Annotated in this window: 56 protein-coding genes and 3 tRNA genes (2 of these 59 only partly in view); 16 read left to right on the top strand and 43 right to left on the bottom strand. The window is 63.6% G+C overall.

Annotated features, from left to right (window positions below):
* Positions 1-360, bottom strand: partial view of a response regulator gene (locus MRBLSP13_RS08420; protein WP_133651773.1) — the 5' end (the start) only. It extends 435 nt beyond the left edge of the window; the window shows 360 of its 795 coding nt (coding positions 1-360); the start codon lies at positions 358-360; the stop codon falls past the left edge of the window.
* Positions 361-515: 155 nt separating this feature from the next.
* On the opposite strand from MRBLSP13_RS08420, the gene MRBLSP13_RS08415 reads away from it, so the two are divergent.
* Positions 516-965 (top strand): NepR family anti-sigma factor, encoded by a 450-nt coding sequence (locus tag MRBLSP13_RS08415; protein WP_363753927.1) that lies wholly within the window; start codon positions 516-518, stop codon positions 963-965.
* Positions 966-1,136: 171 nt separating this feature from the next.
* Positions 1,137-2,705, top strand: a complete 1,569-nt coding sequence (locus MRBLSP13_RS08410; RefSeq protein WP_363753924.1) for a sensor histidine kinase — start codon at positions 1,137-1,139, stop codon at positions 2,703-2,705.
* Positions 2,706-2,761: 56 nt separating this feature from the next.
* Here the strand turns inward: MRBLSP13_RS08410 and tgt are convergent, their stop codons facing one another.
* Positions 2,762-3,892: a tRNA guanosine(34) transglycosylase Tgt gene (tgt, locus tag MRBLSP13_RS08405; protein ID WP_363754343.1), complete on the bottom strand. Its 1,131-nt coding sequence runs from the start codon at positions 3,890-3,892 to the stop codon at positions 2,762-2,764.
* A 53-nt stretch (positions 3,893-3,945) separates the two neighbouring features.
* Positions 3,946-4,125, bottom strand: coding sequence for a hypothetical protein (locus tag MRBLSP13_RS08400; protein WP_133651770.1), 180 nt, complete (start codon positions 4,123-4,125; stop codon positions 3,946-3,948).
* Positions 4,126-4,362: 237 nt separating this feature from the next.
* Between MRBLSP13_RS08400 and MRBLSP13_RS08395 the strand changes: the two genes are divergently transcribed.
* Positions 4,363-5,322, top strand: coding sequence for a crotonase/enoyl-CoA hydratase family protein (locus tag MRBLSP13_RS08395; RefSeq protein ID WP_363735408.1), 960 nt, complete (start codon positions 4,363-4,365; stop codon positions 5,320-5,322).
* 2 nt (positions 5,323-5,324) lie between these two features.
* On the opposite strand, the gene MRBLSP13_RS08390 is transcribed toward MRBLSP13_RS08395, so the two are convergent.
* Entirely contained in the window at positions 5,325-7,268 is a 1,944-nt protein-coding gene (locus tag MRBLSP13_RS08390; protein ID WP_363753922.1) for a putative bifunctional diguanylate cyclase/phosphodiesterase, read from the bottom strand.
* 215 nt (positions 7,269-7,483) lie between these two features.
* Between MRBLSP13_RS08390 and MRBLSP13_RS08385 the strand changes: the two genes are divergently transcribed.
* The gene (locus tag MRBLSP13_RS08385; protein ID WP_363753920.1) at positions 7,484-8,164 is read left to right on the top strand and encodes a GNAT family N-acetyltransferase; all 681 of its coding nucleotides are present in this window, start codon (positions 7,484-7,486) and stop codon (positions 8,162-8,164) included.
* A gap of 54 nt (positions 8,165-8,218) precedes the next feature.
* Here the strand turns inward: MRBLSP13_RS08385 and MRBLSP13_RS08380 are convergent, their stop codons facing one another.
* From MRBLSP13_RS08380 to tkt, 27 genes are all read right to left on the bottom strand, one after another.
* On the bottom strand, positions 8,219-8,479 hold the full coding sequence (locus tag MRBLSP13_RS08380) for a DUF1467 family protein (RefSeq protein ID WP_363735192.1): 261 nt from the start codon (positions 8,477-8,479) through the stop codon (positions 8,219-8,221).
* A 10-nt stretch (positions 8,480-8,489) separates the two neighbouring features.
* On the bottom strand, positions 8,490-10,127 hold the full coding sequence (locus tag MRBLSP13_RS08375; protein ID WP_363735193.1) for a ribonuclease J: 1,638 nt from the start codon (positions 10,125-10,127) through the stop codon (positions 8,490-8,492).
* Complete coding sequence (locus MRBLSP13_RS08370) at positions 10,124-10,906, bottom strand: type III pantothenate kinase (RefSeq protein WP_133651765.1); 783 nt, start codon at positions 10,904-10,906, stop codon at positions 10,124-10,126. The genes MRBLSP13_RS08375 and MRBLSP13_RS08370 overlap by 4 nt, the downstream gene beginning before the upstream one ends.
* A gap of 15 nt (positions 10,907-10,921) precedes the next feature.
* Complete coding sequence (locus MRBLSP13_RS08365) at positions 10,922-11,629, bottom strand: biotin--[acetyl-CoA-carboxylase] ligase (RefSeq protein ID WP_363735410.1); 708 nt, start codon at positions 11,627-11,629, stop codon at positions 10,922-10,924.
* Positions 11,626-13,062: an NADH-quinone oxidoreductase subunit NuoN gene (nuoN, locus tag MRBLSP13_RS08360; protein WP_133651764.1), complete on the bottom strand. Its 1,437-nt coding sequence runs from the start codon at positions 13,060-13,062 to the stop codon at positions 11,626-11,628. The genes MRBLSP13_RS08365 and nuoN overlap by 4 nt, the downstream gene beginning before the upstream one ends.
* Positions 13,062-14,618 carry an NADH-quinone oxidoreductase subunit M gene (locus MRBLSP13_RS08355; RefSeq protein WP_363753917.1) on the bottom strand — a complete coding sequence of 519 codons (1,557 nt, stop codon included), beginning with the start codon at positions 14,616-14,618 and terminating at the stop codon, positions 13,062-13,064. The genes nuoN and MRBLSP13_RS08355 overlap by 1 nt, the downstream gene beginning before the upstream one ends.
* On the bottom strand, positions 14,618-16,681 hold the full coding sequence (gene nuoL, locus MRBLSP13_RS08350; protein ID WP_363735196.1) for an NADH-quinone oxidoreductase subunit L: 2,064 nt from the start codon (positions 16,679-16,681) through the stop codon (positions 14,618-14,620). The genes MRBLSP13_RS08355 and nuoL overlap by 1 nt, the downstream gene beginning before the upstream one ends.
* Positions 16,682-16,687: 6 nt before the next feature.
* On the bottom strand, positions 16,688-16,993 hold the full coding sequence (gene nuoK, locus MRBLSP13_RS08345) for an NADH-quinone oxidoreductase subunit NuoK (RefSeq protein ID WP_004211745.1): 306 nt from the start codon (positions 16,991-16,993) through the stop codon (positions 16,688-16,690).
* Entirely contained in the window at positions 16,990-17,601 is a 612-nt protein-coding gene (locus tag MRBLSP13_RS08340; RefSeq protein WP_363735197.1) for an NADH-quinone oxidoreductase subunit J, read from the bottom strand. The genes nuoK and MRBLSP13_RS08340 overlap by 4 nt, the downstream gene beginning before the upstream one ends.
* Before the next feature lie 30 nt (positions 17,602-17,631).
* The gene (gene nuoI / locus MRBLSP13_RS08335) at positions 17,632-18,117 is read right to left on the bottom strand and encodes an NADH-quinone oxidoreductase subunit NuoI (protein ID WP_022682896.1); all 486 of its coding nucleotides are present in this window, start codon (positions 18,115-18,117) and stop codon (positions 17,632-17,634) included.
* A complete protein-coding gene (nuoH, locus tag MRBLSP13_RS08330) occupies positions 18,114-19,163 on the bottom strand; it encodes an NADH-quinone oxidoreductase subunit NuoH (RefSeq protein ID WP_363735198.1) in 1,050 nt (349 codons plus the stop codon). Before nuoH ends, nuoI begins: the two co-directional genes overlap by 4 nt.
* Entirely contained in the window at positions 19,160-21,166 is a 2,007-nt protein-coding gene (nuoG, locus tag MRBLSP13_RS08325) for an NADH-quinone oxidoreductase subunit NuoG (RefSeq protein ID WP_363735199.1), read from the bottom strand. The genes nuoH and nuoG overlap by 4 nt, the downstream gene beginning before the upstream one ends.
* A 2-nt stretch (positions 21,167-21,168) precedes the next feature.
* Positions 21,169-22,485: an NADH-quinone oxidoreductase subunit NuoF gene (gene nuoF, locus MRBLSP13_RS08320; RefSeq protein WP_363753915.1), complete on the bottom strand. Its 1,317-nt coding sequence runs from the start codon at positions 22,483-22,485 to the stop codon at positions 21,169-21,171.
* A complete protein-coding gene (nuoE, locus tag MRBLSP13_RS08315) occupies positions 22,482-23,165 on the bottom strand; it encodes an NADH-quinone oxidoreductase subunit NuoE (protein ID WP_363735201.1) in 684 nt (227 codons plus the stop codon). The genes nuoF and nuoE overlap by 4 nt, the downstream gene beginning before the upstream one ends.
* Complete coding sequence (locus MRBLSP13_RS08310) at positions 23,165-24,400, bottom strand: NADH-quinone oxidoreductase subunit D (protein ID WP_363735202.1); 1,236 nt, start codon at positions 24,398-24,400, stop codon at positions 23,165-23,167. Before MRBLSP13_RS08310 ends, nuoE begins: the two co-directional genes overlap by 1 nt.
* The gene (locus MRBLSP13_RS08305; RefSeq protein WP_363753913.1) at positions 24,400-25,161 is read right to left on the bottom strand and encodes an NADH-quinone oxidoreductase subunit C; all 762 of its coding nucleotides are present in this window, start codon (positions 25,159-25,161) and stop codon (positions 24,400-24,402) included. Before MRBLSP13_RS08305 ends, MRBLSP13_RS08310 begins: the two co-directional genes overlap by 1 nt.
* 1 nt (position 25,162) lies before the next feature.
* Positions 25,163-25,717, bottom strand: coding sequence for a NuoB/complex I 20 kDa subunit family protein (locus MRBLSP13_RS08300; RefSeq protein ID WP_022682903.1), 555 nt, complete (start codon positions 25,715-25,717; stop codon positions 25,163-25,165).
* Entirely contained in the window at positions 25,708-26,082 is a 375-nt protein-coding gene (locus tag MRBLSP13_RS08295; RefSeq protein ID WP_133651754.1) for an NADH-quinone oxidoreductase subunit A, read from the bottom strand. The genes MRBLSP13_RS08300 and MRBLSP13_RS08295 overlap by 10 nt, the downstream gene beginning before the upstream one ends.
* A 130-nt stretch (positions 26,083-26,212) precedes the next feature.
* Positions 26,213-27,025, bottom strand: a complete 813-nt coding sequence (locus MRBLSP13_RS08290) for an inositol monophosphatase family protein (RefSeq protein WP_363735205.1) — start codon at positions 27,023-27,025, stop codon at positions 26,213-26,215.
* Positions 27,026-27,173: 148 nt separating this feature from the next.
* Entirely contained in the window at positions 27,174-27,737 is a 564-nt protein-coding gene (efp, locus tag MRBLSP13_RS08285; RefSeq protein WP_025549544.1) for an elongation factor P, read from the bottom strand.
* Between the two features lie 99 nt (positions 27,738-27,836).
* On the bottom strand, positions 27,837-28,397 hold the full coding sequence (locus tag MRBLSP13_RS08280) for a M23 family metallopeptidase (protein WP_363753911.1): 561 nt from the start codon (positions 28,395-28,397) through the stop codon (positions 27,837-27,839).
* Positions 28,394-29,482 (bottom strand): L,D-transpeptidase family protein, encoded by a 1,089-nt coding sequence (locus MRBLSP13_RS08275; RefSeq protein ID WP_363753909.1) that lies wholly within the window; start codon positions 29,480-29,482, stop codon positions 28,394-28,396. Before MRBLSP13_RS08275 ends, MRBLSP13_RS08280 begins: the two co-directional genes overlap by 4 nt.
* 135 nt (positions 29,483-29,617) lie before the next feature.
* Positions 29,618-30,313: a thiamine phosphate synthase gene (thiE, locus tag MRBLSP13_RS08270; protein ID WP_363753907.1), complete on the bottom strand. Its 696-nt coding sequence runs from the start codon at positions 30,311-30,313 to the stop codon at positions 29,618-29,620.
* A gap of 408 nt (positions 30,314-30,721) precedes the next feature.
* Positions 30,722-31,618 carry a fructose bisphosphate aldolase gene (locus MRBLSP13_RS08265; protein ID WP_363735412.1) on the bottom strand — a complete coding sequence of 299 codons (897 nt, stop codon included), beginning with the start codon at positions 31,616-31,618 and terminating at the stop codon, positions 30,722-30,724.
* 127 nt (positions 31,619-31,745) lie between these two features.
* Entirely contained in the window at positions 31,746-32,948 is a 1,203-nt protein-coding gene (locus tag MRBLSP13_RS08260; RefSeq protein WP_363735211.1) for a phosphoglycerate kinase, read from the bottom strand.
* A gap of 74 nt (positions 32,949-33,022) precedes the next feature.
* Complete coding sequence (gene gap, locus MRBLSP13_RS08255) at positions 33,023-34,033, bottom strand: type I glyceraldehyde-3-phosphate dehydrogenase (RefSeq protein ID WP_363753905.1); 1,011 nt, start codon at positions 34,031-34,033, stop codon at positions 33,023-33,025.
* A 28-nt stretch (positions 34,034-34,061) separates the two neighbouring features.
* Positions 34,062-36,029, bottom strand: a complete 1,968-nt coding sequence (tkt, locus tag MRBLSP13_RS08250) for a transketolase (RefSeq protein WP_363753903.1) — start codon at positions 36,027-36,029, stop codon at positions 34,062-34,064.
* Positions 36,030-36,202: 173 nt separating this feature from the next.
* On the opposite strand from tkt, the gene MRBLSP13_RS08245 reads away from it, so the two are divergent.
* The 4 genes from MRBLSP13_RS08245 to MRBLSP13_RS08230 all read left to right on the top strand — a co-directional run bounded on the left by MRBLSP13_RS08245 (position 36,203) and on the right by MRBLSP13_RS08230 (position 37,754).
* Complete coding sequence (locus MRBLSP13_RS08245; protein ID WP_363735216.1) at positions 36,203-36,409, top strand: hypothetical protein; 207 nt, start codon at positions 36,203-36,205, stop codon at positions 36,407-36,409.
* Positions 36,402-36,737: a cell division protein ZapA gene (locus MRBLSP13_RS08240; RefSeq protein ID WP_363735218.1), complete on the top strand. Its 336-nt coding sequence runs from the start codon at positions 36,402-36,404 to the stop codon at positions 36,735-36,737. The genes MRBLSP13_RS08245 and MRBLSP13_RS08240 overlap by 8 nt, the downstream gene beginning before the upstream one ends.
* 199 nt (positions 36,738-36,936) lie before the next feature.
* The gene (locus MRBLSP13_RS08235) at positions 36,937-37,515 is read left to right on the top strand and encodes a 5-formyltetrahydrofolate cyclo-ligase (RefSeq protein ID WP_363753901.1); all 579 of its coding nucleotides are present in this window, start codon (positions 36,937-36,939) and stop codon (positions 37,513-37,515) included.
* Complete coding sequence (locus tag MRBLSP13_RS08230; RefSeq protein WP_363753899.1) at positions 37,512-37,754, top strand: DUF2842 domain-containing protein; 243 nt, start codon at positions 37,512-37,514, stop codon at positions 37,752-37,754. The genes MRBLSP13_RS08235 and MRBLSP13_RS08230 overlap by 4 nt, the downstream gene beginning before the upstream one ends.
* 65 nt (positions 37,755-37,819) lie before the next feature.
* On the opposite strand, the gene MRBLSP13_RS08225 is transcribed toward MRBLSP13_RS08230, so the two are convergent.
* The 4 genes from MRBLSP13_RS08225 to MRBLSP13_RS08210 all read right to left on the bottom strand — a co-directional run bounded on the left by MRBLSP13_RS08225 (position 37,820) and on the right by MRBLSP13_RS08210 (position 39,958).
* Positions 37,820-38,125: a DUF5076 domain-containing protein gene (locus MRBLSP13_RS08225; protein ID WP_363735222.1), complete on the bottom strand. Its 306-nt coding sequence runs from the start codon at positions 38,123-38,125 to the stop codon at positions 37,820-37,822.
* 402 nt (positions 38,126-38,527) lie between these two features.
* Positions 38,528-38,604: transfer RNA gene (locus tag MRBLSP13_RS08220), tRNA-Asp, on the bottom strand.
* Between the two features lie 81 nt (positions 38,605-38,685).
* Positions 38,686-38,762 (bottom strand) — tRNA-Asp (locus tag MRBLSP13_RS08215).
* A gap of 41 nt (positions 38,763-38,803) precedes the next feature.
* Positions 38,804-39,958 carry an AI-2E family transporter gene (locus MRBLSP13_RS08210; protein ID WP_363735223.1) on the bottom strand — a complete coding sequence of 385 codons (1,155 nt, stop codon included), beginning with the start codon at positions 39,956-39,958 and terminating at the stop codon, positions 38,804-38,806.
* 276 nt (positions 39,959-40,234) lie between these two features.
* On the opposite strand from MRBLSP13_RS08210, the gene MRBLSP13_RS08205 reads away from it, so the two are divergent.
* The gene (locus MRBLSP13_RS08205) at positions 40,235-40,702 is read left to right on the top strand and encodes a hypothetical protein (RefSeq protein ID WP_363735224.1); all 468 of its coding nucleotides are present in this window, start codon (positions 40,235-40,237) and stop codon (positions 40,700-40,702) included.
* 95 nt (positions 40,703-40,797) lie between these two features.
* Here MRBLSP13_RS08205 and MRBLSP13_RS08200 read toward each other — a convergent pair whose 3' ends face one another.
* The 4 genes from MRBLSP13_RS08200 to thyA all read right to left on the bottom strand — a co-directional run bounded on the left by MRBLSP13_RS08200 (position 40,798) and on the right by thyA (position 45,499).
* Positions 40,798-42,096 (bottom strand): dihydrolipoamide acetyltransferase family protein, encoded by a 1,299-nt coding sequence (locus MRBLSP13_RS08200; protein ID WP_363735225.1) that lies wholly within the window; start codon positions 42,094-42,096, stop codon positions 40,798-40,800.
* Between the two features lie 9 nt (positions 42,097-42,105).
* Entirely contained in the window at positions 42,106-43,110 is a 1,005-nt protein-coding gene (locus MRBLSP13_RS08195; protein WP_363735414.1) for an alpha-ketoacid dehydrogenase subunit beta, read from the bottom strand.
* Between the two features lie 50 nt (positions 43,111-43,160).
* Positions 43,161-44,456 (bottom strand): 3-methyl-2-oxobutanoate dehydrogenase (2-methylpropanoyl-transferring) subunit alpha, encoded by a 1,296-nt coding sequence (locus tag MRBLSP13_RS08190; protein WP_363735226.1) that lies wholly within the window; start codon positions 44,454-44,456, stop codon positions 43,161-43,163.
* 107 nt (positions 44,457-44,563) lie between these two features.
* A complete protein-coding gene (gene thyA / locus MRBLSP13_RS08185) occupies positions 44,564-45,499 on the bottom strand; it encodes a thymidylate synthase (RefSeq protein ID WP_363735227.1) in 936 nt (311 codons plus the stop codon).
* 157 nt (positions 45,500-45,656) lie between these two features.
* On the opposite strand from thyA, the gene MRBLSP13_RS08180 reads away from it, so the two are divergent.
* The 3 genes from MRBLSP13_RS08180 (at position 45,657) to MRBLSP13_RS08170 (ending at position 47,391) form a co-directional block, all read left to right on the top strand.
* On the top strand, positions 45,657-45,950 hold the full coding sequence (locus MRBLSP13_RS08180) for a JAB domain-containing protein (RefSeq protein ID WP_363735228.1): 294 nt from the start codon (positions 45,657-45,659) through the stop codon (positions 45,948-45,950).
* Between the two features lie 104 nt (positions 45,951-46,054).
* Positions 46,055-46,131: transfer RNA gene (locus tag MRBLSP13_RS08175), tRNA-Pro, on the top strand.
* Positions 46,132-46,344: 213 nt separating this feature from the next.
* On the top strand, positions 46,345-47,391 hold the full coding sequence (locus MRBLSP13_RS08170) for a LacI family DNA-binding transcriptional regulator (RefSeq protein ID WP_363735229.1): 1,047 nt from the start codon (positions 46,345-46,347) through the stop codon (positions 47,389-47,391).
* A 49-nt stretch (positions 47,392-47,440) separates the two neighbouring features.
* On the opposite strand, the gene purB is transcribed toward MRBLSP13_RS08170, so the two are convergent.
* Positions 47,441-48,754 carry an adenylosuccinate lyase gene (gene purB / locus MRBLSP13_RS08165; RefSeq protein WP_363735231.1) on the bottom strand — a complete coding sequence of 438 codons (1,314 nt, stop codon included), beginning with the start codon at positions 48,752-48,754 and terminating at the stop codon, positions 47,441-47,443.
* A gap of 252 nt (positions 48,755-49,006) precedes the next feature.
* Between purB and MRBLSP13_RS08160 the strand changes: the two genes are divergently transcribed.
* Positions 49,007-49,390: an EF-hand domain-containing protein gene (locus MRBLSP13_RS08160; protein WP_363753897.1), complete on the top strand. Its 384-nt coding sequence runs from the start codon at positions 49,007-49,009 to the stop codon at positions 49,388-49,390.
* A gap of 204 nt (positions 49,391-49,594) precedes the next feature.
* Here MRBLSP13_RS08160 and MRBLSP13_RS08155 read toward each other — a convergent pair whose 3' ends face one another.
* The 3 genes from MRBLSP13_RS08155 to MRBLSP13_RS08145 form a co-directional block, all read right to left on the bottom strand.
* The gene (locus MRBLSP13_RS08155) at positions 49,595-49,783 is read right to left on the bottom strand and encodes a hypothetical protein (protein WP_133651734.1); all 189 of its coding nucleotides are present in this window, start codon (positions 49,781-49,783) and stop codon (positions 49,595-49,597) included.
* Between the two features lie 109 nt (positions 49,784-49,892).
* Positions 49,893-52,412 carry a DNA ligase D gene (ligD, locus tag MRBLSP13_RS08150; protein ID WP_363753895.1) on the bottom strand — a complete coding sequence of 840 codons (2,520 nt, stop codon included), beginning with the start codon at positions 52,410-52,412 and terminating at the stop codon, positions 49,893-49,895.
* Positions 52,413-52,415: 3 nt separating this feature from the next.
* Complete coding sequence (locus MRBLSP13_RS08145; protein ID WP_363735235.1) at positions 52,416-53,318, bottom strand: Ku protein; 903 nt, start codon at positions 53,316-53,318, stop codon at positions 52,416-52,418.
* 136 nt (positions 53,319-53,454) lie between these two features.
* Here MRBLSP13_RS08145 and MRBLSP13_RS08140 point away from each other — a divergent pair, with 136 nt between their 5' ends.
* The 3 genes in view from MRBLSP13_RS08140 to MRBLSP13_RS08130 are tightly spaced (at most 4 nt apart) and all read left to right on the top strand, a layout consistent with a single transcriptional unit that may run on beyond the window.
* On the top strand, positions 53,455-54,594 hold the full coding sequence (locus MRBLSP13_RS08140) for a fumarylacetoacetate hydrolase family protein (RefSeq protein WP_363735237.1): 1,140 nt from the start codon (positions 53,455-53,457) through the stop codon (positions 54,592-54,594).
* Positions 54,591-55,349, top strand: coding sequence for an SDR family NAD(P)-dependent oxidoreductase (locus MRBLSP13_RS08135; RefSeq protein ID WP_363753893.1), 759 nt, complete (start codon positions 54,591-54,593; stop codon positions 55,347-55,349). The genes MRBLSP13_RS08140 and MRBLSP13_RS08135 overlap by 4 nt, the downstream gene beginning before the upstream one ends.
* A gap of 4 nt (positions 55,350-55,353) precedes the next feature.
* On the top strand, positions 55,354-55,481 hold the 5' end (the start) of the coding sequence (locus tag MRBLSP13_RS08130; RefSeq protein ID WP_363753891.1) for an SMP-30/gluconolactonase/LRE family protein. It continues 745 nt past the right edge of the window; the window shows 128 of its 873 coding nt (coding positions 1-128); it begins with the start codon at positions 55,354-55,356; the stop codon falls past the right edge of the window.

The raw sequence follows: 55,481 nt of genomic DNA, 5'->3' as shown, positions 1-55,481 counted from the left end.
GTCCAGGCTGATCAGATAACCGACGTCGTCGACGGTAAAGCCCTCCAGCGCGGTGAGCAGCAGCGCCTGGCGCGGCAGCGGCGTGAGGCGGGCAAGCCGCGCCTGCGCGATCGCCTCCTGCCCGTCCGCGCCGTTCAGCACCGGAACGTCTTCCAGATGGGATGACGACCAGATCGCGTGAAAAGTCTTGTAGAGCCCGAGACGTGGGTCGACATTCGACGGAAATTCGTCGGGCGCCGCCACGATCGCTTCCAGCGTGGCGCGGACATAGGCGTCGCCATGCGCCTGGCTGCCCGTCAACGCGCGCGCATAACGCCGCAGGAAAGGAAGGTGGGGGTGCAGTTGCTGACCAAGCGACATCTGTAAAACTTCTCCCAGCCCATCGGGCGCCTTGTCCCATGTTAAAGCGATGCCTTAACCCAATTCCGAAACATTCGCCGGATCGGGAGGATGGATGGACGATGCCGACGTGGCAAGCCCCCTGCCCCCCTTTTCAGAATGGAAAAGCTTCGGGCATGTGCGCCCAAATCCCCTCCATTCTCGCCGCCGACTGCGCGCGGCGGGCAAAAAATGCTTCGCGAAGGGAACCAACAACCCACCGATTTGTTTCACTGCCGTTCGGTTTTTTCGAAAAACTTTGGAATTTTGTGTTTTTATTTCCCGGACGTCGAATTGACGTCAGTCGGGGAAAGCCGCAAACAGAGCAGGCTGGCATGACATTGGCTGCAGAGGGACGTGTTTTGGTTGCTTCAACGACGGAACGGAATGTGACGGGAGGGGACAGGAAAGATGTCGGCACCAACACTCCGGATTCTGGTGTGAAAGGCAATGTCGCCCGAAAGAAGCGCGCCTTGGCCGCGAAGGACGAGGGGCAGGTCGCCAACGCCCTGCGATCTGTCTATCAGCGCGCAGTCGATGAGGATATTCCTTCGGAAATGCTTGACCTTCTGAGCAAGCTCGACTGACTCTCCCTGACGGCCGGACCCGGGGAGCCGGCAAAAAGCGGAGGGGACATGGGGCATCTGGTAAAATCCGGCAGGCGGGCAACGCTTCCTCGAACAGATCGGCGTTTGATGTTCAGCGTCAGATAAATGGACAAAAGCCCCCCTCCGCCGCCAGAAGCAGGCCCGCCGTCAATGGCCGCCGCTTCCTTGCTCAAAAGACTGAACACCCTGTCCCAATCGACCGGCGTCAAGATGTTCCTGATCCTGACGCTGGCGCTGTTGCCGCTGGGCCTGATCGCGCTGGTGGCCTCGCTCCAGGCGATCCGCACCACTGATCTGGAAAAGGAAGCGCTGCTGCGCATCGCGGTGACGCAGAGCGCGCGGAAATTGTCCGCCGACCTTGCGTCGGATCGAACGGCGCTGATGCTGACCGCCAATGCTTTCGAGACGTCGGGGCTTGATCCGGCGATGTGCGCGCGCCTTTCCGACTTCCTATCGTCTCACGATCGTGGCGGGGGCCGCTATTATATCTACGACCGGCTGGGCCGGAAGTTCTGCGGCTCGAGCGCGCCCGAGCCGGCGGGGCTTTCGCTGTCGGACCGCTTCGACGATGACGCGGCGCAACTGCTGCCGGGCTCGCCCTATCTGGTCAGCCGGGCCAGGAGCGCCAATGGCGCGGTGGTCGCCATCGCTTATTATTCTCGCGCCCGTCTGGAGACCATGACCAACCCGGCGGGCACCATGCAGAACCGGCAGATCAGCTTGCACGACGGCGAACGCAGCCTGCTCATCACCCACCCGGCCAGCCTTGAGGGCGGACGGAGCACGACGCTGTCCGCCCGGCTCGACCCGCCCAACATCGTCCTGACGATGACCGTGCGCGATCCGCCGGTCACGATCGCGCGCATGTTGTCGCTGTTCCTGCCGCTGGTGATGTGGTTCGCCGCGGCGGCCATTGGCTGGTTCGTCGTCAATCGCCTGCTGATCCGGCCCCTTGTGCTGCTTCGGCGCACGGTGGCGGCCTATGAGCCGGGCGAAGTTCTGGAGCCGATGCGGCGCATCCGCACGCCGGCGCAGGAGATCGTCGCGCTGGGCAACACATTCCGCGCCATCAGCGAGGATGTCGCCACCCATGAGGCGGAGATGGCAGAGGGCCTGGAAACGCAGCGCAAGCTGACACGGGAAGTCCATCACCGGGTCAAGAACAACCTGCAGATCATTGCCAGCCTGATCAACCTGCATGCGCGATCAGCCCATGACGCCGAAGCGGTCGAGGCCTATGCGACCATCCAGCGCCGCGTCGACGCACTGTCGGTCGTGCACCGCAACCATTATGCGGAGCTGGAGGAGCATCGCGGTGTCGGCGTCCGGTCGCTGATCAGCGAACTGTCGGCGAGCCTGCGCAGCACGGCCCCGGCCGAAGCGCGCCGATTCGGCATTCAGATCGACAGCGACAATCTGCACATCAGCCAGGATGTGGCCGTGCCGGTCGCCTTCCTGCTGACCGAACTGGTGGAACTCGCCATGCTGTCCGATCCACGCACGGCCATGCGCATATCCGTGCAACTGGAACAGGGCCGGACGGACCGGGCGGTTCTCCATATCCTGTCCCCTGCGCTGCGCGGATCGCCGGACATGACCGCGCGGCTGGAGGAACGCTATGGCCGCGTGCTTACCGGCTTGTCGCGCCAGTTGCGCGCGCCGCTGGATCATGACCCCGACACCGGCGACTATGCGATCGCCATCACCGTGCTGCAATAGCCGCCGGGAAGGCCATCCATCCGGCACATTGCGCGAATTCCGGAGGCGTCAGGCCGTCAGGCCCGCTGATAATCCCGCCGGAAATCAGCCGCGAAGCGCGCAAAGCGTCCAGCGGCGATGCTGTCGCGGATTTCCTGCATCAGCGCCTGGTAGAAGTGGATATTATGCTGCGTCATCAGCATCGCGCCCAGCATCTCTCCGGCCTTGACCAGATGATGCAGATAGGCGCGGCTCCAGGTCGCGCAGACGGGGCAGGCGCAGCGAGGATCGAGCGGCCCCCTGTCCTCTGCGAAGCGGGCGTTGCGGATATTGAGCGGTCCCGCCCATGTGAACGCCTGTCCGTTGCGCCCGCTGCGCGTCGGCAGGACGCAATCGAACATGTCGATCCCGCGCTCCACGGCACCGACAATGTCATCGGGCTTGCCCACGCCCATCAGATAGCGCGGCTTGTCGACGGGCAGCATGCCGGGGGCGAAATCGAGCGTGGCGAACATCGCCTCCTGCCCCTCACCCACCGCAAGGCCGCCCACGGCATAGCCGTCGAACCCGATGTCGATCAGCTTCTCCGCTGAAATCCGCCGCAGCCCCTCATCCAGCGACCCCTGCTGAATGCCGAACAAGGCAGCACGCTCGGCATGCTCGCCCCCCGCGTCGAAGCCGTCGCGCGACCGCTTCGCCCAGCGCATCGAACGCTCCATGGACTTGGCCGCCTCGTCATGGGTGCAGCCGTTCCGCGTACATTCGTCGAAGGCCATGACGATGTCGCTGTCCAGCAACCGCTGGATCTCCATCGATCGCTCAGGGGTCAGCATATGCCTTGACCCGTCGATATGGCTGGAGAAGGCTACGCCATCCTCGCTCATCTTCGTCAGCGCGCTGAGGCTCATCACCTGGTAACCGCCGCTATCGGTCAGGATCGGGCGGTCCCAGCCCATGAAACCGTGCAGCCCACCCAGGCGGGCCACGCGTTCCGCGCCAGGGCGAAGCATCAGGTGATAGGTGTTGCCCAGGATGATGTCGGCACCGGTCGCACGCACCTCGGCCGGGCGCATTGCCTTGACCGTGGCAGCGGTGCCCACGGGCATGAAAGCGGGTGTGCGAATCTCGCCCCGGCGCATCTGGATGGCGCCGGTGCGGGCCTTGCCGTCAGTCGCGGCGATCGAAAAGGAAAAGCGGGAATGGGTCACGACCCGCGCTGTACGGTCCAAAGACGCGCCAGACAAGGCCGCAAAGCGGGGGTTCACCCCTTCTTGCGCAAGCCGTCCAGCGCCACGATGGCGTCTATGTTGAAGCCTTCGACGCGGCGATAATTGCCGATGAAGCCCAGGCAGTCGGCAGCCAGGCTGAGCTGCCATGACTCCCCTTGCGCGTCGTGCAGCAGCAGCGTCACAAGCTGCCTGTCGGTTCGGTGCGTGTTCATGACTCGGAGGGGTAATTAATAAAGGTTAACAAAAGGCTGAAGCGATTTTCGGTCGCTTGCCCCCATGACGTGAATGTTGCATAAATACAACTTTTAGCGATTAAATGCTGATATAACGTGATGTTTTCGCAACTTGCGCCGATTAATTGGTTAATTCCGGAACAATCTGCACCGCCGCGATTGCATAAGCGCCGCAACCCTGTTTTGTTTGCTGGCAGTCGTAATTTGGGGGCTCATATGGTTGATTCCGGGCGATTTAATTCCGCGCGCGAACATATGGATGACCTGACGCCCGCCCATCTTCCGGCAGAGGAGGATGCGGCCTTGGTTGCCGTAACGGAAAGCCTGGTGACCGCGCCGGATATCGGCACGTCTTCGATGTTCGACCTGGGCCAGATCGATGTCAGATGGGAGCCCGATGCGGCCACGCTCTGGGCGTTCATGACACCTACGAATCGACCGAATTTCAGCCCCGCCATGTTACGGGACGTGCGCTATTGGTACGTGGAGACAAAGCGACTCTTCGACGCAGGCAAGCTGCCGGTAAAGTATATGGTCGCGGGTTCCCGCTTTCCCGGCGTTTTCAACCTGGGCGGAGACCTGGAACTGTTCGCCGGCTGCATTGAGCGCGGGGATCTGCCCGGCCTCGTCGACTATGGCCATGCCTGCATTGATGTGGTGCATCGCACCTGGCGCAATGGTGACCTGCCCGTCGTCTCGATTGCACTGGCGCAGGGAGATGCCCTGGGCGGCGGCTTCGAAGCCTTGCTTTGCTTCGATGTCGCCATTGCCGAACGCAGCGCGCGCTTCGGCCTGCCCGAAATGCTGTTTGGCCTCTTCCCCGGCATGGGGGCATATTCCATCCTGTCACGCAAGCTGGGTCGAATTGCGGCCGAACGGATGATCCTGTCAGGCAAGGTCTTCACCGCGCAGGAGATGTACGACATGGGCATCGTCCACACGTTGGTGGAGGATGGCGAGGGCGAACAGGCCGTGCGCGACTATATAGCCGCCACCCTGCCTCACCACGCCGGTCATGTTGGCGTGTTCCAGGCGGGCCGGCGCGTTCATCCCCTGGAATATGAGGAACTAAAGGACATTGTCGAGAACTGGGCCGCCACGGCGCTCAAGCTCGACCTGAAGAGCGTGCGGATGATGCGCCGCCTGGCTTCGGCCCAGACCCGCTTGCACAGATAGGATCAGGCGCGGCGCCTGTCCTGCAGCATGGCAATGCTGCCGCTCTCGCTATCCATGCTCTGCATCATCCTCAGCACCTGCGCTGCGGGAATCGGCCGGCTCAGCACGAAGCCCTGGACATTGGTGAAGCCCATCTCACGGGCGCAGCGCAGTTGATCATCGGTCTCGATCCCCTCGGCCACCGTTTCCACGTCCAGAGAATGGGCCAGATAGGCAACCGACTGGACGATCGCCCTGTGGCGTGAATTGCCATCCACGCCGCGCATGAAGCTCTGGTCGACCTTGATCGTGTCGAAGGCATAGTCCCGCAGATAGCCGAGGGAGGAATAGCCCGTCCCGAAATCGTCCAGCGCCAGCCGCAGGCCAATGCGCTGGAGGTCGGACAGGATGAGGTTGGTCCGGCCGCTATCCTCCAGGAAGATCGACTCGGTCACTTCCAGCTCGAGCCGGCGAGCCTTCAGCCCCGATAGCATCAACGCCGCGATCACCGCACGGGGCAGGCCGTCACTCTTGATCAGCGCCGGGGATATATTGACCGCGACGCGGACGTTCTCATCCCATTCCATCGCGTCCTGGCAGGCTCGTTCCAACGCCCAGGCAGTGATCGGCTCGATCATCGAGCAGCTTTCCGCGATAGGAATGAACTCCGCCGGAGAAATGCGGCCAAGCGTCGGATGGTCCCAGCGCATCAACGCTTCGCAGATCGCGATCTTGCCCGTCTTCGTATCGAAGATCGGCTGATAGTGCAGCATAAGTTCATTGTTCGCCATGGCGCTGCGCAGACCCATTTCCAGCTCATAGGTCCGGTTCTGCCGCTCCTTCATCGACCAGGTGAAATGCGCGTGACGATTTCGCCCGGCATGCTTCGCCTGGTAGAGCGCCATGTCCGCATGCTGAAGCAATTCATCGCCATCGCTGCCGTCGCCCGGCGCTACGGCTATCCCCATGGAGGCAGTCACGCCCAGCGTATAGCCGCCCACGTCGAAGTCATGGGTGAATTCCCCCATGACATCGCGGGCGATCAGTTCTGCATCCTGCCGGTCCGCGTCCGGACAGATCAGCACAAATTCGTCTCCGCCAAAGCGCGCGACATGACCGCGCCCGTCCAGCGCTTGAGACAGTCTTTCGGCGACCCTGCACAAGAGCTGGTCGCCGATCATATGTCCAAGGGAGTCGTTGATTTCCTTGAAGCGATCGAGATCCATCCAGAACACCGCCATCGGATCGTGACTGGATCGTCGTCCGTCGAACAGTTCGCGCAGCCGCATCTGCATCGCCATGCGATTTTCGACGCCGGTCAGGCTGTCGAACCGGGCCAACCGCTCGAACTTGGTGGCGAGCTGGGATTTCTCATATTTGCCCTGCAACGCCTCCAGCACGATGCGGTGCGTCGTCTTGGTGATGTCCGCCATGGCGAAGATCATCAAAAAGCAAAGGATTCCAAGAACTTTATAGCCGATCCCTCCTGCAAGAACGAGGCCCAGCGATGTTGGCAGCAAAGAGAGACATGTCTGGCCCACGGCAACATGAATGCGACCCGCATTACGACCGGAGATACCACCGGAATAGGATGCCACCAGACAAACGGCCAGAACATGGAGCGTGGCATCCGGCGACATGAGCAAGGTCGCGAACGTCAATATGCCCAGAAGCGCGGCGTAGCACCATGCTCCCAATTCATAAGCCAGACCCCAGATCGGCTGTGTCACGCCTGTTTGGTGGGCAAGCTGTCGTTGGAAATACACCGCCGAAATCGACCGGCTGAGGCCGACGAGGCAGATCAGGATCGCGATCACGGTGATGGCGGTGAGGTGCGCGTGCCAGGCAATCACCAGCCCAAGCGCACCGCCGGCGACCGCGCCGATCATCAGGGAAGCCGGGGAAGCGTAGAGAGATTTGACGAGATTCGCTTGCACTTCAGCACTTTGCTGAGTGTCGGGCGTCATGCGCCCGCGCAAGAATGCGATCAAGTTTCGTCCAGGGCGTGACACGTTGGCACCACCATTGCCCAAACATGATTTCCATTTGGTAAATCGGCGCGCCCGGAAGTGCCGGAAAAAAGGGGATCGTTACGGAATCGATCGGGCATTGAGGATGATCCGGCAGGGTGATGCAGCAAGGGCTTGCTTTCCCCGACTCCAACCAGGAAAATGGCGCCATCATGTCATTCCATCCTCTTCACCGCCCCATCTGGCACGCCCTCAACAGCGGCTGGGCGTCATTGGCCGAAGGGGATGGGTTCGCGCTGCGGATCGACCCGCGTTATGGCCCATTCGCCGCCGCGGCCGACGGCAGCCCCGCAGCGCAGGCGGCGCTGGCTGCCCTGGTGCCCGAAGGGGGCGAGTTGTGGATCGTGGAACCCGAGCCGCAAAGCCCCCCACCGGGTACGCGCCTGATCCGGGAGGCGATGCTGGCGCAGATGGTAGCGGAAGATATTGCCGGCGAGGCCCCTGCCCTGGAATCGGCCGTTCTGACTGACCAGGATGCCGCGGAGATGCGTGCCCTTGCCCTGATGACGAAGCCGGGGCCGTTCCTGCCCCTCACCCATCGTCTTGGCCGTTTCGTCGGTATCAGGGAAGAAGGCAGGCTGATCGCCATGGCCGGCGAGCGGATGCGCGTGCCGGGCTTTGCCGAGGTCAGCGGCGTCTGCACCCATCCCGAGCATCGCGGACGGGGTCATGCGAAAGGGCTGATGCAGGTCGTCGCTCGCGCCATGCTGCAACGCGGCGAAACGCCGTTCCTCCACGCCTATGCCGCGCATGAGGCGACAGTGGCGCTCTACGAAACGCTTGGCTTCCGCATAAGGGCGCGGATGCACATGATGGTGATCGCCGCCGGCTGAATTTCCTGGCGGCACTCGCTCAGGGCGCTTGATCAGGCGGCGTCAGCCTGACTTTCAGCTGATATGCGTGAAGCGCTCCAGCGTGACCCAGCCTTCGACATAATTGGCGTAATAGAGGCCGAACAGGGCAGCCGAGAGGATCGTCGCGCGAATCGCCACGCTGCCGGGGCGGAAATTGCTCGGCGCGCTGTCCGCCTGTCCCGGGTGCAGGACCTCACCCGTTTCATCGGGCGTGCGGATGCCGAAGGGCAGCACGATGAAGGCGCTGATCACCCAGAACAATATATATATCGCAAAGCTGGCATACCAGTTCATGGGCGCAGGCTTAGGCCCTAATGAGCAGCACGTCCACCACCGGCTTCTTGCCGGTCCAGCGCGTCGCGGTGCGCCGTACCGCCAGCCTTACGCGCTCGCGAAGCGCCTCTTCTTCCTGCGATCCCTTGGCAATGGCGCCCGCCGCCTCTTCGGCAGCTTCCTCAAGAAAGGCGGCCTTGTCTTCCTCCACAGGCACGCCCTGGGTGCGCAAGGCCGGAGAACCGATGACCCTGCCCTTGCCGTCCAGCGCCACCGCGACGCTGATCTGGCCATGCAGCGCGACCTTGCGCCGCTCGTTCATCGTCGCGCCGTCAGCCGGCAGGATGACGTCGCCATCCAGCACCAGTCGCCCTGTCCCCTGATTGCCGATAATCTCCGGCCCGTTGGGCGCGAGCCGCAGCACATCGCCATTGGATTGGACCACCGCACGGGGCACGCCGCTCGCCAGGCCCAGGCGGGCCTGTTCCGCCATATGCCGCCGCTCGCCATGGACCGGCAGCAATATCTGCGGCCGCACCCAGCGATACATGGCCTCCAGCTCCGGCCGCCCCGGATGGCCCGATACGTGGACCTCCGCCTGGCGGTCGGTGACCATCAGCACGCCCTTGGCCGCCAGCGCGTTCTGGATGCGGCCGATGGCGATTTCATTGCCCGGAATCTGCTTGGAGGAGAAGACGACCAGATCGCCCTCGCCCAGCTTGATCGGATGGCTGTCGAAGGCGATGCGCGACAAGGCCGCCCGCGCCTCCCCCTGCCCGCCCGTGGCGATGATCATCACCTCATCATGCGGCAGGGCCATGGCATCGTCCCAATCGACGGTGGGCGGAAAATCCCGGAGATAGCCAGCCGTCCGCGCCGTCGAGATGATCCGGTCGAGCGAGCGCCCGGCCACGCAGAGCTTGCGCCCGACGGTGTTGGCGACCTCACCCAGGGTCTGCAGGCGGGCGGCATTGGAGGCGAAGGTGGTGACAAGCACGCGCCCCTTCGCGCCCCTGATCGTCTCCATCAGTCCTTCGCGGACATCGCCCTCCGACCCGCTCGCCTCCGGATTGAAGACATTGGTGCTGTCGCACACCAGCGCCAGCACGCCCTCGTCGCCGATCGCCGTCAATTCCTCCGGTGTCGAGGGCTGGCCCAGCAGCGGCGTCTCATCCAGCTTCCAGTCGCCGGTGTGGAAGACCTTTCCAAAAGGCGTGTCGATCAGCACCGCATTGCCCTCGGGAATCGAGTGGGCAAGCGGCACATAGCGGAAACCGAACGGCCCCAGCGCGAAGCTCCCCTCATTGTCGATGACGTTGAGTTCGACCTCCGCCGTCAGCCCTTCCTCTTCCAGCTTCAGCCGGATCAGCCCCGCGGTGAACGGCGTCGCGTAGAGCGGCACGCCGAGATCCGCCGCGAGATAGGGTATGGCGCCGATATGGTCCTCATGCCCATGGGTCAGGACGATGCCCAGCAGGTCATCCTTCCGATCCTCGATGAAGCTCAGGTCCGGCAGCACCAGTTCCACGCCGGGATAAGCGGGATCGGCAAAGGTCAGGCCCAGGTCGACCATCACCCATTTGCCCTGGCAACCATATAGATTGACGTTCATGCCAATCTCCCCCGAACCGCCAAGGGCCAGGAAGATCAGCTCATTTCCAGGTGTCATTCTGATTTCAAACTCCGTTCATACAGCAATGCGAGGCCCTGGATCGTGAGATCGGGCGCGATCGCATCGAAAATATCGCTATTGTCGTCGAAGAGGACCGCGAGGCCCCCGGTTGCAATCACCTTCGAAGGACGGCCGATTTCGGCGCGAATACGAGCGACCAGCCCTTCCATCATCGCCACATATCCCCAGAATACGCCGATATGCATCTGCGCTTCCGTGGTGCGGCCGATGACCGATCGGTTTTCCGGCGGGGCGATCGCGATCTTCGGCAACTTCGCGGCCGCAGCAACCAGCGCGTCCAGCGACAGGTTGATGCCCGGCGCGATGATGCCGCCCTTGTAGGCGCCGTGATAGTCGATGACGTCGAAGGTCGTGGCCGTGCCGAAATCGATGACGATCAGGTCTTCGGCATGAAGATGGTGCGCGGCGATGGCATTTACAACCCGGTCCGCGCCGACCGACGCCGGTTCGGCGACGTCCAGTTGAATGCCCCACTCCACTGGCGCCTGGCCCGCAAGAAGCGCCGTCGTCTTGAAATATTTCTCCGCCAGCACCTGGAGGTTATGCAGCGCGCGCGGGACGACGGTCGCTATGATCACCGCCTCGACATCCGCGATCCTGTAGCCTTCCAGCATCAGAAGCTGGTTCAACCACACCGCATATTCGTCGGCGGTGCGCCGGGGATCTGTCGCGATCCGCCAGCGGGCGCGTATATCCCGCCCTTCGAGCAGCGCAAAAACCACATTGGTGTTACCCGCGTCGATCGCGAGAAGCATGGCCGATCCCCGATGTCAGATGAGAAGGATATCGCCGGCATGAATGGCACGGCTCTCACCGTTCGCCAAGCGCAGGATCAGCATGCCGTCGCGGTCAAGGGTATCGAAGCTGCCTTCGACCGTCGCGCCGTCGGGCGGCACCACCCGCATCAGCGTGCCGGCGGGATGCGCGTTGGCCAGCCAGTGCGCGCGCACCGGATCCAGCCCCTGCACCCGCCAGATCGCCAGCCAATGGGCAAAAAGCTCGGCAAGCCGGACCTGCAGCGCGGCCGCGTCGCCATCCGGCATTCCCTGCGCAAGGAGGCTGGTCACTGGCCGGTCCAGTCCGACCGGATGCCCCGTTACATTGATGCCAATCCCGGCGACAACGGCATCGCCGGTCCGTTCGAGCAGGATACCGGCGATCTTCGCGCCGTCGGCCAGCACGTCATTGGGCCATTTGATCCGCACTTCTCCCGCGCAAAGCGGCGCCAGCAGGGCATGGACAGCATTGGCCGCGACCAGGGCCAGCGTATGCGGCGGGGGATCGCCATCTCGCAGGCGGATCACGGTCGAGCAGTAGAGATTGCCTTCAGGACTTTCCCAATGGCGTCCCATTCGACCGCGTCCGCCGGTCTGCCGCCCCGCGCGCAGCCAACAGCCCTCAGAAGCGCCTTGCCCCACCAATGCAAGCATGTCGGCATTGGTGGAGCCAGTCTCCGCAACGAAGCGAAGCTCGGTCAGAACAGCGACGCCGCTGCCGCCGCGCTCGCCTTGTCGAGGACGGGATTGAGGAAGTAACCAAGGACGATCACCGCGGCGCATGCCGTCAGGATGATATTCTCGACAGCACCGCCGCGCGCTTCATAGGGCGCTGCCGGCTCATCGAAATACATCGTCTTGATGACCTTCAGATAATAGAAGGCGCCGATCACCGACATGGCGATGCCGAAGGCGGCCAGTGCCGTCAGGCCGGCCGCCACTGCCGCGTCGAACACCAGGAACTTCGCCCAGAAGCCGAAGAGCGGCGGAATGCCAGCCATGGAGAACATGAAGATCGCCAGCGCCGCCGCCAGTCCCTTGCGGGAGCGCGACAGGCCGGCAAGGCTTGCAATGGTCTCGACCGGACGGCCATCCGCATCGCGCATCTGCAGGATGCAGGCGAAACCGCCGATGGTCATGACCACGTAGATCGCCATATAGCTCATCGTCGCCGCCGCGCCGGCAGGCGTCCCGGCAGCGAGACCGATCAGCGCGAAGCCGACATTGTTGATCGACGAATAGGCCATCAGGCGCTTGATATTGGTCTGGCCGATAGCCGCGACCGCGCCGAAGAGGATCGAGGCGAGCGCCACGAAGATCACCACCTGCTGCCAGTCAAGTCCGGCCGGACCGAGCGCCTCTATCGCGACGCGGACGGTGAGGCCCATGGCCGCAACCTTCGGCGCGCTGGCGAAGAAGGTCGTGACCGGCGTCGGCGCGCCTTCGTACACGTCCGGCGTCCACATGTGGAACGGCACGGCGCTGATCTTGAACGCCAGGCCCGCGAGCACGAACACCAGGCCGAACAGCTCGCCCTTCGACACGCCATCGCCCAGCGCGACCGCAATGCCGTCGAACGCGGTGCTGCCGGTGAAACCGTAGAGCAGCGCAATGCCGTAGAGCAGGATGCCGCTCGCCAGCGAACCGAGAACGAAATATTTGAGGCCCGCTTCGGAGGAGCGTTCATCCTGACGCATGAAGCTCGCCAGCACATAGGAGGCAAGGCTGTTCATTTCGAGGCCGACATAGAGCGTCAGCATGTCGCCTGCCGACACCATCATCCCCATGCCGATGGCGGCGAAGAGGATCAGGATCGGATATTCGGGACGCAGCGCCCCGCCGGTGATGAAATAGCGAGGCGCCAGCAGGATCGCCGCCGCCGCTGCGCCATAGATCAGCGCCTTGGCAAAGACCGAGAAGGCGTCGGCCCGCACCAGCCCGTCAAAGGCCACGGGCCCATGGGCGAGCGAGCAGGACAGCGCCACGCCCGCAACCGCCAGCGTCAGCACCGACAGCCAGTTGATGACGCGGGCCGTCGCATCACCGCCATAGGCCGCGATCAGCATCAGGATCAGGCCACCGGCCGTCAGGATGAGTTCCGGCAGGACTGCCAGAAGGGAAGCGGAATCAATCATCAGTGCGCCTCCCCATGCGCGGCAGCAGCTTCTTCATGATGGGCCTCCGCAGCCGGGATGGCCGGACCCATTTTGATCTTGGAGTCTCCCGCAGGCGCGGCAGAGGCGATGCGCGCTTCCAGCGCACGGATGTCAGACCGCATGGGCGCCAAGAAGCTCTCGGGATAGATGCCCATCCACAGCACAGCGGCGGCAATCGGCGCCAGCAGCCAGACTTCGCGCATCGACAGATCGGGCATGGCGGCCGCGTCCGCATTCTTCTGCTCGCCATAGCAGATGCGGCGATAGAGATAGAGCATATAGGCCGCGCCCAGAATGATGCCGGTGGTGCAGACCAGTGCGACCCAGCTCGACGCCTGATAGATGCCCATCAGCGAGAGGAATTCGCCCACGAAGTTGCTGGTGCCCGGCAAACCGACCGACGCCATGGTGAACAGCATGAACAGAACCGCATATTTCGGCATGTTGATGCTGAGGCCGCCATAACGGCTGATCTCGCGGGTATGCAGCCGGTCGTAGATGACGCCGACGCAGAGGAAGAGCGCGCCCGACACCAGGCCATGGCCCAGCATCACCATCATCGCGCCTTCGATGCCCGCCTGGTTGAACGCGAACAGACCGACGGTGACGATGGCCATATGCGCGACCGACGAATAGGCGATCAGCTTCTTCATGTCGGACTGAACCAGCGCGACGAGGCTGGTATAGACGACCGCGACCATCGAGAGGCCCCAGACCAGCGGCGCGAGTTGCGCGGACGCTTCGGGGAACATCGGCAGCGAGAAGCGGATGAAGCCGTAGCCGCCCATTTTCAGCAGCACACCGGCCAGAATGACCGACCCCGCCGTCGGCGCCTGCACGTGCGCGTCGGGAAGCCAGGTGTGGACCGGCCACATCGGCATCTTCACCGCGAAACTGGCGAAGAAGGCGAGCCACAGCCAGACCTGGACATGCGGATCGAAATTATAGGCCATCAATGTCGGGATGTCGGTCGTGCCCGCTTCATGCACCATCCACATCATCGCGATCAGCATCAGCACCGAGCCGAGCAGCGTGTAGAGGAAGAATTTGTACGAAGCGTAGATGCGATCCGCCCCGCCCCAGATGCCGATGATGAGGTACATCGGGATCAGGCCGGCTTCGAACATGATATAGAAAAGGTAGAGATCCTGCGCCGTGAAGACGCCGATCATCAGCACCTCCATGAACAGGAAGGCCGCCATATATTCGCCGACGCGCTTCTCGATCGCGAGCCAGCTCGCCCCGATGCAGATCGGCATCAGGAACACCGTCAGCATGATCAACACCAGCGCGATGCCATCGATGCCCAACGCCCAGGCGAAGCGGCCGAAGATCGGCGCATATTCCTGGAACTGCCACTGGGCCGCCGTGCCCGACTGGTCGAAATTCATCCAGAGCACGACGCCCAGGACGAGATCGACCAGCGTCGCCACCAGCGCGATCAAACGCGCCTGACTGGCTCCTGCATAGAGACAGGCGATGGCCCCCGCCATCGGCACTGCCATCATCAGGGAAAGGATGGGGAAGCCGTCCATTATCGTGTCATCGCCCAGGTTGCGGCCGCGGCGAGGCCAATCAGCATCACCAGCGCGTAAGTGTAGAGGTAGCCGGACTGAAGCCGACGGGTGACTTTATTGCCCTGCACGACCAGCGCAGCCAGACCATTCGGGCCGAAGCGATCGATGAAGCCCACATCACCGAACTTCCAGAAGAAGCGGCCGATGGCGAAGGCAGGCTTGACGAACAGGAAATGGTACAGCTCGTCGAAATACCATTTGTTGAGCAGGAACTGGTACAGCGCGCCGAAGGTGGCGACGAAACGCCGCGGCCAGTCGGTGTTCTTAATGTAGCTCAGCCAGGCGATCGCGAGGCCGGTGATCATCACCGCGAAGGGACCGAATTTGACCCAGGTCGGAACTTCATGGCTCGCATGCATCAGGTGACTGTCGAACGCGAGCGCGCCCTTCCAGAACTCGATGCCGCCTTCCGGACCGATGAACTGGTCATGGAAGAGGAAGCCGGCAAACACCGCGCCCAGGCTCAACAACACCAGCGGGATCAGCATCACCCACGGACTTTCGTGTGGATGATAGCCCGCCGTGCCGGTCTGCTCATGAGCATGGTGGTCATGATCGTCATGACCGTGGGCATGGGCATCGTGACCATGGCCGTCCTCTTCGTCCACACCCTCATGATGGCCGTGGACGGCATGCTGGATATGTTCCGAAGCGGCCCAGCGAGGCTTGCCGAAGAAGGTCAGGAACACCAGGCGCCAGCTGTAGAAGCTGGTGAGCAAAGCCGCGAACACGCCGACCAGATAGGCGCCAACGCCCGATCCGCCCGAAGCATAGGCCGCTTCGAGAATGCCATCCTTCGAATAGAAGCCGGCAAAGCCATAACCGGCCAGCGGGATGCCGACGCCCGTGATGGCGAGCGTGCCCAGCGTCATCGTCCAGAAGGTGATCGGGATCTCCTTCCTAAGTGCGCCATAGTAACGCATGTCCTGCTCATGGTGCATCGCGTGGATGACCGAACCGGCGCCCAGGAAGAGCAACGCCTTGAAGAAGGCATGGGTGAAGAGGTGGAACATCGCCGCGCCATAGGCGCCGACGCCCGCCGCGAAGAACATATAGCCAAGCTGCGAACAGGTCGAATAGGCGATGACGCGCTTTATGTCGTTCTGCACCGTACCCACGGTCGCCGCGAACAGGCAGGTCGCCGCGCCTATGAAGGTCACGAAACCCAACGCCGTCGGCGAGGTTTCGAACATGGGTGACAGGCGGCACACCATGAACACGCCAGCGGTCACCATGGTCGCGGCGTGGATCAGCGCCGACACCGGGGTCGGGCCTTCCATCGCGTCTGGCAGCCAGGTGTGGAGGCCAAGCTGCGCCGACTTGCCCATCGCGCCGATGAACAGCAGCAGGCAAAGCACGGTCATGGTGTCGAAACGGTGACCGAGGAAACCGATGGTCGAACCCGCCATGGAGGGCGCTGCCGCAAGGATTTCCGGGATCGAGATGGTGTTGAACACCAGATAGGTACCGAAAATCCCCATCATGAAGCCAAGGTCACCGACGCGATTGACGACGAACGCCTTGATCGCGGCGGCATTGGCCGATGGCTTGCGGAACCAGAAGCCGATCAGCAGATAGGAGGCAAGGCCCACGCCTTCCCAGCCGAAGAACATCTGAAGCAGGTTGTTCGCCGTCACGAGCATCAGCATCGCGAAGGTGAAGAGCGACAGATAGGCGAAGAAGCGCGGCTGGTCCGGCTCCTCCTCCATATAGCCCCAGCTGTAGAGGTGGACGAGGCTCGACACGCTGGTGATCACCACCAGCATGACCGCGGTCATCGTGTCGACCCGCAGGGCCCATTGCGCGTCGAAGCTGCCTGACTGGATCCAGGTGAAGGCCGGCGCCACATAGGGTTCGGCATGGCCGGTCAGGAAGCTGATGAAGATCGGCCAGCTCATCGCGCAGGAGGCAAAGAGCGCGCCGGTGGTGACGATCTTCGCCGGCAATTTGCCAAGCGCCTTGTTGCCAAGGCCGGCGATGGCAGCAGCCAGCAAGGGGAGAAGGACGATAAGCTGGATCATCGAGCTTTAGCCCTTCATCCGATTGACATCGTCGACGGCGATGGTGCCGCGACCGCGGAAATAGATGACGAGGATGGCAAGGCCGATGGCCGCCTCACCCGCCGCGACGGTCAGCACGAACATGCTGAACACCTGTCCGACCAGATCGCCGAGGAAGGCGCTGAAGGCGACAAGGTTGATGTTCACACTGAGCAGGATCAACTCGATCGCCATCAGGATGATGATGACATTCTTGCGGTTGATGAAGATGCCCAGCACCCCCATCACGAAGAGGATCGCGCTGACCACCATATAGTGCTGAAGGCCGATCACAGCTCCACCCCCTGCCCGACTGGCTGATTGACGTTACGCACGGCGTCTTCGGGACGACGGCGATTCTGGCGGGCGATGTTCTGGCCGCGCACGCCGCCACGGGCACGATGGGTCAGCACGATCGCGCCGATCATCGCCACCAGCAGGACTATGCCCGCCGCTTCGAACAGGAAGATGTAGCGCGTATAGAGCAGCGTCCCGATCGCCTGGATATTGCTGAGCTCCGGCTTCATCGGCGCCGCGCGCTGCGCCAGTTCGATGGGCCCGGCACGCCAGAGGCCGATGCCCAGCACGATCTCCGCCAGCAGCACCAGCGCGATCAGCAGCCCGAAGGGAAGATAATCAACGAAACCGGCACGCAGTTCGGCGAAGTCGATGTCAAGCATCATGACCACGAACAGGAACAGCACGGCGACCGCCCCTACATAGACGATGACCAACAGCATCGCGATGAATTCAGCACCCAGCAGGACCATCAGCCCCGCCGCGTTGAAGAAAGCGAGGATCAGCCACAGCACCGAATGAACCGGATTGCGCGACAGGATCGTAAGCGCGCCGCTGCACACCACGATCGCGGCGAACAGGTAAAAGGCAAGCACGTGAATCACAGGATCATGTTCCCCTTCGGCGGCTGCGGCTTAACGGTAGGGTGCATCGGCGGCAAGGTTCGCGGCGATCGCGCGCTCCCACTTGTCACCATTTTCAAGGAGCTTGGCCTTGTCGTAGATCAGCTCCTCGCGGGTTTCGGTCGAGAATTCGAAGTTCGGACCCTCGACGACCGCGTCCACCGGGCAGGCTTCCTGACAGAAGCCGCAATAGATGCACTTGGTCATGTCGATGTCGTAGCGCGTGGTGCGACGGCTGCCGTCCTCGCGCGGCTGCGCCTCGATGGTGATCGCCTGCGCCGGGCAGATGGCCTCGCACAGCTTGCACGCGATGCAGCGCTCTTCCCCATTGGGGTAGCGGCGCAGCGCATGCTCGCCCCGGAACCGCGGCGAGATCGGGTTCTTCTCATAGGGGTAGTTGATCGTCGCCTTGGGCTTGAAAAAATATTTCAAGGTCAGGGCGTGCGCCTTCACGAACTCCCAGAGGGTGAAGGATTTGACGTAGTAGCCGAGGCTCATTGAGCGCCTCCGTAACGCGTGAACATGAGGAAGCCCGAAACCAGGAAGACGAAGAAGAGCGAGGTCGGCAGGAAGATCTTCCAACCCAGCCGCATCAGCTGGTCGTAACGGTAGCGGGGCACCGTCGCCTTCACCCAGGAGAAGACGAAGAAGAAGAAGGCGATCTTGGCGAGCAGCCAGATGATGCCCGGCACATAATAAAGCGGCGCCCAGTCGAGCGGCGGCAGATAGCCGCCCCAGAAGAGGATCGCGTTGAGCGCGCACATCAGGATGACGTTCGCATATTCGCCGAGCCAGAAGAGCGCGAAGGCCATGGACGAATATTCGGTCTGGTAACCCGCGACGAGTTCCGATTCCGCTTCGGTCAGGTCGAACGGCGCGCGGCCGGTTTCCGCCATGGCGGAGATCAGGAACATGATCGCCATCGGGAAGAGCAGCGGGTTGAAGCCGTTGCCGTTCAGGAAGCCATAATAGCCCTTCTGGCTTTCGACGATCGCGGTCAGGTTGAAGCTGCCGGCCCAGAGCACGACGCAGACCAGGATGAAGCCGATCGAGACTTCATAGGAGATCATCTGCGCGCTGGCGCGGATCGCGGAATAGAAGGGATATTTGGAGTTGGACGCCCAGCCCGACAGCACGATGCCGTACACGCCAAGCGAGCTGACGGCCAGAATGTAGAGCAGTCCGACATTGATGTTGGCGACCACCACGCCGACCTGGAACGGGATCACCGCCCAGGCGATCAGCGCCACCGTGAAGGTGATGATCGGCGCGATCAGGAAGAGCGCGCGGTTCGCGGCCGACGGGATGATGGTTTCCTGAAGGAAGACCTTTGCGCCGTCCGCGAAGGACTGGAGCAGGCCAAAGGGACCGACGACGTTGGGACCACGGCGCAGCGCCATGGCCGCCCAGATCTTGCGGTCGGCATAGATGATCATCGCCACCGCCAGCATCAGCGGCAGGGCAATCACCAGAATGCCGATGATCGTCGAAAGCAGCCAGGCGCCTTCAAAGGGGAGGCCGAGACTTTGGAAGAAAGCGGTCACTCTGCGGCCTCCGCATAGGTCTCGCCATGGACCAGTTCGGCCGAGCATTGCTGCATCGTCGGGCTGGCGCGGCAGATGGCGTTGGTCAGGTAGAAATCCTTGATCGGCGAACCGAATTCACCGGTGGCGCCGGTCGGAAGCCTGGGGCTGGACCAGCCATAATCGGCCAGGCCCTCGACGCCCAGCGCGGGAACCGCCTTGGCCATTTCGGCGCGCAAAGCCTCGAAGCTGTCGAAAGGCAGGGTCGCGCCCAGCACTTCCGACAAGGCCCGCAGGATCGACCAGTCCTCGCGCGCGTCGCCCGGCGCGAACACGGCCTTTTCGCCACGCTGCACGCGGCCTTCCAGGTTGACGTAAGTGCCTGCCTTCTCCGCATAGCTCGCGCCCGGCAGGATCACGTCCGCCGCATGCGCTCCCTTGTCGCCATGGTGGCCGACATAGACCTTGAAGCTGTCCTCGAACGCCGAATAGTCGACTTCGTCCGCGCCGAGCGAGAAAAGCAGCTTCGGCTTGGCCGCCGCCACCGCCTTGACGCCGCCCTGCGTCGCATAGCCGAGCATCAGCCCGCCCATGCGCGCCGCCGCGAAGTGCAGGACGTTATAGCCGTTCCAGCCATCCTTGATGAGGCCCAGCGTTTCGACCAGCGCCAGCGTGTCGCCATGTGCGCCGTCCTTGGCCAGCACGCCGCCGCCAACGATCATCGCCGGACGCGCGGCCTTGCCGAAGGCTTCCACCACTGCTTGCGGAAGCTTCGCGAGCAGCGAGGCGTCATTGCCCAGCCATTCGACCTTGTAGGTGAGGTCGACCTGCGGGCCGAGAGCGAAGACCTTGGCGCCCTTCTTGATCGCCTTGCGGATGCGGGTGTTCACCAGCGGCGCTTCCCAGCGCAGATTGGTGCCCACCAGCAGGATGACGTCGGCCGTCTCGATGCCGTTCAGGGTTGTATTGAAGTTGACCGCGCTCAGGCTGGACACGTCATAGGCAAGGCCGGTCTGACGCCCTTCCAGCATGGTGCCGCCGAGCCGTTCGACCAGCAGCTTGCCGGCGAACATCGTCTCGCAATCGAGCAGGTCACCCGCCAGCGCCGCAACGCTGCCGCCATGCTGGACCGCGGCGATGGCGGCAAAGGCCTCTGCCCAGGTCACCGGAACCAGCTTGCCGTCCTTGCGCACGAACGGCTTGTCCAGACGCTTGCGGACCAGCCCGTCGACATTGTGCCGGGTCTTGTCGCTCGCCCACTCCTCGTTCACATCATCGTTGATGCGCGGCACGGCGCGCAGCACCTGGCGGCCGCGGCTGTCGAGGCGGATGTTGGTGCCGACAGCGTCCATCACGTCGATGGCATGGGTCTTCTTCAGTTCCCAGGGACGCGCCTCGAACGCATAGGGCTTCGACGTCAGCGCGCCGACCGGGCAGAGATCGACCACATTGCCCGACAGCTCGCTCTTGGCGGCATGTTCGAGATAGGTGGTGATCTGCATATTCTCGCCGCGATAGATGGCGCCGATTTCCGGCACGCCCGCGACTTCCTCGGCAAAGCGCACGCAGCGGGTGCACTGGATGCAGCGGGTCATGACCGTCTTGACGATCGGACCCATATATTTCTCGGTAACGGCGCGCTTATTCTCTTCGAAGCGGCTGCCGCCACGGCCATAGGCCACCGACTGGTCCTGCAGGTCGCACTCGCCGCCCTGGTCACAGATCGGGCAGTCGAGCGGGTGATTGATGAGCAGGAACTCCATCACCCCCTCACGCGCCTTCTTCACCATCTCGGTCTGGGTGAAGATTTCCTGATTTTCGGCAGCGGGGAGCGCGCAGCTTGCCTGCGGCTTGGGCGGCCCAGGCTTCACCTCGACCAGGCACATGCGGCAATTGCCCGCAATGCTGAGGCGCTCATGATAGCAGAAGCGCGGGATTTCCTTGCCCGCCAGCTCGCAGGCCTGGAGGACCGTCGCGCCCGCCGGAACTTCGAGTTCTACGCCGTCTACTTTGACCTTCGGCATGGTTACTCCACTGCCTCCATGACCGGGGCGTTACCCTTGTTTTCATTGATCCGCCGCTCGATCTCAGGCCGGAAATGCCGGATCAGGCCCTGGATCGGCCAGGCCGCCGCGTCGCCGAGCGCGCAGATGGTGTGGCCTTCGACCTGCTTGGTGACCTGGAACAGCATGTCGATCTCGCTCTGGTCGGCATCGCCGGTGCGCAGCCGCTCCATCACCCGCCACATCCAGCCGGTGCCTTCGCGACAGGGCGTGCACTGGCCGCAGCTCTCATGCTTGTAGAAGTAGGAGAGGCGCGAAATGGCGCGGACGATGTCGGTCGACTTGTCCATGACGATGACGGCGGCGGTGCCAAGGCCCGAGCCCAGCGCCCGCAGTCCGTCGAAATCCATCGGCGCGTCCATGATCTCCTTGGCCGGCACCAGCGGCACAGAGGAGCCGCCGGGGATCACCGCCAGCAGATTGTCCCAGCCGCCGCGAATGCCGCCGCAATGCCGGTCGATCAGTTCCTTGAAGCTGATGCCCATCGATTCCTCGACGACGCAGGGCTTGTTCACATGGCCGCTGATCTGGAAGAGTTTGGTGCCCTTGTTGTTCTCCCGCCCGAAGCTGGAGAACCATGCGGCTCCGCGACGCAGGATGGTCGGCGCGACCGCGATCGATTCGACGTTGTTGACCGTGGTCGGGCAGCCATAGAGGCCAGCGCCGGCCGGGAAAGGCGGCTTGAGCCGGGGCTGGCCCTTCTTGCCCTCCAGGCTTTCGATCTGCGCGGTTTCCTCGCCGCAGATATAGGCGCCCGCGCCGCGATGGACGAAGACGTCGAAATCATAGCCCGAACCGCAGGCATTCTTGCCGAGGAAGCCCTTTTCATAGGCCTGCTCGACGGCAGCGAAGAGCACCTTCGCCTCGTAGATGAACTCGCCCCGAATATAGATGTACGCCGCGCGCGCCCGCATCGCGAAACCGGCGACCAGCGCGCCTTCGATCAGTTTGTGCGGATCGTGGCGGATGATCTCCCGATCCTTGCAGCTACCCGGCTCGGACTCGTCGGCGTTGATGACGAGGAAGCTCGGACGACCATCCCTGCTTTCCTTGGGCATGAAGCTCCACTTCATGCCGGTCGGGAAGCCCGCACCGCCACGGCCGCGCAGGCCGGACGCCTTGATGCGCTCGATGATCTCGTCCTGGCCGATTTCCAGCAGCTTCTTGGTATTATCCCAATCGCCGCGCTTGATCGCCGCGTCGACGCCCCAGTCCTGGAAGCCATAGACGTTGGTGAAGATGCGATCCTTGTCGCTGAGAGGCGCAATCACGTCGCTCATGCCTCCGCTCCCACATTCCATTGGCCGCGATAATCGTGATTTTCGCTGACCATTTCCCTGAGGGTCGTCGGCCCACCTTCCGGCGCACTCGTCTGACGCTCGATCTGCGGCCCGATCTTCGGTTGCTTGCCAGCGGCGAGATCGTCGAGGATAGCGCTCATGCTGTCATAGGTCAGATCTTCGAAATTATCGTCGTTGATCTGGACCATCGGCGCATTGGCGCAGGCCCCCAGACACTCGACCTCGGTCAGTGTGAAGAGACCGTCGGGCGTGGTACCGCCCTTGACCAGCCCCTTGTTCTTGCAGGCGGAGAACACGTCGTCCGAACCGCGCAGCATGCAGGGCGTCGTGCCGCACACCTGCACATGGTAGCGGCCGACCGGCGCGAGGTTGTACATGGTGTAGAAGGTCGCGACCTCGTAAACGCGCATATAGGGCATTTCGAGCTGGTCGGCGATATATTCCATCACCGGCACCGGCAGCCAGCCCTGCGTCCGGGTTTCCGCGCCGACCTGCCGCTGGGCGAGGTCAAGCAGCGGCATCACCGCCGACTGCTGACGCCCGGCGGGATAGCGGGCGATGACCTTCTTCGCCTGCTCGGCATTTTCGGCCGTCCACGCGAACGCGCCCCAGCGCGCGCGGGTCTCGGCCTCGTCCGGGATATGAACTGCGTCAGCCATTAGCGGTCACATTCTCCAAACACGATGTCCATGGCGCCCAGGACAGCGGTCGTATCGGCCAGCATGTGGCCCTTCATCATGAAGTCCATCGCCTGAAGATGGCTGAACGCAGTCGGGCGGATCTTGCAGCGATAGGGCTTGTTGGTGCCGTCCGCGACCAGATAGACGCCGAACTCGCCCTTGGGGCTTTCAGTGGCGACATAGACTTCGCCCGCCGGGACGTGGAAGCCCTCCGTATAGAGCTTGAAGTGGTGGATCAGCGCTTCCATCGAGCGCTTCATCTCGCCGCGCTTGGGCGGCACCACCTTGCGGTCGAAGCTCGCCACCGGCCCCTCGGGCATTTCGTTCAGGCACTGCTTCATGATCCGCGCGGACTGGCGCACTTCCTCGACGCGAACCATGAAGCGGTCGTAGCAGTCGAAATTGGTGCCTACCGGAACGTCGAACTCCATGCGGTCATAGACGTCATAGGGCTGCGCCTTGCGGATGTCCCAGGGGATGCCCGAACCACGGATCATCGGGCCGGAGAAGCCCCATTTCAGCGCATCTTCCTTGCTGACCACGGCGATGTCGACATTGCGCTGCTTGAAGATGCGGTTGTCGACCACCAGGCTCATCGCATCCTCGAACAGGCGCGGCAGGCGGGTATCGAGCCAGTCGGCAATGTCGGTCAGCAGCTTGAGCGGCACGTCCTGATGCACGCCGCCGGGACGGAACCAGGCCGCATGCATGCGGGCGCCCGAAGCGCGCTCGAAGAAGTTGAGGCAATCCTCGCGGATTTCGAACAGCCACAGGTTCGGCGTCATCGCGCCGACGTCCATGACGTGCGAACCGAGGTTCAGCATGTGATTGCAGATGCGGGTCAGTTCCGCGAAGAACACGCGCAGATATTGCGCGCGCAGCGGCACTTCCAGGTCCAGCAGCTTTTCGATGGCAAGGACATAGCTATGCTCCATGCCCAGCGGGGAGCAATAGTCCAACCGGTCGAAATAGGGCAGCGCCTGGAGATAGGTCTTGTATTCGATCAGCTTTTCGGTGCCGCGATGCAGCAGCCCGACATGCGGGTCGCAGCGCTCGACGATCTCCCCGTCCAGCTCCATGACCAGGCGCAGCACGCCGTGCGCAGCGGGGTGCTGCGGACCGAAGTTGATCGTATAGTTCTGGATTTCCGTATCGCCGAACGACGGGTCCGCCGCATCGGTAACATGGTCCAGCTTTTCCAGATAATCGGACATCAGGCCTTGTCCTCGGACTTCTTGTTCGCCTCGCTGTCGGCCGGCTCCCCTGCCCCGCTGACGCCTGGCTTATCGGTCGTCTTGGGCGTGCCGCCCTTGGGAGCGGCGGGCGGCGGCGGAGCGGCGGCGGGCGTCGGGGCACCGGCCGCCTGTGGCGCCTTCTCATCGCCCGGCAGCACATATTGCGCGCCTTCCCACGGGCTCATGAAATCGAACTGGCGGAAATCCTGCGCCAGCTTCACCGGCTTGTAGACGACACGCTTGTCCTCTTCGGAATACCACATCTCGACATAGCCGGTCAGCGGGAAGTCCTTGCGCTGCGGATGGCCCTTGAAACCATAGTCGGTCAGGATGCGGCGCAGGTCGGCATTGCCCTCGAAGATGACGCCGTACATGTCGAACACCTCCCGCTCCAGCCAGCCGGCGACCGGCCAGATGTGCGTGACGGTGGGAACAGGCATGTCCTCATCGGTCTGTACCTTGACCCGAACGCGGTGGTTCCGCGTGACGCTCAGCAGATGATAGCAGACCTCGAACCGCTCCGGGCGGTCGGGATAGTCGACGCCGGCGATTTCCATCAGCTGCTGATATTGCGCGCGGTCGCGCAGCAGGACCATCGCGTCCGCCAGCTTTTCCCGAACGACGGTGAAGCTCAGCTCATCGGCATGGTCGACGGTTTCTACCAGCATCGATCCCAGCAGGCCGGCAATTTCCTGCGCGATCCCGTCTATGGTCGCGATTCTAGGAGCAGAATGACCCATATCAGCGCTCAATCGTCCCGATGCGGCGGATTTTCCGCTGCAGCTGCATTACGCCATAGAGCAGGGCTTCCGCGGTCGGCGGGCAACCCGGCACATAGATGTCGACCGGCACGATGCGGTCGCAGCCGCGCACCACCGAATAGCTGTAGTGATAATAGCCGCCCCCGTTCGCGCAGCTGCCCATCGAAATCACATATTTCGGATTGGACATCTGGTCGTAAACCTTGCGCAACGCCGGAGCCATCTTGTTGCACAGGGTGCCTGCCACGATCATCACGTCGGACTGGCGCGGGGAAGCGCGCGGCGCGGCGCCGAAGCGCTCCATGTCGTAACGCGGCATGTTGACGTGGATCATCTCCACCGCGCAACAGGCGAGGCCAAAGGTCATCCACCAGAGCGAGCCGGTGCGGGCCCATTGGAACAGTTCCTCTGTCGAGGTGACCAGGAAGCCCTTGTCGCTCACCTCGCTGTTCAGCGCGTTGAAGAAATCCTGGTCGGGCTGGGTTCCGGCGGGCAGCAGGGTGCCAGGCGCGGGCCGCTCAAGTTCTACTCCCAATCGAGTGCTCCCTTCTTCCACGCATAGACGAGGCCGAGCACCAGCTCCGCTATGAAGATCATCATCGTCGCCCAGCCGGCCCAGCCGATCTGCTGCAGGCTGACCGCCCAGGGATAGAGAAACGCCGCCTCCAGATCGAAGATGATGAACAGGATCGCGACGAGATAGAATCGCACGTCGAACTGGCTGCGCGGTTCCTCGAACGCCGGGAAACCGCATTCATATTCGCTGAGCTTGGCCGGGTCGGGCTGATGCGCGCCGGTAAGGCGCCCCACCAGCATCGGCAGGAACACGAACGCGCTAGAAAGCAGCAAGGCGATCCCGAGAAAGATCAGGATCGGCAGATATTGGGCTAGATCGACCAACGGAATCCCCTGGGCGAAAATGATTTACGGCCGCGCTTTAGGCCCGCTGCATATGCGAAGCAAGGCCCGGAGGCATGAGAATGATTCGCAACAATTGCTGCTATGTCTTCACGCTATCAAAGGCCCTGCCTCAGCGCAGCGCTCCAGCCACCAACTTATGCAATTTGCTGTGGATGGCATCGTTGCCGGCGATCACTTCCTTGCGCTCGATCGGCTGGTCACCGCCGCGGAAGTCGGACACGAAGCCGCCCGCCTCCCGCACCATCAGCAGGCCCGCCGCGACGTCCCAAGGCTGAAGGCCGCTCTCCCAGAAGCCGTCATAGCGACCGGAGGCGACATGGGCGAGGTCCAGCGATGCCGCGCCGAAACGCCGGATGCCCGCCACCGAAGGAGCGACCGCCCCGAATATGCGCGTCCATTGCGCGAAATCGCCATGTCCCAGGAAGGGGATGCCCGTGGCGATCAGGCAATCACCCAGATCACGCCGCGCCGAAACGCGCAGCCGCTGGTCGTGGCGCCAGGCGCCCCTGCTCTTTTCCGCCCAATAGCTTTCGTCGGTCACCGGCTGATAGACGAGGCCGGTCGTCACCTCCCGCTTGCCGCCATACAGCGGCTCCTCGACTGCGATGGAGATCGCGAAGTGCGGGATGCCGTGGAGGAAATTGCTGGTGCCGTCGAGCGGATCGATGATCCAGCGCGGCTTGTTGGGGTCGCCGGCGATCTCGCCGCCTTCCTCCAGCAGGAAGCCCCAGTCGGGCCGGGCCTTCTGCAATTCCTCGACCAGCGTCTTTTCCGCCTGCTGGTCGGCCTTGGACACGAAGTCCGCCGGTCCCTTGCGCGACACCTGCAGATGTTCGACTTCGCCAAAGTCGCGGCGCAGCCTGGAGCCTGCCTTGCGCGCGGCGCGTTCCATGACGGTCAAGAGGCCCGAGTGCGATACCATTTTTTTGTCTCCCCCCTCCCGCAGAGGGAGGGGCCGGGGGTGGGCGGCCGGGTCAGCGGCCTTTTTGAAAACGGAAAGGGCAGGAAGCTCGCTTATGCTCGCCACCCACCCCTTGACCCCTCCCGCCAGCGGGAGGGGGAATCGGATATCAATCCGCGCGCTTCACATATTCGCGCTCATACACGTCGACGACGATGCGCGTGCCGGTGACGATGTGCGGCGGCACCATGACGCGCACGCCATTGTCGAGGATGGCGGGCTTGTAGCTCGCCGAAGCGGTCTGCCCCTTCACCACGGCATCGGCCTCCACGACGGTCGCCTCGACCGTTTCGGGAAGCTGCACGGAGATCGGGCGTTCCTCATACATTTCCAGCATGACCATCATGCCGTCCTGCAGGAAGGCCGATGCGTCGCCCACCAGATCCTGGGGCAGGTTGATCTGCTCATAGGTTTCCGTGTCCATGAAAACGAGCATGTCGCCTTCCGCATAGAGATACTGGAAATCCTTGGTGTCGAGGCGGATGCGCTCCACCGTCTCGGCGGAACGGAAGCGGACATTGTTCTTGCGCCCGTCGATGAGGTTCTTCAGTTCCACCTGCATATAGGCGCCGCCCTTGCCGGGCTGGGTATGCTGGATCTTCACGGCGCGCCAGAGGCTGCCGTCATATTCGATGTTGTTGCCGGGACGAATCTCGACGCCGCTGATCTTCATGGGAAGAGCCTGCCTATATGTCTGAAGGTGAAAAGAGCCGGCCTCTGGAGGCTGGCCGCGCCCTTACATGGATGAGGGCAAAAGGGCAAGAGGCGGCGCCTATCGCCTATCCGCCAGCAACGGATAGGGATTGATCGCCCGCCCCCCATGCCAGGGTTCACCCGGACGCATTTCATGCACCGCAAAGTGCAGGTGCGGCGCCGCCGGATCGGCATTGCCCGTGCTGCCGACGCTTGCGATGCGCTGTCCGCGCCTTACCGCCTGCCCTTCCGCGAGACCCGGCGCATAGCTGTCCAGATGCGCATAATAATAGATGCGCCGACCGTCCGCCGACCGTTCATAGATCGTGCGCCCGCCCTCCCCGCTCCAGAACAGCTTTTCGATCCGTCCGTCCGCCGCCGCCAGCACCGCCCTGCCCCGCGCCGCCATGATGTCGATCGCATCATGCGGGCGCGCGCCGCTTGCCCGCGCCTGGGTGAAGCTGTCGTTGAGCGCGGAGGGCGGCACGCCTTCGACCGGGATCAGCAATCCCCCTGCCCGCACCGTCGCGGGACGGGACGGCTCGGGCGCTCCCGCCGGGACGATCCGCACGCAACTGCGCAGCACGGCAGCGCCGACCAGCACGGCCAGGCCGATACCGGCCCAACCGCGCGCCCTCATGGCTGGAATACCGCCTTGACGCCGGACTTCACCATCTGCGCCAGCCGGGCGGCATCCCAATTGGTGAGCCGGATACAGCCATGGCTTTCGGTCCGCCCGATCAACTGCGGCTCTGGCGTGCCATGGATGCCGTAATGCGGTTTGGAAAGGTCGATCCACACCACGCCCACAGGGCCGTTGGGACCAGGCTTCAACACCGCCTTCTGATCGGTCGAGGCCGCATCCCAGAACAGGTTGGGATTATAATGGAAGTCAGGATTGCGGCTCAATCCCTTGATTTCCCACGTTCCGATTGGCAGGGGATCGTGCTGCGACCCCATGGTGGCGGGGAATTGGGCAATGAGTCGATTGTCGGCGTCATAGGCCCTCAGCACCCCGTCCGACTTGTCGACGACGATATGGTCGGCCTGCGGCTGGTCCCGGGCGACGGCAAGGCTCGCAAGCGTCGCGCCCCATCCCCGCTCGTCCCCCTCGATCCGGGCGACAGGCTGGTTGGCGATGGCGGGCACGCGGACCGTGGCGCCTGGCCCGATCCTGCTGTTCGGCGGGTTGAGCGCGACCAGCGCCTCCGGCCGGGTGTGGAAACGCTCGGCCAGCTTTTCCAGCAGATTGCGATAGCCGAGCGCGGGCAGCTTCGCCTGATCGTTGAGATCCCTGGGGATGGCATAGAACGGGCCGCGGGCAAAGGCGGCGGGTATCTTCACCAGCCAGGTGGCAGGAAGCGGCCTGTCGCCCAGAAGGGCCTTTGCCGTCGCGTCATCATATTGCCCCGTCGGTGGCAGGCCCCTGGCCTCCTGAAAACCCTTGAGCGCGGTGGAGAAGGACATGCCCTCCTTTCCATCCAGCACGCCCGGCGAGAAGCCGGCCCTGTCCAGCGCCACCTGCGCCTGCAACACCCGATCCGCACGCGCTGGCGCACCGACCGGCTCTGGCAGGATGACGAAGGCGTAGGGATCGCCGGCTGGCGCGGACGGGCGCGAGGCGGTCTCCTTCGTCTGCTTGGCCGGCGCGCTGTCATTCGCATCCGTCACCGTCATATTGCAGGCCGCGCAGAGCAGCGTCAGGATCAGCGGACAGGTTTTCAAGGCGATACTCTCCCTATTTCGGCCCTGTTGTGGCCCTATTGCGGGAGAGAAAACGCGTGAAATGCGGGAAAGCTGCCTGCCTGCTTTCCTGGCCGCCTTCCTGACATGCGCCTGCCAGGGCAGGAGCGGGAGAAACTATGGCTGCGCCAGCACCGGCCCGAACGCCGCCACGCCCGCCTGCGGCCCCTGCGGATGGGCCCATACCGCCGAACTCACCGCCAGAAAATCCGCGCCGGCCTTCACCAGCGGCGCGGCATTGTCCGGCGTGATCCCGCCGATCGCCACGCAGGGCAGTTCGAACAATGCGGTCCACCAGCCCAGGATAGACGGGTCAGGCCGGTGGAGCGTTTCCTTGGTGGTCGTGGGAAAGAAGGCACCGAAAGCGACATAGTCTGCGCCCGCCTCCCCCGCCTCCATCGCCAGATGGCGGCTGTCGTGGCAGGTGATGCCGATCTGCACCGAAGGACCGAGCAGCTTGCGCGCCTCACGCGCATCGCCGTCGCCCTGCCCCAGATGGACGCCATCGGCGCCCAGGCGCTTTGCCAGCGTCATGCTGTCATTGATGATGAAGGCCACGTCCCGATCCGCGCAGAGCCTTTGCAGCGGCTCTGCGGCGCGGGCGACGGCATCTTCGTCCAGTCCCTTCAACCGCAACTGGAAGGCCGCAACCCCGCCGCCGTCAAAGGCAGCGGTAAGGTTGCCGACAAAGCCCGTATCGATTGCCGGCGGGGAAATCAGATAGAGCTGACAGGGCGGCCGCCGGTCGTTGCTGTCGAACCGGGCCGCAAAATCGGGATCGAGCGCCAGCTCTTCATCGGTAAAGTCGGTCATGGGCTTCGCCTTAGCTGCTTTTGATGGCGTTGGAAAAGGGTGGAGCCGATCCGCCCTCGCCTGCGTTCCTCCCGCATGATCAGGATGGGATGTTCGGGATGGAATTACCGGGATTGGCGCGGCCGCTTCTACCCGGAGAAAATGGCGGCGATCATGACGCGCAGGCGATAATCGATGCCCGCATCTTGAAGGAGTTGACGGAGGGCAGTTAGTCTTTGCCCTGCCGGAGCCGAACCGTGCTCCTGCGAAGGCACTCGAACGAGACAGGCGGCTCGTCAGTGCCCTGTTCAGCCGCTGCGGCCATTAACTGGCGTCGAAACTGGGTTCCTGCCTTCGCAGGAGCACGTTGCGCCTTGGCCGTATGACGGCCACGAACGCTTAACCCGCGCTCGCGGCCGTCATCATGGATCAGGCCGCCTTCTGGGTCGAAGCGCCGTGGATCTCGTCGATCGCTTCGCCCAGCGAGGCGTTGAACTCGGCGTCGCTCATCTGGTGACGCAGGTCATTCAGCAGCGCACGGCTGAAGCTGGCGATGATGCCGCGGTTCCTGGCCAGCTCGTTGCAGGCTTCCGAACGCGAAAAACCGCCCGAAAGCGCCACGACGCGCAGCACGCGGGGATGATCGACCAGCGGATCGAACAGGCCGGCCTTGGTCGGCAGCGACAGCTTCAGCATCACCTTGTCGTCGCCCGGCAGCGCGTCGAGATTCTTAAGGATCTCTTCCAGCAGGATCTGGTCGGCCTCGGCACGTTCAGGGCTCTTGATATTCACTTCCGGCTCGATGATCGGGACCAGGCCCGCGGCCAGAACCTGGCGTCCGACCTCGAACTGCTGCTTCACCACGGCGGCGATGCCCTCGCGATTGGCGAGGTTGATCACCGAACGCTCCTTGGTGCCAAACACGCCCAGCGCCTTGGCGCGGTGCAGCAGCGTGTCGAGCCCCGGATTGGGCTTCATCAACTGCACGCCGTTCGCTTCGTCCTCCAGGCCCTTGTCGATCTTGATGAAGGGCACCACGCCACGCTCGATCAGCGCCTGCGGCACGGACTTGCCGCCCGCTTCACCGTCCATGGTACGCTCGAACAGGATCGCACCCAGCACCTTTTCACCCGAAAAGACCGGCGCGGTGATGATGCGGCTGCGCATGTCGTGGATCAGTGCGAACATCTCCTCTTCGCTGCCCCATGCATCTTCCTCGATGCCATAGCCCTTCAGCGCCTTGGGCGTCGATCCGCCGCTCTGGTCGAGCGCCGCGATGAAGCCGTTGCCGCCCTCGATCTTCGCCTTCATGTCCTCGAACTGCATCTGCACATACCTCTTCGTTGGATGCGCCGCCCTCCCGGCAGCACGTCTAGGGGAAAGGACGCCCTTGCACGGCGTCCACGGTCGAGCCGGACCGACCACTCTCCACAGGCCGGTCCCGCAATCCGGTTCAGGCCATCAGCGCCTTCACGCCCGGCAACTCCTTGCCTTCCATCCATTCCAGGAAAGCACCGCCGGCGGTCGAGACGAAGCTGAAATCGCCAGCCACGCCGGCATGATTGAGCGCCGCGACGGTGTCGCCACCGCCCGCGACGGAGGTCAGGCCGCCTTCCTTGGTGAGCGCGGCGGCCGTCTTCGCCAGTGCCACGGTCGCCTTGTCGAAGGGCGCGATCTCGAACGCGCCGAGCGGACCGTTCCACACGAGCGTCCGGCAATTCTTGATCGCGTCGCCCAGCGCCTCGACAGCGGCGGGGCCGACGTCGAGGATCATCTCGTCCTCCGCCACTTCATGCACGTTGCACGTGCGCAAGGACGGCGGATTGGCGGCGAATTCCTTCGCCACGACGACATCATAGGGCAGATGGATGGTGCAACCCGCCGCTTCCGCCTTGTCGAATATCGCGTCCGCGGTCTGCGCCAGGTCCTTCTCGCACAGCGACTTGCCGACATCCACGCCGCGCGCGAACAGGAAGGTGTTGGCCATGCCGCCGCCGATGATGAGATGATCGACCCTGGCGACCAGGTTGTTGAGCACGTCGAGCTTCGTCGAAACCTTCGCGCCACCGACGACCGCGGCGACCGGCTTCACCGGCTCGCCCAGCGCGGCCTGCAGCGCGTCCAGTTCCTTTTCCATCGAACGGCCGGCGAAGGCAGGCAGCTTGTGCGCCAGCCCCTCGGTCGAGGCATGCGCGCGGTGCGCTGCGGAAAAGGCATCGTTGACATAGAGGTCGCCAATCGCCGCCATCGCCTCTGCCAGTGCGGGATCATTTTTTTCCTCGCCGGCATGGAAGCGGGTGTTTTCCAGGATCGCTATGTCGCCGTTGCGCATCACCTTGATGCCATCGGCGGCCGCCTCTCCCTGGCAGTCAGGGATGAACTGCACCTCGCGGCCCAGCACGGCGCTGAGCGGGCGAGTGATCTTGGAAAGCGAAAATTCGGGGTTCTTCTGACCCTTGGGGCGACCGAAATGCGCGAGGATCAGCACCTTGGCACCGCGATCCGCCAGTTCCAGCACAGTGGGCATCGCCGCGCGCAGACGGGTGTCGTCGGAGACGGAACCATCCTGCATCGGCACGTTCAGATCCTCGCGCACCAGCACCACCTTGCCCGTGATGTCTCCCATGTCGTCGAGTGTCTTGAACGGCTTTGCCATGATCGCTCCCTGCTGCGAAATAAGGATGATGTTGAAAAACCCCGCCGGAGCGGTCCGGCGGGGTTCGTGTCGTTTTAGAGGAACTTCGCCACGACGCCGGTGGTGTCGATCATGCGGTTCGAGAAGCCCCATTCATTGTCGTACCAGCTGAGCACGCGGACCAGCGTGCCGTCGATTACCGCCGTTTCCAGGCTGTCGACCGTGGAGCTGCGCGGATCGCCATTATAGTCGATCGATACCAGCGGCTCGTCCGAATAGCCCAGAATGCCCTTCAGCGGGCCGGCTTCCGAAGCGGCCTTCAGCAGTTCGTTGACTTCCTGGACGGTGGTGGCGCGCCTGGCGATGAACTTCAGGTCCACGACCGAGACGTTCGGGGTCGGCACGCGCACCGACGAACCATCCAGCTTGCCCTTCAGTTCCGGCATCACCTCTCCCACGGCGCGCGCGGCGCCGGTGGTGGTCGGGATCATCGACAGGGCAGCAGCACGGGCGCGGCGCATGTCCTTGTGAAGCTGGTCCAGCGTGTTCTGGTCGTTGGTGTAGCTGTGGATCGTGGTCATGAAGCCCTTTTCGATACCGATGGCATCATGCAGGACCTTCGCCAGCGGCGCGAGGCAGTTGGTGGTGCAGCTCGCGTTCGAGATGACGACGTCGGCGGCGCTAAGCGTATCGTGATTGACACCGAAGACCACGGTCTTGTCGACGCCCGTGGCGGGTGCGGAGATGATGACGCGCTTGGCGCCCGCGGTCAGATGCGCGCTGGCTTTTTCCTTGTCCGCGAAAATGCCGGTGCATTCCAGCGCGATGTCCACGCCCTGCGCGGCATGGGGCAGCTTGGCCGGGTCGCGTTCGGCGGTCACGGCGATACGCTTGCCGTTGATGATCAGGGCATCGCCGTCGACGCTCACCTCGCCGGCCCAGTTGCCATGCACGGAGTCGCGCTTGAACAGCAGGGCGTTCGACTTGGCGTCGCCCAGGTCGTTGATGCTCACCAGTTCCAGATCATGGTCGGTGCGCGAAAGGATCGCCCGGGCCACCAGACGGCCGATGCGGCCGAAACCGTTGATTGCTACCTTCGTTGCCACTGCACTTGTCTCCCGGTTGGTTTGAATTTCAGTCGAGCGCGGCCACGATCTGCGGCGCGATCTTGGCGGCGGTCAGGCCGAAATGATCGTAGAGTACCTCCGCCGGAGCCGAAGCGCCGAACGTATCAATGCCGAAACGCAGGCCGGCGATGCCGACATAACGCTCCCATCCGAAAGTGGTCCCTGCCTCAATCGAGGCACGAAGGACATGGTGCGGAAGGAGATCATCCTTATACGCCTGCGGCTGCGCATCGAAATGCGCCCAGCTCGGCATGGAGACGATATCGGCACCGATGCCCTGCTCTTCCAGCAGCGCGGCGGTGGCGACGGCGATCTCGACCTCCGACCCTGTGGCGACCAGCACGACCTTGCGCTCGGCCGTCGCCGCCTTCAGGCGATAGGCGCCCCTGGCGGAGAGATTTTCGCCCGCCTTTTCGGTGCGAAGCTGCGGCAGGTTCTGGCGGGTCAGCGCCAGAACCGACGGGCCGTCGGCATCCTTCAGCGCCAGTTCCCAGCACTCTGCCGTCTCGACGATGTCCGCCGGGCGATAGACGTCGAGGTTCGGGATCATGCGCAGCGACATGACATGCTCGATCGGCTGGTGGGTGGGGCCGTCCTCACCCAGGCCGATGGAGTCATGGGTCAGCACATGGATGGCGCGGATCTGCTGAAGCGCCGCCAGGCGAATGCCTCCGCGCATATAGTCGGAAAAGACCAGGAAGGTGCCGCCATAAGGGATGACGCCGCCATGCAGCGCCATGCCGTTCATCGCGCAGGCCATGCCGAACTCGCGAATGCCGTAATAGACGTAACGGCCGGCATAATCGTCCCTGGTCAGCGGCCCGGTCGATTTGGTCTTGGTATTGTTGGAGCCGGTGAGGTCCGCCGAGCCGCCCAGCGTTTCAGGCAGAAGGTCGTTGATCGCCCCCAGCGTCAGTTCGCTCGCCTTGCGGGTCGCGACCTTCTGCGGATTGGCGATCAGCGTGTCGATATAGGCGTCGAGCGAGAAGCCGGCGGGCAGTTCGCCCGCCATGCGGCGCTCGAACTCGGCCTTCTGCGCGCTGGAGCCAAGGCGATCGGCCCAGACCGCATGGGCGTCGCCGCCCCTGGCGCCGATGGCGTTCCAGGCGGCGGCAATGTCTTCGGGGATCACGAAAGGTTCGGCCGACCAGCCGAGGAACTCACGGGCGGCCGCCACTTCGGCTTCACCCAGGGCAGAGCCGTGGACGCCCGAAGTGCCCGCCTTGTTGGGAGCGCCATAGCCGATCTTGGTGGCGCAGGCGATCAGCGAGGGGCGCGGATCGGCCAGCGCTTCGTCGATGGCGCGGCGCACATCGGCCACGTCATGACCGTCGCAGGACACGACATGCCAGCCGGTCGCGGCATAGCGGGCGCGGACATCCTCGCTGCTCGACAGATCGACCGCCCCGTCGATGGTGATCTTGTTGTCATCCCACAGCACGATCAGCCGGCCGAGGTTCAGGTGCCCCGCAAGACCGATGGCCTCATGGTTGATGCCCTCCATCAGGCAGCCGTCGCCGGCCAGCACCCAGGTGCGGTGGTCGACCAGATCGTCGCCGAACTGGGCATTGAGATGCCGTTCAGCGATCGCCATGCCGACCGCGGTGGCGAGGCCGGAACCCAGCGGCCCCGTGGTCGCTTCCACCCCAGCCAGCTCGAAATTCTCCGGATGGCCGGCGCAGGGGCTGCCCAATTGGCGGAAATTCGCGATATCCTCGATGGTCGGACGCGCATAGCCGGTCAGGTGCAGCAGCGAGTAGATCAGCATCGATCCATGGCCCGCCGACAGCACGAAGCGGTCGCGGTCGGCCCATTTGGGCGCCTTGGGATCGAACTTCAGATAATCCTTGAACAGCACGGTGGCGACATCGGCCATGCCCATCGGCATGCCCGGATGGCCGCTGTTCGCGGCCTGCACCGCGTCCATGGAAAGCGCCCGGATGGCGTTGGCGAGGGACTTGTCGGAAACAGTCATGGAAGCGGCGTCTTTCCTGGCTTGTCTATGGCCCCCTGTTAAGGCCAGCGAATCGAAATTGCGCCCCCTTTGTCGCCTCCGGGACAAGGCGTCAACCACGGGTGGCCCCCAGGCTGCGCCAAGCCGCCGAATGACGGCTTTTGCGCGGTGAAAACTTTGTCTATGCGTAGGGCATGGCAAGTGACCGAATGATGCAGGCGATCCGGGCCCTGGAAGGCGCGATCGACCGGCTCGAACAGGATGTGGAGGGCCTTGTTTTGGCCGCACCCGGCCCCGCCTCCGGCATCGACGCTGCGGCCGCCCGCGCGGCGCTGCGGTCGCTGGATGGCCTCATCACCGAGTTGAAGGGACAGGATGTGAAGGAGCAGGCAAGTGGCTGAAACCACGTTGCACATCGCCGGGCGCGTCTATGACCTGCGCTGCCGTGACGGGGAGGAAGCGCACCTGGCGCATCTCGCCAATCTGATCGAGCGCAAGGCGCGGCTGGCGCAGCAGAACACGCCGGGCCTGACCGAAGTGCGCACGCTGCTGTTCGCCGCGCTGTTCCTGGCCGATGAACTCAACGAGTTGAAGCGCGAAGCGATAGGGCGGCAACAGACCCTGGCGCTGGAGCCGGAGGACGAGCCCGCCGTCCGCGCAGTCGAATCCCTCACCACGCGCATAGAAAAGCTGCGCGAGAGGCTTGTCGCCGCCGCGTCCCGAGCCTAAATAGGGAAGCGACGGGTACTGCGCGGTATCGAGCTTTAGCGAACATCCCTGAGGCGATAATCACATCCACGGGGGCTGTCCCTGGGCGGGCTCTGGCCCGATCTACATGGTTCCCACCTGACGTTGAGGCGTCAGAGGATTTTCCAGCACACGGCCGAGGCGGTCCCGTCACCCTTCCTCCCCCGGTTCAAGGCCCCCGATGAGCGACGATACCGACAAGGCGACCCTGCGTGCCATCGCCCGGCAGAGGCGGCGCGCCTTTGTGGCTTCGCTCGATCCGCTGGCGCACCGGCTGGCCTTCAAGGTGGTTCCTTCGCCCCTGGCACAGCGGCTGGCGCAGGCCAGGACCGTGGCGCTCTATATGGGACTGGACGATGAGGCGCCCGCGCAGAGGCTGGCCGCGCCCTTGCAGGCCATGGGCAAGACGCTGGCACTGCCGCGCGTGCTGGATCGGCTGGGCAGCATGGATTTCGTGCACTGGAACCCGGAGGATCAGCTTTTCCCGGGCCTGTTCGGCACCAGCCATCCCGAACCCGTGGGCGATCCGGCGACGCCCGACGTCATCATCGCGCCCCTGGTGGGATTTGACCGGGCGATGAACCGGCTGGGTCAGGGCGGCGGCTATTATGACCGGGTGTTCGCCCGCTATCCCGATGCCTTGAGGGTGGGGCTGGGCTGGTCGGTGCAGGAGCATGACGCCCTCCCCGCCGATCCATGGGACTTGCCGCTCCACCTGATGCTGACCGAAGTCGAACTGATCGAAGGATATGAGGCATGAACCCGGACCCACGGCCCGCCTACAAGCCCAGCTGGCGCAAGCCGGCGGGCATGTTCATGATCCTGGGCCTGATCGCGCTCTGGGCCGTGCTGGTGGGCAGCCTGTCGGGCCCGATCGGGCGGCTGCCGATAGTGGTGCAAGTGCCGGTTTACGTCTTTCTTGGGCTGGTCTGGATATGGATATTGCCGCTCAAGCGCCTGCTAGCCTGGATGGAGACCGGACGCTGGCGGGGTTTTTAGGCAATTTTGGGTGGGAAGCGGACGGTCCGGTTTCGACTTTATCGAAGCAAAAGCAGACGCAGCCTTCAGTCGATAAATTTGCCGGTCGTAACCGCTGTTGGTTCCTCTAGCTCAGAACCAAAGCTCCTGAAAATCTCGCGAAGCGCAGTGTCCCGATTTCGAAGTCCCTCTTTGGCAAGGGCATCTGCGAGATGCTTGGCAACATCAGCCAGTATGATGCCCCACGCTGTGTCTTCGGGTATTGGGCCATTTTCTTCGTAGACGCCGACCTTCAACGAGCAATGTAGCTTTTGCTCAGCAATCCAAACGCGAAGAGGCTCCCACGCATCAGAGTCACGCAATGCCGCATCGGGGATCGCTCGTTCGTCCATGGTGACTCCAATTCACGACCACTGCTAATTACATGCTGGTTGTCCGTCCGCAATTAGGAAGTGATGGCGATGCCTCGAACGGCAAAACATGGTCGCTTCCAGACCGTCTGTCATCCCCACCATCCCTGACGGCCGCCGGGAATGATGCGTGACCCATCGGCCACAACATCCTCGAAAAACTTCCTATTTTTCCAACAGCCCGAAATTCAGCCTGTCCTATTTCACCCCGACCGGCCTATCCTCCCAGCCTCTTTGAAATGTCCGATACGCAACGCATACGCGCGCCCAGGCACGCGCGCGCATACACTGTGAACTTCGACGAAAAATGTCGGAAATCAGCCATTGTTGATGAACGAAAGGCGAAGGCCTCGTCCAACAGCATGTCATTTTGATCATGAAGAATGGCGCGAGTGACGGGGCTCGAACCCGCGACCTCCGGCGTGACAGGCCGGCGCTCTAACCAACTGAGCTACACCCGCGCAGGGCGGCATCTTGGCGTGACCCATGCGGGCCACCAGACGATGCTGATCTGGAAAACCTTCCGACCCTCCTGAAGAGAGTGGCGCGAGTGACGGGGCTCGAACCCGCGACCTCCGGCGTGACAGGCCGGCGCTCTAACCAACTGAGCTACACCCGCGTTCGGTGTGGGCGGGCATCTATGCGGCCCCGTTCCCCCTGTCAACTGCCTGCAACATCAGTTTCGCGGCTTTCGTCATTTTCTTTGCGCGGGTCGACCGTCAGCGTCCCGCGCTCGAACAGGAAACCGGCGATATCCGGGGTTCCGGCGGCTGACACGACGGTCTGGATGATGATCAGCAACGGCACGCCCAGCAAGGCGCCCGGCGTTCCCCACACCCATCCCCAAAAGGTCAGCGACACCAGAATCAGCAGGGGATTCATGGTCAGCCGCCGGCCCAATATCGTCGGCGTTATGACATTGGCCTCCACCAGATGGAATCCGACCTGCAAGGCCGCCGGCAGCAGCGCCTTCCACACATCGTCGAACACCATGAGCCCGCCGAGCGCCAGCAGCGCCGCCGCCAGCATCGGCCCGAAATAAGGGACGAAGTTCAGCAGCGCGACGATACCGCCCCACATCAGCGGCGAAGGCATGCCGATCAGCCATAGCGCCAGCGCAACCGCCAGGCCGAGGCACAGGTTGATCGTCGCGATGGTGAGGACATAGGCGGATGTCGCGTCGACCACATTCTGGATCACCCGCGCGACCGCCATGGCGCCGTCGAAACTGCCCCGGCTGTTGATCGTCCGACGCCGCAGCCGCGTCCACCCCGCAAGGAAGAAATAGATGATGAGCAGCGCGAACACCATCTGGATGATGGCCGCCGGGGCGGAGGTGGCCGCGAACTGAAGCAGCGATCGGGGCGCGTCCACCGCGGCCGTCTGCGCCGCCGCCACCGGGCCGGTCGCCAGCATCTGCACCGTCTCGTCCACGAAGCGCTGGAGCTGCGAATAGAAATCGATCAGGGGCGCGAGATTGTTCTGAATCTGGGGCAGACGCTCTGGCAGCAACCGGAACCAGTCGGCCGCCGGCACCACGATCAGCACCAGGGCCGTATTCGCCACCACCAGGAAGGCGATCAATGCCGTCAGCGCCGCCAGCGTGGATGGCACGCCTCGCCGCTCCATCCACTCCAGGAACGGCACCAGCGCAATGGCGATCACCAATGCGGCCGTCAGCGGCAGAAAAAATTCCGCCCCTTCCCGCAGGGCAAAGGGCAGCGCGAGGATCAGCCCGATGCCGGTCGTCAGCGCTATCGACGCCAGCAATCGGTCCCGCCGCCGGTTGATCTCCTGCTGCTCCTGGGGTGTCACGCCTGAAAATGTCCTTGCCCGCCGCCCCGTTTCTGCACCGGCAGTTCCGATCCGTCAATTTCGAGCATCGTGCGGGAAAGCGGGAACCGGTTTTCGGCTTGAAAAGAGGCGGCAATGAAATCTGGAGCACGCGACCTGCGCCTGATTCAGCGCAGCGCTCCCCCGACCGGGCGATTTACATCAGCGAAACGGACGGATAGCAAGGGAAACAAGGTTTTAACCAAATCTTCGGCACCTGCTGCCACATTCGGCCACGCAACAGCATGGGGGACTGTGATGAAATCGGGGGCTTTGCTCATCGCCCTGGCCTGCGTGGCAGTGCCGGAGGCGGCGTCAGCGCGGCAGGACGTCCGGCTGGACCGGCAGATGTTCGTGGAACGGGTCAGCACCGACATCAACGGTCGCGCCCGCCGGGTGCTGGAAAGCGCCGATCGGGCGGGATCGGGCGACCAGCTTATCTTCGTCGTCAACTGGCGCAATGAGGGCAGCCGTCCGGTGCGCGGCCTGGCCGTCACCAACGCCGTGCCGCGCGGGACGCAGCTCGACCTCAGCGATCCGGCCATGCAGGTGTCTGTGGATGGCGGCGCCCATTGGGGCCGCATTGCCGACCTTTGGCTGCCGACTCCCCTTGGCGGCAGCCGCCGGGCCGTGCCCGCCGACATCACCCATGTCCGGTGGACCGTGCCGGACGAAATCTCACCGGGGGAGAGCGGCCGGCTGAGCTATCGCGCTACCGTTCGCTGAGCGATATGGCGACCGGGACAGGATCGGCAGATCCGGCGCGGTCGCCTTTTTCTGAACGGGAGGAGAAACGGCTTGGAACCGCCCCTCCCGACATATCAATCCGCAAACAGCAGGACCGGCGTCTCCAGCAATTTCCGCACTGCCTGGACAAAGCTCGCCGCATCCCAGCCGTCGACCACCCGATGGTCGCAACTGATCGACAGATTCATGAGCTTGGCGGGGACCACTTCCCTGCCGCGGAAGACCGGCCGCTCGATGATGCGGTTTGGACCGATGATCGCCACTTCCGGCCGGTTGATGACCGGCGTGGTGGCCACTCCGCCTAGCGGCCCCAGCGAGGTCAGCGTCAGGGTCGAGCCGGACAGTTCCTCCGGCTTTGCCTTGCCGGCGCGCACCGTATCGGCCAGCCGCTTGATCTCCGCCGCGAGCTGCCAGACATTGCGGTCCTGCGCATCGCGGATCACCGGCACCATCAGCCCGGCGTCGGTCTGGGTCGCGATTCCCATGTGCACGGCGCCGTAGCGCGTCACCACCCCCAATTCATCGTCATAGCGGGCATTCAGCATCGGAAATTCGGGCAGCGCGCGGCAGATCGCGACGATCAGGAGCGGCAGCAGGGTAAGCTTCGGCTTGTCGCCGCGATGGGCATTCAGCTGCTCGCGGGTTGCCTCCAGCGCCGTGACGTCGATCTCCTCCACATAGGAGAAATGCGGGATGGCGCGTTTCGAAGCGGCCATGTTCTCCGCGATGCGGCGGCGCAGGCCGATGACCTTCACCTCCTCATCCGCCCGCCTTGCCCCACGCCCGGCCGGGCGATAGCCCTGCCCCGATCCGTAAAGGAGGAAAGCGTCGAGATCGGAATGGCGGATATGATCGCCGCTCGGCTTCACCTGCGACAGATCGACGCCGAGTTCCCTGGCGCGCGCGCGAACGGCGGGGGAAGCCAGCACATCGGCCTTCGCCGCCGCCCTTTCTTCCTGCGAGGGGGCGGCAGAGGGAGTGGCCGAGGGAACCGGTGCGGCAGGCTTTACTTCTGCGACGATCGGAGCAGGCTCGCTCTGCCCGTTACCCTTCCCCGCCGGTTTCGCAAGGGACGTCATGGCGGCTGGGGCCGGAGCCACCTCGGCACGGGGAGCAGGCGCTTCGCCCTCTCCTTCCGTCTCGATCTCCACCAGCATCGATCCGATGGCGATCTGCTGCCCCGGCTCGCCGGCCAGCCGGACCACCGTACCGGCAACCGGCGATTCCATTTCCACCGTCGCCTTGTCGGTCATCATGTCGGCGATCGGCTGGTCTTCCTCGATCCGGTCGCCGACCTTCACATGCCAGCCGACAATCTCCGCCTCTGCGATGCCTTCGCCGATGTCCGGCAACCTGAACGTATAAAGCGCCATGACAGCCCCTCAATCCTTCAAAATCTTGTTGATGGCCTCGCGAATGCGCACCGGGCCAGGGAAATAGGCCCATTCCAGACTGTGCGGATAAGGCGTGTCGAATCCGGTCACGCGCTCGATCGGCGCTTCGAGATGGTAGAAGCACCGCTCCTGCACCAGCGCGGAGAGTTCCGCGCCGAAACCGCTCGTCCGGGTCGCCTCATGCACGATCATGCAGCGCCCGGTCTTGCGCACCGACCGCTCGATTGCGCCGATATCCAGCGGCACCAGCGTGCGCAGGTCGAGGATTTCCGCGTCGACGCCCATTTCCGCAACGACGTTCTCGACCACATGGACCATCGTGCCATAGCAAAGCACCGTCAGCGCCTCGCCCGAGCGGGCCACCCGCGCCTCGCCCAGCGGAATACGGTAATAGCCCGTGGGAACCTGCGCCTGCGCATGCCCGGCCCAGCTTCTGGCCGGGGTGTCGTAATGTCCGTCGAACGGCCCGTTATAGATGCGCTTGGGTTCGAAGAAAATCGTGGGATCATTATCCTCTATGGACGCGATCAGCAGGCCCTTGGCGTCATAGGGGGTCGATGGAATCACAGTCTTCACGCCCGACACATGGGTGAAGATACCTTCAGGCGACTGGCTGTGCGTCTGCCCCCCGAAAATGCCGCCGCCAAAGGGCGAGCGTACCGTCATGGGCGAGATGAACTCCCCGGCAGAGCGGTAGCGCAGCCGAGCCGCTTCGGACACAAGCTGGTCGAGCGCAGGATAGATATAGTCGGCAAACTGGATTTCCGGCACCGGCCTCAGGCCATAGGCGCCCATGCCCACCGCAACGCCGATGATGCCGCATTCGGTGATCGGCGTATCAAAAACCCGGTTCTTGCCATATTTCTGCTGCAACCCCGCCGTCGCGCGGAAGACGCCGCCGAAATAGCCGACATCCTCGCCCATCACGACCACATCGGGATCGCGCTCCATCATCACGTCCAGCGCGCTGTTGATCGCCTGGATCATGTTCATCTGCACGGTATCGCCGCGGGCTTCCGTCACAGCTTCGCTCATCATGTCGCTCACAGGCCGGCTGCCTTCCATTCGTCGAGCATTTTCTGCTGCTGCTCGCGCAGGTGCCAGGGCATCTCCTCGAACACATCCTCGAACATCGATTCCATCGGATGGTGGAGACCATGACCCAGAATGCCGTTCTTCTCCGCCTCCCGCGCAGCGTCGCGGACCATTTCGGCCAGTTCCCTGTCCATCGCAGCGTGCCGATCCTCGTCCCAGATGCCAAGCGCGATGCAATGCTTTTTCAGGCGCGCGATGGGATCGCCCAGCGGCCAATGGCTCGCCTCGTCAGCGGAGCGATAGGCGCTGGGATCGTCCGACGTGCTGTGCCCTTCGACCCGATAGGTGAAATGTTCGATCAGGGTCGGCCCCGCATTGGCCCGCGCCCTGTCCGCGGCCCAGCGCGTCGCGGCATAGACCGCCAGCGCGTCGTTGCCGTCGACCCTGAGGCCCGCAATGCCATAGCCGATGGCCCGCGCCGCGAAGGTCGTCGCCTCTGCCCCTGCAAAACCGGAAAAGCTGCTGATCGCCCACTGGTTGTTCACGACATTCATGATGACCGGCGCCCGGTAGACGCTGGCGAAGGTGCAGGCCGAATGGAAGTCGCCCTCCGCCGTCGATCCTTCCCCGCACCAGGTTGCCGCGATCCGCGTATCGCCCCGCGCCGCGCTGGCCATGGCCCAGCCGACCGCCTGCGGATATTGCGTGGTGAGATTGCCGGAGATGGAGAAGAACGCCGCGTCCCGCGCTGAATACATGATCGGAAGCTGGCGGCCCTTCAGCCGGTCGCCCTTGTTCGAATAGATCTGGTTCATCATGTCGATGATCGGCCAGCCCCGCGCGATCAATATCCCCTGCTGGCGATAGCTGGGGAAGCACATGTCATCGCTCGCCAGAGCCGCCGCCGCGCCGATCGACACTGCCTCCTCGCCGGTCGACTTCATGTAGAAGCTGGTCTTGCCCTGCCGCTGCGCCCGGAACATGCGCGCGTCGAACGCCCGCGTCAGCGCCATGGCGCGCAGCATCCTGAGCAGCGTCTCAGGCGGCAGTTTCGGGTCCCAGGGGCCGACGGCGGCGCCATCTTCATCCAGCACCCTGACCAGCCCATAGGCCAGGTCGCGCATCTCGCCGGGCTGGGTCGTTTCATCCGGTCGCGCCTGCGCGCCAGCGAGCGGGATATCAAAATCGCTGAAATCGGCGGTGTCGCCCGGCCTGAACTTCGGCTCCGGCACATGCAGCCGCAGCGGCGGCAGATTGCGTCCCGCCCCAGCCCTCGCCGCGTCCGAATCGATCCGGTCGCTCATCCTGCCTCCTTTGTGCATTGCAATATTATTGCTGACTGCAATTATTATATTACAACGCCGGTAAAGGCAAGCCTTACTGACCCATTTCGTCGCGTTTCCGCTCTGCGCTAAACAGCGACGGGCGCGGCGATATGCCTTTGCGGCGCGTAATCAAGGACCTCGAAATCCTCGATCCGATAGTCGAAAATGCTTGAAGGCCGCCGGTTGATCCGCAGCCGGGGATGGCCCGACGGATTTCGTCCGATCTGTTCCTCCACCAGATCGGCATGGTTGAGATAGAGGTGCACGTCGCCACCCTGCCAGACCACCTCGCCCGCCTCCAGATCGCATTGCTGCGCGAGCATCCGGGTGATCATCGACAAGCCGAAGATGTTGAAGGCAAAGCCCAGCCCGAGATCGCAACTCCGCTGGAACAGCAGCCCGTTCAGGCGCCCGTCGGCAACCTGGAACTGATAGGTCATGTGGCAGGGCGGCAGCGCCATGCGCGAAACCTCCGCCACATTCCAGCCCGTGAACAGCAGGCGCCGCGAACCGGGACTGGTCCGAATCGCCTCGACCAGGTCGGCGATCTGGTTATGCCCCTGCGCAGCCCGGCGGTAGAGCCCGTCCCCGGCCTCTTCATAGCGCGGCCAGTTCACCCATTGCGCGCCATAGACCGGGCCCAGATCGCCCCAGCGGGCCGCGAAGGCATCGTCCTCGATGATGCGCGCCTCGAACGCGTCGCGGTCTATCTCCTCCCCCGTCGCCCTGCGGTAGCTGTCCAGCGGCCAGTCCGTCCAGATATGCACGCCCTGGCGCACCAGTTCGCGTATGTTGGTGTCGCCGGTCAGGAACCACAGCATTTCCCGCGCCGCGACCTTCCAATAAACCCGCTTGGTCGTCAGCAGCGGCACGGCCTCGTCAGCCAGCGAGAAGCGCATCGTCGCGCCCAATATGGATCGCGTGCCCACGCCCGTCCGATCGATCCGCTCATCTCCATGCAGCCAGATCTGCCGCATCAGGTCCAGATATTGCTGTTCATAATGGGGTGCGGAGGATGCCATGCGGACACTTTCATGATTCTGGCGGATACTGTCCCCCTGTAACGAAGCGACCGGCCGACGCCAAATGCTGCGAAACGGATGAGATTGCCCGCGCTTCACTCGAAAAGGGACCAGCCTTCCCCTACCGGCCGCGTGGCGCAGGCCCATTCTGCGCGCCATGCGCGAACCTGCTTCCCTCAACCTGCTCGTCCTGGATGACGAATGGCGTGCACTCCATCGGCTGCCCGTAGACCTGGACTGGCAAAGGACAGTGGATGCGCTGCTGCGGTGGGACAGCCATTGGTTGGCGATCGAGCAGCAGCGGCCCGGCAGCCCCCTTCCCTGCTGGACCGACATCCGGCTGACCCGGACCTTGTCGAAGCGCCTGCGACCGATCGAGATCGCATTGGCTGACCATGTCATCCGCACCGGGAAAGGCCGGTTCAGCTTCCGCCAGGCCGGGCTTTTATAGCATGCCCCAAAAAAAACGCGTCGGCCGCTTGCCAGCCGGAAAAGCCGCCTCTATAGGCTGCGGCCTGCCCGGCGGGACCGCCTTTAAACGGACCCGCCATCGGTCGGGGAGTAGCTCAGCCTGGTAGAGCACTGTCTTCGGGAGGCAGGGGCCGGAGGTTCGAATCCTCTCTCCCCGACCAATATTTCTATCAGAAAATCGGCGGCTCTCCGCGACCACATGCTGTCACAGCAAAATCCGTCTCTGACCTGCCCCATATCGCCAGCGCGTCCGCCTATGGCCTTGCTGGGCGCGAGCGACCATAACCGGCGCAGCAACATAATCTGACGCGGTGCACGGGCATGATGGCGGATTTTGCTTAGTATCGGTCGAGCTTCCCGTTACCATTACGCGCATGGAACCGAGAAGCTCTAGGCGGCAGCGCAACGCCCCTACCATCAATGATGTTGCCAAGCATGCGGGCGTGTCGCCCATGACCGTGTCGCGGGTCATCAACGGTGAACAGATCGTAAGGAGCGCCACCAGGGAAAAGGTGGAAGCGGCCATCGCCGCGCTCAACTATTCGCCAAGCGCCGCCGCGCGCAGCCTGGCCGGCGGGGAAGACACCCGCATCAGCCTGCTCTACAGCAACCCGTCGGCTTCCTATCTGAGCGAATTCCTGGTCGGCAGCCTGGATCAGGCCAGCCGCAGCGGCGTCGATCTGGTGGTGGAGAAATGGGACGAGGAAACCGCCGTCGACACGGTCGTCGAGCATTTGCTGCGCGGCCGGATCAACGGTGTCATCCTTCCGCCGCCGCTGTGCGACCACCAGGCGATGAAGGATGCGCTGAAGGCGGCGGACATCGTGGCGGTCGCCGTCGCCACGGGCGAAGCGCCCGCCGACATGTCGGCCGTCAGCATCGACGATCATGCGGCGGCACTGGCGATGATGCGCCATCTGATCGCGCTTGGGCATCGGCGCATCGGTTTCATCAAGGGCCACCCGAACCAGAGCGCCAGCCGGCGCCGCTTCGAAGGCTATGGCGACGCGCTGGTCGAAGCGGGCATCACGCCGGACGAGACGCTGGTCCAGCAGGGCTATTTCACCTACCGCTCCGGGCTGGATGCGGCGGAGCGAATCCTGGCGCTGCCCGAGCCTCCGACCGCGATCTTCGCCAGCAATGACGACATGGCGGCGGCAGCCGTGGCCATTGCCCATCGCAGCGGGCTGGACGTGCCGGGCGACCTGACCGTCTGCGGCTTCGACGACACGTCGCTGGCGACCACGATCTGGCCGGAATTGACCACCATCCGCCAGCCGATCAGCGCCATGTCGCGCGCGGCCGTCGAATTGCTGGTGAAGCGGATCAGGGCGCGCAAGGGCAAGTCGGACGAAACGCCCTCTCATCTGCTGCTCGACTATGAACTGGTCCGGCGGCAATCGGACGCCGTTCCGCATTGAATCCTTCGAGAAGGACGGCCCGGCATGACGTGCCGGGCCCGCGCGATCCCTATTCCCCGAACACCCGGCGGAAGATCGTGTCGACCTGACGGAAATGATAGTCGAGGTTGAATTTCTCCTCGATCTGCTCGGCCGGGAGCGCCGCAGCCACGTCCGCATCGGCCTTCAGCAATTCCATCAAAGATAGCTGGCCGTCCGATTCCCACACCTTCATCGCGTTGCGCTGGACATAGCGGTAGCTGTCCTCGCGGCTCACGCCGGCCTGGGTCAACGCCAGCAACACCCGCTGCGAGTGGACGAGGCCGCCCATCTTGTCCAAATTCTTCATCATCCGCTCAGGGTAGACCAACAGCTTGTCGATGACGCCGGTCAGGCGGCCCAGCGCGAAGTCCAGCGTGATGGTGGCATCGGGCCCGATATAGCGCTCCACCGACGAATGGCTGATGTCGCGCTCATGCCAGAGCGCCACATTCTCCATCGCCGGCAACGCATAGCTGCGGACCATGCGGGCAAGGCCGGTCAGATTCTCCGTCAGCACAGGATTGCGCTTGTGCGGCATGGCGGAGCTGCCCTTCTGGCCGGGCGAGAAATATTCCTCCGCCTCCAGAACCTCGGTGCGCTGAAGGTGGCGGACCTCGGTGGCGAGCCGCTCGATGGAGGAGGCGATCACGCCCAGCGTCGCGAAGAACATCGCGTGGCGGTCGCGCGGAATGACCTGCGTCGATACCGGCTCGATGGCAAGGCCCAGCTTTTCGGCCACATGCTCCTCGACGCGCGGGTCGATATTGGCGAACGTGCCGACCGCACCGGAAATGGCGCAGGTCGCAACCTCGGCCCGAGCCGCGATCAGCCGAGCCTTGCAGCGGCTGAACTCCGCATAGGCCTCGGCCATTTTCAGGCCGAAGGTGACCGGCTCGGCATGGATGCCATGGCTGCGGCCGATGGTGGGCGTCAGCTTATGCTCATAGGCGCGGCGCTTGATGACCTCCAGCAGCTTGTCGAGATCGTCGATCAGGATGTCGGCGGCGCGGCTCAGTTGCACGGCAAGGCAGGTGTCCAGCACGTCGCTGGAGGTCATGCCCTGATGCATGAAGCGGGCTTCCTCTCCCACCTGCTCCGCAACCCAGGTCAGGAAGGCGATGACATCATGCTTGGTCACGGCCTCGATGGCATCGATGGCGGCCACGTCGATCGCGGGATTTGTCGCCCACCAGTCCCACAGCGCCTTGGCGGCAGACGGCGGCACCACGCCCAGTTCGCCTAGCTTTTCTGTCGCGTGCGCCTCGATCTCGAACCAGATCTTGAAGCGGGCCTCCGGCTCCCAGAGGGCGGTCATTTGCGGGCGGGCATAACGGGGAACCATCGGGCGAATCCTGCGTGCATGAGTTGAAAGTCGATGCGCGGCCTAGCAGCAGCGCCTTTCGGGGGCAAATCAGCCGGAAAGGCGGGATGGAACCCACTGAATTCCCGTACTTCATCCCATTAATCGCAGCATCGGCGGCGAACCGATGCGAATCGAAAGACCAGTGGTGCAACATGAACAAAAATTCAGGAACCACATGTTTTATTTGGCTATTGTCCAGAATGACATCAGACGGTGGATGTGGAGCAGGTGATGATCCGCGCATTTTTTCTGGCGAGCGCCCTTTTGGTTGCGCCATCGGCATGGGCGCAGGCGGCCGCGCCCCAGCAGGCGGCTCCCGCCGCGCCGGAAGGAAAACAGGCGCAGCCTGCGACATCGGGCGACGCGGTGGCGTCGATCGTGGACACGGAATTTCCCGCCTATGACCAGAATCATGACGGGCAGCTCGACAAGGCGGAATTTTCACGCTGGATGGTGGCGCTGAAGGATCAGGAACTGAAGGCGACCGGAAAGTCCCTTCCCCCCGCAGAAGTCACCGCCTGGGCCAACGGCGCGTTCGTCACCGCCGATACCGACAAGAGCGCGACGATCAGCAAACCGGAGTTGATCGCCTATCTCAGCGGCGGCGCCGCATAGGATAAAATAGCCCGCCCAGGCGGGACAGAACCCCGTGAGGGTCGCATCATGGGGCGGCATGGAGCGAAGGCCATGCCGCCTCTTTTTTCGCCATTTGCAGGGCGTGCGGGCATGCTGCGTCAGATATGACGCAGGTCGGGCGCTCCTGTTTTTCTGTCGCGCCACTGTAAGCGGAAAACCGTTGCCGCTTTCCCGCGCAATGCGTCAGCCGCGCTTCTTGTTGGCGTAGAGCAGCGCCGCGACGATCGCAGCCGATCCGATTCCGACGGCCGTCCCCATCCAGACGGCCTTGCCGGCTGATTTGCGCGCTGCGGAAGCCATGTCGGGCTTGGCGGTGGTGGAGCTAGGGGTTGCCGCGCCACTTTCGGGCGCTTCTTCGATCGGCTTCGTCATGGTGATTCCCGATATGCAACAAAGCGTCGGTGCAGAAAAGGCGGATGCGGCGAAAATCCGTCAGAGTATCCTGCGCCGGTCTGGATCGACCAGAATTTACGCTGCGCGCCTAATGCGACGGCAGCACCTGATGCGCTTCCCCCCAGCCGCGCAGGTCTCGGGAGGATTGGCGATCCAGCAAAAGTGCGACATCCTTCACGGTGAAGTGGGCCGCGCTCTCAATCCCGTCCATTTCCTCCCAGGTAACCGGAGCCGCGACGGAGGCATGTTCGCGGGCGCGCACCACATAAGGAAGCACCGCCGTCGCGCCGCGCTGATTGCGCAACCAGTCGATGAAGATGCGGCCCTTGCGCTTCGCCTTGCTCATCGTCGCGGTGAAGCGATCCGATTCCTGGACGGCAAGAGCGCGGGCGAAGCGGTCGGCGAAATCCTTGACCTCCGGCCATTGCGCCTCCGGCTTCAGCGGCACGACGACATGAATGCCCTTGCCCCCCGACAACATGGCAAAGCTGGTGAGGCCCAGATCCTCCAGCGTCCGCCGAATGTCCCGCGCCGCCTTCTTCACATCCTTGAAGTCCAGCCCTTCGTCCGGATCGAGGTCGAATATCATGCGGTCCGGCCGCTCGACATCCGCGATGCTCGAACCCCAGCCGTGAAATTCGATCGCGCCCATCTGGACGCAGGCCAATATGCCGTCGCCATCCTCTATATAGAGATAATCCTCCTCACTCCCTTCCTTCTCGCGGATCGGCACATGTTTGACATGGTCGCCGAAACTGCCGCTGTCATGTTTCTGGAAGAAGCATTTCTTCGCTCGGCCCTGCGGACATCGAACCAGGCTGATGGGCCGATAGGCGATCCAGGGCAGCATCACGCTCCCCATGCGCGCATAATAATCGGCCAGTTCGCCCTTGCTGATCTTCGCCTCCGGAAAGATCAGCCGGTCGGGATTGCTGATCCGGATCGAGCCTTGGGCTTCGGGTATCTCCATCATTTCCTCGCGCTCGACCTCGTTGGCTGCCTTGTCCTCGCGAAGACCCAGGAAACTGGCATGTCGGACGACATTGTCCGCCGTGAATTCTGCGAAGGCGACTTCCGCCACCAGATCGGGTCGGACCCATCGGGCGCCCCTGCTTTCGCTGCGCGGCACAGGGAGCGCGGCGGTCTTGCGCTCCCGCTTGCCCAATAGCGCGATCAGTCCGGCGCTGTTGGCGGCGTTGAACCCCGTGCCAACCTTCCCCGCATAGACCAGCCCAGTTCCTTCCCGCTGACCGAGCAGCAGGTTGCGGATGGACCGGCCGGTCGCGCTGCTGGGGGTCCAGCCGACAATGACGAATTCCTGCCGGCGGGTGCATTTGACCTTCAACCAGTTCTTCGTGCGTGCACCCCGATAGGGGGCGTCGGCACGCTTGGAAATGATGCCCTCCTGCCCTGCGTCACACATCGCCTGAAGCAGCCTCTCGCCTGCCCCGACCACATGGTCCCCGACATGGACATGCGCGGAACCGTCGCCCAGGAGGGCGGCCAGCTTTTCCTTGCGGCTGACATTGGGCATGCCGGTTAGGTCCTGCCCGTCCAGATGGAGCAGGTCGAAGGCGAACAGGTGCAACGGCGCCTTCCCCTCCCCCTTCAAGGCCTGTTGAAGCGTGGAGAAATCCGGGTTCCCTCCGCTGTCTAGCGCAACGATCTCTCCGTCGATCAGGGCGCCCGGAAGGTTCATCGCTGCTATTTCCGCGGGAAGCGGTGCGAACCGATCCGTCCAGTCGAGACCAGATCGGGTGAACATCCTGACATGCTCGCCGGATGCTGAAGCCAGGCACCGATAGCCGTCATATTTGATCTCGTGCATCCAGCCATTGCCCGTCGGCACGGCGTCGACCAGCGTCGCCAGTTGCGGCGGCCGAAAGGCTGGCAGGCCCCTCTTTCCCGGCCCTCGCTTTCCCAGCCCAGTCTTTCCCGACAGAGCGCGCCGCTTGACGGGAACGGCGCGATCCGCCTGCGCCATGGCCGCGTCAAATGCCTTCCCCTTCTTCCCCTTCAGCGATGTGGCCGGCGCACCCGCTGCGATCTCCGCCATGGTGCGTCCGCTCTTGATGCTGGTCAGGTTGCGGGCAGTCAGATCGTCCGCGCTGCCGGCATGGCCATCCTCGACCTTGCGCAGCAGCCAGTTTTCGCCCTTCTCCCGGCCCCGCGGCTTCAGCCGGATCAACAGCCATTCGCCGCGCATCCGATGCCCATGCAGAATGAAGTGGAGATGGCCATTTTCAAGGTCGCGGGCGCTCTTTCCGGGAATCGGCTCCCATATACCCTCATCCCAGAGCATGACGGTGCCGCCGCCATATTCCCCCTTGGGAATCGTCCCCTCGAATGTCGCATAGGACAGGGGATGATCCTCCGTACGGACAGCGAGCCGCTTGTCGGCGGGATCGATGCTGGGGCCGCGCGTCACCGCCCAGCTTTTGAGCACGCCGTCCATTTCCAGGCGAAAGTCGTAATGCAGGCGAGTCGCATCATGCTTCTGCACGATGAAGCTGTTGCCCTGGCTGCGCCCCCGCCTGCCCGCGGGCTCCCGGGTGCGGGTAAAATCGCGCTTGCGGTTATAGGCGCTGAGCGGATCGGCATCGGCCATCGCTCAGGCCCGTTTTCGGCTGGCCGGCCTTGCAGGCGCCTTTCGCGCCGCAGCCTTTGCGGGAGCCTTGGCGGCGGGGGCTTTCTTCGCCGCCGGTTTCGGGCCCGCCCCGGAAGCGCCCGTGCTTACCGATTTCTTGAGCGCCGCCATCAGGTCAATCACATTGCTGCCGCGCGCGGCCGTGCCTTCCTCCTGATCCTCGATGATACGGCGACCCTTCGACTTTTTCTTCTTTTCGATCAGGCGCTCCAACGCGTCCACATAGCGATCGTGAAAACTGTCGGGTTTGAAGGGCGCGGTCTTCTTCTCGATCAGCGTCTCGGCCAGATCGAGCAGTTCGCTATCGGGCTTCGCATCCTCTATATCGCGGAAATAGCTTTGGGCGCGGTTCACCTCATCGGCATAGCGCAGCGTTTCCAGCACCATGCCCCGGCCGCAAGGCTTCAAGGAGACGATATATTCCCGTCCCCGCATGGCAAGCTGGCCCAGCCCGACCTTCTTCGTCCGCCGAAGCGCCTCCCGCAGGACTATGAAGGCTTCCTCGGCCAGATCGTCTGCGGGGACGACATAATAGGGTCGTTCATAATAGAGCACGTCGATCTCGCTCGCGTCGACGAACTGGATGAGTTCGAGCGTCTTCTTGCTCTCCAGCTTGACTGCCTCGATCTCGTCGGGCTGCAGCAGCACATAATCGCCTTTCGCCACCTCATAGCCCTTGACGATGTCATCCGGATCGATGGGACCAAGTCCTGGCACCGTCTTTTCGTACCGGACCCGCTTTCCGCTAGGCTGGTGGATCTGGTGGAAGGCGATCTGCGCGCCGGATTTCGTGGCGGCGTAGATCTCCACCGGAATCGACACCAGCGCCAGGCGAATCTGCCCCTGCCAATATGCGCGAGCGGCCATGATCGTGCTGCCTCCTTTTCCAGGGGAAATGCGCGGATCAAGACGCAGTTCCCGGTGTACCACCCCAGCACCCTTGACTTCCGCCGCCAGTCATGTTGGTAGCGCTATCAATAACCTATTGTCTTAGGAGTCGATAATGCCGGGGGTCTCCACTTTGCTCGATTGCCTTCCCGCCGACTGGCGGTCCGGCCTGTTTCTGGGCCGCGTGGAAACGGCAGAAGGCCCGACGCCCCTGCTGGTCGAGGGTGGTATCGCCTATGACATGAGCCGCGCCGCCCCCACGGTATCGCAGTTGATCGACATATTGCCGACCGAAGGGCTTTCCGGCTTCGGCGCGGCAAAGGGCGTGTCGCTGGGCGCGCTCGGCGCGCTGGACCTGCCGCTGCTGAGCCCGGTCGACCTGCAATGCATCAAGGCGTGCGGCGTGACCTTTGCCCTGTCCGCGATCGAGCGCGTGATCGAGGAACGGGCGCGTGGCGACGCAGGCGCGGCGGCCGACATCCGGTCGCGGCTGGAGGGCCGGGTCGGCGGGTCTATCCGCGCGGTCAAGCCGGGCTCTACCGAAGCGGCGGCGCTCAAGCAGGCGCTGATAGAAGACGGGCTCTGGTCGCAATATCTGGAGGTCGCGATCGGTCCCGACGCCGAGGTATTCACCAAGGCGCCCGTGCTCTCCACGATTGGTGCGGGGGAAGAGATCGGGATCCGGTCCGATTCCACCTGGAACAATCCGGAGCCGGAGATCGTGCTGATCGTCGGCGCGAATGGGCAGGCCGTCGGCGCCACGCTGGGCAATGATGTCAATCTGCGCGATTTCGAGGGGCGTTCCGCCCTGCTGCTCGGCAAGGCGAAGGACAATAACGCCTCCTGCTCCATGGGGCCGCTGATCCGGCTGTTCGACGGCGGTTTCACCATCGATGATGTGCGCGACGCAGTGGTGGAACTCACCATTGACGGCCCGGAGGGCTACAGGCTGGAAGGCACCAGCAGCATGAACCAGATCAGCCGTGATCCGCTGGAGCTGGTGCGCCAGACGCTGTCGGAACATCAATATCCCGACGGTTTCGCGCTGTTCCTGGGCACGCTGTTCGCGCCGGTGCAGGATCGGGATGAGCCGGGGCACGGCTTTACCCACAAGGTGGGCGACAGCGTCGCCATTTCCACTCCCCGGCTGGGCAGGCTGGTGAACAGGGTCGTGACATCGAAGGAGGCGGCGCCCTGGAGCTTCGGCCTTGCGGCGCTGATGGCCAATCTTTCCAAAAGGGGCCTCCTCGCATGAGCGGCGCAGTCTATCCCAGCCTGAAGGGCAAGCGCGTCTTCATCAGCGGCGGCGGCAGCGGAATCGGCGAAGGCCTGGTCGAGGCCTTTGCCGCGCAGGGCGCCCGCGTGGCGTTTTGCGATATTGCGCAAGAGGAAAGCCGGGCGCTCGTCGAACGGCTGAAGGATGCGGATTTCGCGCCGGCCTTCCATCCCTGCGACCTCAGGGACATCGAAACCGTGCAGGCGATGATGGCCGCGGTCGAGGAGCAGCTTGGCGGCATCGACATATTGATCAACAATGCGGCCAATGACGACCGTCACAGCATAGAGGAAGTGACGCCCGCCTATTGGGACGAGCGGATGGCGGTGAACCTGCGCCACCTCTTCTTCGCGGCGCAGGCCGTGGTGCCCGCGATGAAGCGCGCTGGCGGCGGCGTGATACTGAACTTCGGGTCGATAAGCTGGCATCTCGCCCTGCCCGACCTGGTGCTGTACCAGACCGCCAAGGCGGCGATCGAGGGCCTGACGCGCAGCCTGGCCCGCGATCTGGGACGCGACAATATCCGCGTCAACACCATCATTCCCGGCAATGTGAAAACGCCGCGCCAGATGAAATGGTATACGCCCGAAGGCGAGGCAGAGATCGTCGCCGCGCAATGCCTGGATGGACGGATCCTGCCAGCCGACGTGGCGGCGCTGACTTTGTTCCTGGCGTCCGAAGATGCCCGCATGTGTACCGGGCATGATTATTTCATCGACGCGGGCTGGCGCTGAAGCCATGGGCAGCGTTCCGGAAAGCGTACTGGCCATCGGCGCAACGCTGGGCGAAGGCCCCGTCTGGGTGGCGCGGGAAGCGGCCCTCTGGTTCGTCGACATCAAGGAGAAGCGCATCTATCGCTTCGATCC

The sequence above is a fragment of the Sphingobium sp. LSP13-1-1.1 genome (assembly GCF_040676415.1).
Classification (GTDB): Bacteria; Pseudomonadota; Alphaproteobacteria; order Sphingomonadales; family Sphingomonadaceae; genus Sphingobium.
Note: the sequence above shows the minus strand (reverse complement) of the source record. Positions and strands in the feature narration are given on the sequence as shown.

Bases quoted from the DNA above. Each gene is read 5' to 3' on its own strand.
- MRBLSP13_RS08395 (WP_363735408.1), top strand. From the start codon at position 4,363: ATGGTTGATTCCGGGCGATTTAATTCCGCGCGCGAACATATGGATGAC.
- MRBLSP13_RS08375 (WP_363735193.1), bottom strand. From the start codon at position 10,127: ATGACACCTGGAAATGAGCTGATCTTCCTGGCCCTTGGCGGTTCGGGG.
- nuoG (WP_363735199.1), bottom strand. From the start codon at position 21,166: ATGCCGAAGGTCAAAGTAGACGGCGTAGAACTCGAAGTTCCGGCGGGC.
- nuoE (WP_363735201.1), bottom strand. From the start codon at position 23,165: ATGGCTGACGCAGTTCATATCCCGGACGAGGCCGAGACCCGCGCGCGC.
- MRBLSP13_RS08180 (WP_363735228.1), top strand. From the start codon at position 45,657: ATGCGCGAACCTGCTTCCCTCAACCTGCTCGTCCTGGATGACGAATGG.
- MRBLSP13_RS08280 (WP_363753911.1), bottom strand. From the start codon at position 28,397: ATGAGGGCGCGCGGTTGGGCCGGTATCGGCCTGGCCGTGCTGGTCGGC.
- MRBLSP13_RS08355 (WP_363753917.1), bottom strand. From the start codon at position 14,618: ATGGACGGCTTCCCCATCCTTTCCCTGATGATGGCAGTGCCGATGGCG.
- MRBLSP13_RS08265 (WP_363735412.1), bottom strand. From the start codon at position 31,618: ATGCAGTTCGAGGACATGAAGGCGAAGATCGAGGGCGGCAACGGCTTC.
- MRBLSP13_RS08135 (WP_363753893.1), top strand. From the start codon at position 54,591: ATGAGCGGCGCAGTCTATCCCAGCCTGAAGGGCAAGCGCGTCTTCATC.
- MRBLSP13_RS08155 (WP_133651734.1), bottom strand. From the start codon at position 49,783: ATGACGAAGCCGATCGAAGAAGCGCCCGAAAGTGGCGCGGCAACCCCT.
- ligD (WP_363753895.1), bottom strand. From the start codon at position 52,412: ATGGCCGATGCCGATCCGCTCAGCGCCTATAACCGCAAGCGCGATTTT.
- MRBLSP13_RS08205 (WP_363735224.1), top strand. From the start codon at position 40,235: ATGAAATCGGGGGCTTTGCTCATCGCCCTGGCCTGCGTGGCAGTGCCG.
- MRBLSP13_RS08310 (WP_363735202.1), bottom strand. From the start codon at position 24,400: ATGTCCGATTATCTGGAAAAGCTGGACCATGTTACCGATGCGGCGGAC.
- MRBLSP13_RS08290 (WP_363735205.1), bottom strand. From the start codon at position 27,025: ATGGTATCGCACTCGGGCCTCTTGACCGTCATGGAACGCGCCGCGCGC.
- MRBLSP13_RS08260 (WP_363735211.1), bottom strand. From the start codon at position 32,948: ATGGCAAAGCCGTTCAAGACACTCGACGACATGGGAGACATCACGGGC.
- MRBLSP13_RS08245 (WP_363735216.1), top strand. From the start codon at position 36,203: ATGGCAAGTGACCGAATGATGCAGGCGATCCGGGCCCTGGAAGGCGCG.
- MRBLSP13_RS08410 (WP_363753924.1), top strand. From the start codon at position 1,137: ATGGCCGCCGCTTCCTTGCTCAAAAGACTGAACACCCTGTCCCAATCG.
- purB (WP_363735231.1), bottom strand. From the start codon at position 48,754: ATGGTTCCCCGTTATGCCCGCCCGCAAATGACCGCCCTCTGGGAGCCG.
- MRBLSP13_RS08415 (WP_363753927.1), top strand. From the start codon at position 516: ATGTGCGCCCAAATCCCCTCCATTCTCGCCGCCGACTGCGCGCGGCGG.
- MRBLSP13_RS08305 (WP_363753913.1), bottom strand. From the start codon at position 25,161: ATGGGTCATTCTGCTCCTAGAATCGCGACCATAGACGGGATCGCGCAG.
- MRBLSP13_RS08390 (WP_363753922.1), bottom strand. From the start codon at position 7,268: ATGACGCCCGACACTCAGCAAAGTGCTGAAGTGCAAGCGAATCTCGTC.
- nuoI (WP_022682896.1), bottom strand. From the start codon at position 18,117: ATGAGCCTCGGCTACTACGTCAAATCCTTCACCCTCTGGGAGTTCGTG.
- nuoN (WP_133651764.1), bottom strand. From the start codon at position 13,062: ATGATTGATTCCGCTTCCCTTCTGGCAGTCCTGCCGGAACTCATCCTG.
- MRBLSP13_RS08160 (WP_363753897.1), top strand. From the start codon at position 49,007: ATGATCCGCGCATTTTTTCTGGCGAGCGCCCTTTTGGTTGCGCCATCG.
- MRBLSP13_RS08370 (WP_133651765.1), bottom strand. From the start codon at position 10,906: ATGCTTCTCGCGATCGACGCGGGTAACACCAATGTGGTTTTTGCGCTG.
- MRBLSP13_RS08170 (WP_363735229.1), top strand. From the start codon at position 46,345: ATGGAACCGAGAAGCTCTAGGCGGCAGCGCAACGCCCCTACCATCAAT.
- thiE (WP_363753907.1), bottom strand. From the start codon at position 30,313: ATGACCGACTTTACCGATGAAGAGCTGGCGCTCGATCCCGATTTTGCG.
- tkt (WP_363753903.1), bottom strand. From the start codon at position 36,029: ATGACTGTTTCCGACAAGTCCCTCGCCAACGCCATCCGGGCGCTTTCC.
- nuoF (WP_363753915.1), bottom strand. From the start codon at position 22,485: ATGAGCGACGTGATTGCGCCTCTCAGCGACAAGGATCGCATCTTCACC.
- thyA (WP_363735227.1), bottom strand. From the start codon at position 45,499: ATGGCATCCTCCGCACCCCATTATGAACAGCAATATCTGGACCTGATG.
- MRBLSP13_RS08190 (WP_363735226.1), bottom strand. From the start codon at position 44,456: ATGAGCGACCGGATCGATTCGGACGCGGCGAGGGCTGGGGCGGGACGC.
- MRBLSP13_RS08225 (WP_363735222.1), bottom strand. From the start codon at position 38,125: ATGGACGAACGAGCGATCCCCGATGCGGCATTGCGTGACTCTGATGCG.
- MRBLSP13_RS08145 (WP_363735235.1), bottom strand. From the start codon at position 53,318: ATGGCCGCTCGCGCATATTGGCAGGGGCAGATTCGCCTGGCGCTGGTG.
- MRBLSP13_RS08385 (WP_363753920.1), top strand. From the start codon at position 7,484: ATGTCATTCCATCCTCTTCACCGCCCCATCTGGCACGCCCTCAACAGC.
- MRBLSP13_RS08140 (WP_363735237.1), top strand. From the start codon at position 53,455: ATGCCGGGGGTCTCCACTTTGCTCGATTGCCTTCCCGCCGACTGGCGG.
- efp (WP_025549544.1), bottom strand. From the start codon at position 27,737: ATGAAGATCAGCGGCGTCGAGATTCGTCCCGGCAACAACATCGAATAT.
- MRBLSP13_RS08380 (WP_363735192.1), bottom strand. From the start codon at position 8,479: ATGAACTGGTATGCCAGCTTTGCGATATATATATTGTTCTGGGTGATC.
- nuoL (WP_363735196.1), bottom strand. From the start codon at position 16,681: ATGATCCAGCTTATCGTCCTTCTCCCCTTGCTGGCTGCTGCCATCGCC.
- MRBLSP13_RS08200 (WP_363735225.1), bottom strand. From the start codon at position 42,096: ATGGCGCTTTATACGTTCAGGTTGCCGGACATCGGCGAAGGCATCGCA.
- MRBLSP13_RS08230 (WP_363753899.1), top strand. From the start codon at position 37,512: ATGAACCCGGACCCACGGCCCGCCTACAAGCCCAGCTGGCGCAAGCCG.
- MRBLSP13_RS08235 (WP_363753901.1), top strand. From the start codon at position 36,937: ATGAGCGACGATACCGACAAGGCGACCCTGCGTGCCATCGCCCGGCAG.
- MRBLSP13_RS08195 (WP_363735414.1), bottom strand. From the start codon at position 43,110: ATGAACATGATCCAGGCGATCAACAGCGCGCTGGACGTGATGATGGAG.
- MRBLSP13_RS08400 (WP_133651770.1), bottom strand. From the start codon at position 4,125: ATGAACACGCACCGAACCGACAGGCAGCTTGTGACGCTGCTGCTGCAC.